The sequence below is a fragment of the Acinetobacter sp. CWB-G5 genome (assembly GCF_019209785.1).
GTDB classification, from domain to species: Bacteria; Pseudomonadota; Gammaproteobacteria; order Pseudomonadales; family Moraxellaceae; genus Acinetobacter; species Acinetobacter johnsonii.
In genome coordinates, this window is the sequence record NZ_JAHUTF010000002.1 from 1 (window position 1) to 57,671 (window position 57,671).

At 40.7% G+C, this 57,671-nt stretch carries 54 protein-coding genes and 3 pseudogenes (1 of these 57 running past the window's edge); 36 read left to right on the top strand and 21 right to left on the bottom strand.

Going from position 1 to position 57,671, the window contains the following annotated elements; genetic code table 11:
• A pseudogene (locus tag KVY11_RS04085) lies at positions 1-145 on the top strand (pyridine nucleotide-disulfide oxidoreductase); the annotation flags it as partial.
• Between the two features lie 285 nt (positions 146-430).
• On the opposite strand, the gene KVY11_RS04090 reads toward KVY11_RS04085, so the two are convergent.
• From KVY11_RS04090 to KVY11_RS04100, 3 genes are all read right to left on the bottom strand, one after another.
• On the bottom strand, positions 431-685 hold the full coding sequence (locus tag KVY11_RS04090; RefSeq protein WP_218288214.1) for a YfhL family 4Fe-4S dicluster ferredoxin: 255 nt from the start codon (positions 683-685) through the stop codon (positions 431-433).
• Between the two features lie 12 nt (positions 686-697).
• Entirely contained in the window at positions 698-2,098 is a 1,401-nt protein-coding gene (yegQ, locus tag KVY11_RS04095; protein WP_218288215.1) for a tRNA 5-hydroxyuridine modification protein YegQ, read from the bottom strand.
• 462 nt (positions 2,099-2,560) lie between these two features.
• Entirely contained in the window at positions 2,561-2,992 is a 432-nt protein-coding gene (locus tag KVY11_RS04100) for a Cd(II)/Pb(II)-responsive transcriptional regulator (protein ID WP_218288216.1), read from the bottom strand.
• 79 nt (positions 2,993-3,071) lie between these two features.
• On the opposite strand from KVY11_RS04100, the gene KVY11_RS04105 reads away from it, so the two are divergent.
• The 7 genes from KVY11_RS04105 (at position 3,072) to KVY11_RS04135 (ending at position 12,562) form a co-directional block, all read left to right on the top strand.
• Complete coding sequence (locus KVY11_RS04105) at positions 3,072-3,695, top strand: cation transporter (protein ID WP_218288217.1); 624 nt, start codon at positions 3,072-3,074, stop codon at positions 3,693-3,695.
• A 199-nt stretch (positions 3,696-3,894) separates the two neighbouring features.
• Positions 3,895-6,516 carry a type VI secretion system Vgr family protein gene (locus KVY11_RS04110; protein ID WP_218288218.1) on the top strand — a complete coding sequence of 874 codons (2,622 nt, stop codon included), beginning with the start codon at positions 3,895-3,897 and terminating at the stop codon, positions 6,514-6,516.
• Between the two features lies 1 nt (position 6,517).
• Entirely contained in the window at positions 6,518-7,426 is a 909-nt protein-coding gene (locus KVY11_RS04115; RefSeq protein ID WP_218288219.1) for a hypothetical protein, read from the top strand.
• Between the two features lies 1 nt (position 7,427).
• Positions 7,428-10,181 (top strand): T6SS effector BTH_I2691 family protein, encoded by a 2,754-nt coding sequence (locus KVY11_RS04120; protein ID WP_218288220.1) that lies wholly within the window; start codon positions 7,428-7,430, stop codon positions 10,179-10,181.
• A gap of 10 nt (positions 10,182-10,191) precedes the next feature.
• Positions 10,192-10,938, top strand: coding sequence for a putative type VI secretion system effector (locus tag KVY11_RS04125; RefSeq protein WP_218288221.1), 747 nt, complete (start codon positions 10,192-10,194; stop codon positions 10,936-10,938).
• A gap of 41 nt (positions 10,939-10,979) precedes the next feature.
• Positions 10,980-11,762 (top strand): putative type VI secretion system effector, encoded by a 783-nt coding sequence (locus KVY11_RS04130; RefSeq protein WP_218288222.1) that lies wholly within the window; start codon positions 10,980-10,982, stop codon positions 11,760-11,762.
• Complete coding sequence (locus KVY11_RS04135; protein WP_218288499.1) at positions 11,762-12,562, top strand: putative type VI secretion system effector; 801 nt, start codon at positions 11,762-11,764, stop codon at positions 12,560-12,562. The genes KVY11_RS04130 and KVY11_RS04135 overlap by 1 nt, the downstream gene beginning before the upstream one ends.
• A 126-nt stretch (positions 12,563-12,688) precedes the next feature.
• Here KVY11_RS04135 and KVY11_RS04140 read toward each other — a convergent pair whose 3' ends face one another.
• The gene (locus KVY11_RS04140) at positions 12,689-13,531 is read right to left on the bottom strand and encodes a hypothetical protein (RefSeq protein WP_218288223.1); all 843 of its coding nucleotides are present in this window, start codon (positions 13,529-13,531) and stop codon (positions 12,689-12,691) included.
• 251 nt (positions 13,532-13,782) lie between these two features.
• On the opposite strand from KVY11_RS04140, the gene KVY11_RS04145 reads away from it, so the two are divergent.
• Entirely contained in the window at positions 13,783-14,349 is a 567-nt protein-coding gene (locus KVY11_RS04145; protein WP_168158968.1) for a TetR/AcrR family transcriptional regulator, read from the top strand.
• 450 nt (positions 14,350-14,799) lie between these two features.
• Here the strand turns inward: KVY11_RS04145 and KVY11_RS04150 are convergent, their stop codons facing one another.
• Together KVY11_RS04150 and KVY11_RS04155 are read right to left on the bottom strand one after the other, a co-directional pair.
• The gene (locus KVY11_RS04150) at positions 14,800-15,600 is read right to left on the bottom strand and encodes a DUF2071 domain-containing protein (RefSeq protein WP_218288224.1); all 801 of its coding nucleotides are present in this window, start codon (positions 15,598-15,600) and stop codon (positions 14,800-14,802) included.
• A 110-nt stretch (positions 15,601-15,710) separates the two neighbouring features.
• Complete coding sequence (locus tag KVY11_RS04155; protein WP_004696086.1) at positions 15,711-16,490, bottom strand: ferredoxin--NADP reductase; 780 nt, start codon at positions 16,488-16,490, stop codon at positions 15,711-15,713.
• 102 nt (positions 16,491-16,592) lie between these two features.
• On the opposite strand from KVY11_RS04155, the gene tsaA reads away from it, so the two are divergent.
• Entirely contained in the window at positions 16,593-17,312 is a 720-nt protein-coding gene (gene tsaA, locus KVY11_RS04160) for a tRNA (N6-threonylcarbamoyladenosine(37)-N6)-methyltransferase TrmO (RefSeq protein WP_218288500.1), read from the top strand.
• Here tsaA and KVY11_RS04165 read toward each other — a convergent pair.
• A complete protein-coding gene (locus KVY11_RS04165) occupies positions 17,309-18,565 on the bottom strand; it encodes an MgtC/SapB family protein (protein ID WP_218288225.1) in 1,257 nt (418 codons plus the stop codon). The genes tsaA and KVY11_RS04165 overlap by 4 nt on opposite strands.
• A gap of 208 nt (positions 18,566-18,773) precedes the next feature.
• On the opposite strand from KVY11_RS04165, the gene KVY11_RS04170 reads away from it, so the two are divergent.
• From KVY11_RS04170 to KVY11_RS04185, 4 genes are all read left to right on the top strand, one after another.
• Positions 18,774-20,531, top strand: coding sequence for a GspE/PulE family protein (locus tag KVY11_RS04170; protein WP_218288226.1), 1,758 nt, complete (start codon positions 18,774-18,776; stop codon positions 20,529-20,531).
• A 101-nt stretch (positions 20,532-20,632) separates the two neighbouring features.
• Entirely contained in the window at positions 20,633-20,995 is a 363-nt protein-coding gene (locus KVY11_RS04175) for a NirD/YgiW/YdeI family stress tolerance protein (RefSeq protein ID WP_125274723.1), read from the top strand.
• Positions 20,996-21,141: 146 nt separating this feature from the next.
• Complete coding sequence (locus KVY11_RS04180) at positions 21,142-21,804, top strand: response regulator transcription factor (protein WP_218288227.1); 663 nt, start codon at positions 21,142-21,144, stop codon at positions 21,802-21,804.
• Positions 21,804-23,141, top strand: a complete 1,338-nt coding sequence (locus KVY11_RS04185; protein WP_218288228.1) for a HAMP domain-containing sensor histidine kinase — start codon at positions 21,804-21,806, stop codon at positions 23,139-23,141. The genes KVY11_RS04180 and KVY11_RS04185 overlap by 1 nt, the downstream gene beginning before the upstream one ends.
• Positions 23,142-23,263: 122 nt before the next feature.
• Here the strand turns inward: KVY11_RS04185 and hemP are convergent, their stop codons facing one another.
• Positions 23,264-23,431, bottom strand: a complete 168-nt coding sequence (gene hemP, locus KVY11_RS04190; RefSeq protein ID WP_004696105.1) for a hemin uptake protein HemP — start codon at positions 23,429-23,431, stop codon at positions 23,264-23,266.
• A gap of 150 nt (positions 23,432-23,581) precedes the next feature.
• On the opposite strand from hemP, the gene KVY11_RS04195 reads away from it, so the two are divergent.
• Positions 23,582-24,481, top strand: a complete 900-nt coding sequence (locus KVY11_RS04195; RefSeq protein ID WP_218288229.1) for an NUDIX domain-containing protein — start codon at positions 23,582-23,584, stop codon at positions 24,479-24,481.
• A 12-nt stretch (positions 24,482-24,493) separates the two neighbouring features.
• On the opposite strand, the gene KVY11_RS04200 is transcribed toward KVY11_RS04195, so the two are convergent.
• Positions 24,494-25,042 (bottom strand): tetratricopeptide repeat protein, encoded by a 549-nt coding sequence (locus KVY11_RS04200; RefSeq protein WP_218288230.1) that lies wholly within the window; start codon positions 25,040-25,042, stop codon positions 24,494-24,496.
• A gap of 21 nt (positions 25,043-25,063) precedes the next feature.
• On the bottom strand, positions 25,064-27,460 hold the full coding sequence (mrcB, locus tag KVY11_RS04205) for a penicillin-binding protein 1B (protein WP_218288231.1): 2,397 nt from the start codon (positions 27,458-27,460) through the stop codon (positions 25,064-25,066).
• A 151-nt stretch (positions 27,461-27,611) separates the two neighbouring features.
• Between mrcB and KVY11_RS04210 the strand changes: the two genes are divergently transcribed.
• The 3 genes and pseudogenes from KVY11_RS04210 (at position 27,612) to KVY11_RS04220 (ending at position 29,356) form a co-directional block, all read left to right on the top strand.
• Entirely contained in the window at positions 27,612-28,550 is a 939-nt protein-coding gene (locus KVY11_RS04210; RefSeq protein WP_004696112.1) for an NAD(+) kinase, read from the top strand.
• 3 nt (positions 28,551-28,553) lie between these two features.
• Complete coding sequence (locus KVY11_RS04215) at positions 28,554-28,820, top strand: YeaC family protein (protein ID WP_058869973.1); 267 nt, start codon at positions 28,554-28,556, stop codon at positions 28,818-28,820.
• A gap of 95 nt (positions 28,821-28,915) precedes the next feature.
• A pseudogene (locus KVY11_RS04220) lies at positions 28,916-29,356 on the top strand (hypothetical protein).
• 28 nt (positions 29,357-29,384) lie between these two features.
• Here KVY11_RS04220 and KVY11_RS04225 read toward each other — a convergent pair.
• A complete protein-coding gene (locus KVY11_RS04225; protein ID WP_218288232.1) occupies positions 29,385-30,380 on the bottom strand; it encodes a glycosyl transferase family protein in 996 nt (331 codons plus the stop codon).
• A 411-nt stretch (positions 30,381-30,791) separates the two neighbouring features.
• Between KVY11_RS04225 and KVY11_RS04230 the strand changes: the two genes are divergently transcribed.
• Both KVY11_RS04230 and KVY11_RS04235 read left to right on the top strand, forming a co-directional pair.
• Positions 30,792-32,135, top strand: coding sequence for a dicarboxylate/amino acid:cation symporter (locus KVY11_RS04230; protein WP_087012100.1), 1,344 nt, complete (start codon positions 30,792-30,794; stop codon positions 32,133-32,135).
• Between the two features lie 143 nt (positions 32,136-32,278).
• The gene (locus tag KVY11_RS04235) at positions 32,279-33,421 is read left to right on the top strand and encodes an acyl-CoA dehydrogenase family protein (protein ID WP_218288233.1); all 1,143 of its coding nucleotides are present in this window, start codon (positions 32,279-32,281) and stop codon (positions 33,419-33,421) included.
• A gap of 52 nt (positions 33,422-33,473) precedes the next feature.
• Here the strand turns inward: KVY11_RS04235 and KVY11_RS04240 are convergent, their stop codons facing one another.
• On the bottom strand, positions 33,474-33,992 hold the full coding sequence (locus KVY11_RS04240) for a DJ-1/PfpI family protein (RefSeq protein WP_168158955.1): 519 nt from the start codon (positions 33,990-33,992) through the stop codon (positions 33,474-33,476).
• A gap of 456 nt (positions 33,993-34,448) precedes the next feature.
• Between KVY11_RS04240 and pheA the strand changes: the two genes are divergently transcribed.
• From pheA to KVY11_RS04260, 4 genes are all read left to right on the top strand, one after another.
• Positions 34,449-35,558 carry a prephenate dehydratase gene (pheA, locus tag KVY11_RS04245; protein ID WP_004696123.1) on the top strand — a complete coding sequence of 370 codons (1,110 nt, stop codon included), beginning with the start codon at positions 34,449-34,451 and terminating at the stop codon, positions 35,556-35,558.
• Positions 35,559-35,625: 67 nt separating this feature from the next.
• The gene (gene hisC / locus KVY11_RS04250) at positions 35,626-36,717 is read left to right on the top strand and encodes a histidinol-phosphate transaminase (RefSeq protein ID WP_218288234.1); all 1,092 of its coding nucleotides are present in this window, start codon (positions 35,626-35,628) and stop codon (positions 36,715-36,717) included.
• A gap of 3 nt (positions 36,718-36,720) precedes the next feature.
• On the top strand, positions 36,721-38,970 hold the full coding sequence (locus KVY11_RS04255) for a bifunctional prephenate dehydrogenase/3-phosphoshikimate 1-carboxyvinyltransferase (RefSeq protein ID WP_062033886.1): 2,250 nt from the start codon (positions 36,721-36,723) through the stop codon (positions 38,968-38,970).
• Between the two features lie 108 nt (positions 38,971-39,078).
• Entirely contained in the window at positions 39,079-39,444 is a 366-nt protein-coding gene (locus tag KVY11_RS04260) for a hypothetical protein (RefSeq protein WP_218288235.1), read from the top strand.
• Between the two features lie 113 nt (positions 39,445-39,557).
• On the opposite strand, the gene KVY11_RS04265 is transcribed toward KVY11_RS04260, so the two are convergent.
• Complete coding sequence (locus KVY11_RS04265) at positions 39,558-39,998, bottom strand: DUF2147 domain-containing protein (protein WP_218288236.1); 441 nt, start codon at positions 39,996-39,998, stop codon at positions 39,558-39,560.
• A gap of 393 nt (positions 39,999-40,391) precedes the next feature.
• Positions 40,392-41,021 (bottom strand): alpha/beta hydrolase, encoded by a 630-nt coding sequence (locus KVY11_RS04270; protein WP_010327145.1) that lies wholly within the window; start codon positions 41,019-41,021, stop codon positions 40,392-40,394.
• Positions 41,022-41,147: 126 nt separating this feature from the next.
• Here KVY11_RS04270 and yaaA point away from each other — a divergent pair, with 126 nt between their 5' ends.
• Both yaaA and KVY11_RS04280 read left to right on the top strand, forming a co-directional pair.
• The gene (gene yaaA, locus KVY11_RS04275; RefSeq protein WP_218288237.1) at positions 41,148-41,927 is read left to right on the top strand and encodes a peroxide stress protein YaaA; all 780 of its coding nucleotides are present in this window, start codon (positions 41,148-41,150) and stop codon (positions 41,925-41,927) included.
• Between the two features lie 15 nt (positions 41,928-41,942).
• Positions 41,943-42,568: pseudogene (locus KVY11_RS04280) on the top strand (metal-dependent hydrolase).
• Here the strand turns inward: KVY11_RS04280 and KVY11_RS04285 are convergent.
• Positions 42,565-43,992: a deoxyribodipyrimidine photo-lyase gene (locus KVY11_RS04285; RefSeq protein WP_218288239.1), complete on the bottom strand. Its 1,428-nt coding sequence runs from the start codon at positions 43,990-43,992 to the stop codon at positions 42,565-42,567. The pseudogene KVY11_RS04280 and the gene KVY11_RS04285 overlap by 4 nt on opposite strands.
• Before the next feature lie 228 nt (positions 43,993-44,220).
• Between KVY11_RS04285 and KVY11_RS04290 the strand changes: the two genes are divergently transcribed.
• The 4 genes from KVY11_RS04290 to KVY11_RS04305 all read left to right on the top strand — a co-directional run bounded on the left by KVY11_RS04290 (position 44,221) and on the right by KVY11_RS04305 (position 47,638).
• Positions 44,221-44,460: a hypothetical protein gene (locus tag KVY11_RS04290; protein WP_228256428.1), complete on the top strand. Its 240-nt coding sequence runs from the start codon at positions 44,221-44,223 to the stop codon at positions 44,458-44,460.
• 369 nt (positions 44,461-44,829) lie between these two features.
• Positions 44,830-46,152, top strand: a complete 1,323-nt coding sequence (locus tag KVY11_RS04295) for an NCS2 family permease (protein WP_004696144.1) — start codon at positions 44,830-44,832, stop codon at positions 46,150-46,152.
• A 67-nt stretch (positions 46,153-46,219) separates the two neighbouring features.
• Positions 46,220-47,221 carry an adenosine deaminase gene (locus tag KVY11_RS04300; protein ID WP_168158945.1) on the top strand — a complete coding sequence of 334 codons (1,002 nt, stop codon included), beginning with the start codon at positions 46,220-46,222 and terminating at the stop codon, positions 47,219-47,221.
• Between the two features lie 54 nt (positions 47,222-47,275).
• Positions 47,276-47,638 (top strand): hypothetical protein, encoded by a 363-nt coding sequence (locus tag KVY11_RS04305; protein WP_218288240.1) that lies wholly within the window; start codon positions 47,276-47,278, stop codon positions 47,636-47,638.
• A 26-nt stretch (positions 47,639-47,664) separates the two neighbouring features.
• Here KVY11_RS04305 and KVY11_RS04310 read toward each other — a convergent pair whose 3' ends face one another.
• Positions 47,665-48,219, bottom strand: coding sequence for a cytochrome b (locus KVY11_RS04310; RefSeq protein ID WP_371315941.1), 555 nt, complete (start codon positions 48,217-48,219; stop codon positions 47,665-47,667).
• A gap of 236 nt (positions 48,220-48,455) precedes the next feature.
• On the opposite strand from KVY11_RS04310, the gene KVY11_RS04315 reads away from it, so the two are divergent.
• The 3 genes from KVY11_RS04315 (at position 48,456) to rnhB (ending at position 49,986) form a co-directional block, all read left to right on the top strand.
• The gene (locus KVY11_RS04315) at positions 48,456-48,833 is read left to right on the top strand and encodes a hypothetical protein (protein WP_218288242.1); all 378 of its coding nucleotides are present in this window, start codon (positions 48,456-48,458) and stop codon (positions 48,831-48,833) included.
• Positions 48,834-48,971: 138 nt separating this feature from the next.
• On the top strand, positions 48,972-49,334 hold the full coding sequence (locus tag KVY11_RS04320; RefSeq protein WP_168158943.1) for a hypothetical protein: 363 nt from the start codon (positions 48,972-48,974) through the stop codon (positions 49,332-49,334).
• Between the two features lie 64 nt (positions 49,335-49,398).
• The gene (gene rnhB / locus KVY11_RS04325; protein WP_087526558.1) at positions 49,399-49,986 is read left to right on the top strand and encodes a ribonuclease HII; all 588 of its coding nucleotides are present in this window, start codon (positions 49,399-49,401) and stop codon (positions 49,984-49,986) included.
• 48 nt (positions 49,987-50,034) lie between these two features.
• On the opposite strand, the gene csrA is transcribed toward rnhB, so the two are convergent.
• The 3 genes from csrA to alaS form a co-directional block, all read right to left on the bottom strand.
• Positions 50,035-50,289 (bottom strand): carbon storage regulator CsrA, encoded by a 255-nt coding sequence (csrA, locus tag KVY11_RS04330; RefSeq protein WP_004982340.1) that lies wholly within the window; start codon positions 50,287-50,289, stop codon positions 50,035-50,037.
• 273 nt (positions 50,290-50,562) lie between these two features.
• The gene (locus KVY11_RS04335) at positions 50,563-51,843 is read right to left on the bottom strand and encodes an aspartate kinase (RefSeq protein ID WP_005400573.1); all 1,281 of its coding nucleotides are present in this window, start codon (positions 51,841-51,843) and stop codon (positions 50,563-50,565) included.
• 66 nt (positions 51,844-51,909) lie between these two features.
• Positions 51,910-54,603: an alanine--tRNA ligase gene (gene alaS / locus KVY11_RS04340; RefSeq protein WP_218288243.1), complete on the bottom strand. Its 2,694-nt coding sequence runs from the start codon at positions 54,601-54,603 to the stop codon at positions 51,910-51,912.
• A gap of 392 nt (positions 54,604-54,995) precedes the next feature.
• Between alaS and gap the strand changes: the two genes are divergently transcribed.
• Positions 54,996-56,030 carry a type I glyceraldehyde-3-phosphate dehydrogenase gene (gene gap, locus KVY11_RS04345; RefSeq protein WP_168158941.1) on the top strand — a complete coding sequence of 345 codons (1,035 nt, stop codon included), beginning with the start codon at positions 54,996-54,998 and terminating at the stop codon, positions 56,028-56,030.
• A gap of 114 nt (positions 56,031-56,144) precedes the next feature.
• Positions 56,145-56,450, top strand: a complete 306-nt coding sequence (locus KVY11_RS04350) for a hypothetical protein (RefSeq protein ID WP_004696167.1) — start codon at positions 56,145-56,147, stop codon at positions 56,448-56,450.
• Positions 56,451-56,459: 9 nt separating this feature from the next.
• On the opposite strand, the gene KVY11_RS04355 is transcribed toward KVY11_RS04350, so the two are convergent.
• On the bottom strand, positions 56,460-56,759 hold the full coding sequence (locus tag KVY11_RS04355) for an AzlD family protein (RefSeq protein WP_005400577.1): 300 nt from the start codon (positions 56,757-56,759) through the stop codon (positions 56,460-56,462).
• Positions 56,756-57,502: an AzlC family ABC transporter permease gene (locus tag KVY11_RS04360; protein WP_218288244.1), complete on the bottom strand. Its 747-nt coding sequence runs from the start codon at positions 57,500-57,502 to the stop codon at positions 56,756-56,758. The genes KVY11_RS04355 and KVY11_RS04360 overlap by 4 nt, the downstream gene beginning before the upstream one ends.
• Before the next feature lie 163 nt (positions 57,503-57,665).
• Here KVY11_RS04360 and KVY11_RS04365 point away from each other — a divergent pair, with 163 nt between their 5' ends.
• On the top strand, positions 57,666-57,671 hold the 5' end (the start) of the coding sequence (locus KVY11_RS04365; protein WP_062033751.1) for an Lrp/AsnC family transcriptional regulator. The gene runs 450 nt beyond the window's last position; the window shows 6 of its 456 coding nt (coding positions 1-6); the start codon lies at positions 57,666-57,668; its stop codon lies beyond the right edge, outside the window.

Consider the following 57,671-nt stretch of genomic DNA (forward strand, 5'->3'; position numbering starts at 1 on the left):
CGATCGCAATGAAACCAATGTCAAAGGTGTATTTGCCGCAGGTGACTGTACGACTGTGCCATACAAGCAAATCATCATTGCCACAGGTGAAGGCGCGAAAGCATCTCTGTCTGCTTTTGATTACATTATTCGTTCTGGGCTGTAGGTGTGAAATGAAAAAGCCAACGCTCTCCCAAAATATACGTTGGCTTTTTCCCTTTATGTTGTATCGCTGATCTTTGCATTTACCCTTGATAGGAACTGAGTCGCTAACAGCTCAGTTCCTTTTTTTCGTTTAAAGCAAATATCTTGTACAAAGAAAAAGCCAAAGTGCTCCCCAGTCACTTTGGCTTTTTCATTTAGTTGTTGTTTATTGTTATTCTTTGCCCAGTTTTTGTTTTGAAACTCTGAGTGTGGTCAGTACTCGGTTTCTTTTCTACTTTCCCCAAGGTTAGACGCTAAATAAGTTCAATCCTTTAAATTTTTCTAACAGTTGTTGTTGTGTTTCAACGTGTTCTGGATGTGGCTCGATACAAGCAATTGGGCAAACATCGACACAGGTTTGGGTGTCATAAAAACCAACACACTCGGTGCAACGGCTGACATCTATTTCATAAATTTTATCACCTTCAAAAATAGCGGTATTGGGACATTCGGGAAGACACATATCACAGTTAATACATGCATCCGTTATTCGTAGTGCCAAGGCATCATCCCCTCAACTTGCAACATAGGCCAATGCAGGCGCTGAAATGTCGGCACTTGAATGCGGTAAGTTACGAATGAGCAGGGCATAGCGCATGTCGACATCAGCAGGAACGGGGATTTCAACCACATGTCCTGAGCCTTTCGCCTCAAGTGTTGGATTACCTTTTTTATCGAGGATTTCTGTTAGTTTAAAAGTGATGTTGCCTGAAGTGGTCATGAGTTCGAGCACATCGCCCACTACAAAACGGTTTTTGACATCGACTTTCAAATAATCGCCATTGCGTTCCAAAATTTCACCGCAGTATTGTTGATGGTCAAAACTGGATGAACCATTTTCATAGTTTTGATATTCGCTATGTACGTGGCGACGTAAGAAACCTTCGGTATACCCACGGTTGGCCAGACCTTCGAGTTGTGTCATGAGTGATGGGTCAAAAGGTTTACCGGCGATAGCATCATCTATAGCTTTGCGATAAATTTGTGCTGTACGGGCACAGTAAAAATAAGACTTGGTGCGTCCTTCAATTTTTAAAGAATGGATCCCCATTTGGGTTAAGCGCTCAACATGTTGCACCGCGCGTAAGTCTTTTGAGTTCATAAAGTAAGTACCATGTTCGTCTTCTTCAGCAGCAAACATGTCTTCTTCATTACGTTGTAGTAATACGGGTTCATCGAACTGATGCTGTGCTTGCATATGCAGTTCATCAGCATCAGAGCTTGAACAGCAGTTGGAGCCTGTATTCAGATTTTGGACTGGGATCACATCGCCATTTTCATCTTGCTGAGTCTCGTGTACTTTGTATTCCCAACGGCAAGCATTGGTACATGCCCCTTGATTGGCATCACGTTTATTCATATAGCCTGAAAGCATGCAACGTCCAGAGTATGCCATGCATAGCGCACCATGCACAAAAACCTCAATTTCCATGTCAGGCACTTGCTGCTTAATTTCTTCAATTTCATCAATGGATAATTCACGGGACAAAATGACCCGAGTCAGTCCCATGTTTTTCCAAAACTTCACAGTAGCCCAGTTAATGGCATTGGCTTGAACCGAAAGATGCACATCCATGTCTGGAAAATGCTCGCGTACCATCATAATTAACCCAGGATCCGACATGATCAGTGCATCGGGTTGCATAGCAACCACAGGTGTGAGGTCACGAATAAAGTTTTTGAGTTTCGAGTTATGCGGTTGAATGTTGACGACCACATAAAACTTTTTGCCTAAGTCATGTGCTTCTTGAATGCCGATAGCCAGATTGTCATGATCAAATTCATTATTGCGCACACGTAAACTGTAACGAGGTTGTCCGGCATAGACTGCATCTGCACCATAGGCAAATGCATAACGCATATTTTTAAGCGAACCTGCAGGAGAAAGAAGTTCAGTAACGTGATAAATGCTCATGATTAAACTAAGGCATAAAAAAAATATGGTTTTATTGTAGGGCTTTAAAAAATAGATTCAACCTAGTAAACAACTCGGAATTTAAGCGGAGATAGACGCGAAAACCACACGTTCAAACGCTGGATTTGAGTGCTCAATTATAAATGTTTGAATATATGATTTTATGTAGCTAAGGATAGAAGTAAATTTAAATATCCTTGTTTTATAAAGTAAAAGATTGGTTATATAAAACTTATCTGAGGTTCTAATCATCAAAAAACTAGAGTTCTTTGCGGCCTTTTATCCAAAATAATTAGGGATCATTTTATTAGATTTGATGTGAAGCTAGATTCTTTTATTTGTGAATTTATTAAAAAATTAAAGAAAATAAGGATAAAAATCCTGCATTGCCCACGAATGGTTCGAGTAAATAGGTAGCAAAACCGAATAATACCCATATTCTAAATTTTGTATTGATGTGTTTTATGCATCTGTAAGTCCTGCTTCAAGATGTCTTAGAATCTGGCAATCATCAATGGTTGATTGAGTTGCGCAGGACTGCCGAAGTTGTTGTAGTTGTATCTGAAATTTTTGTAATTCAATGATTTTTTGTTCGACTTGTTTTAAATGCTCATCGATCAGTTGATTGACCGCACTACAGTCTTGTTGAGGCTTTTGTTCCAGTTCAATCAAGTATTCAATTTCTTTAAGTGAGATATCCAGCGCACGGCAACGTTTAATAAATATGAGCCGTTTAAGCGCATCATCTTGATAATAGCGATAGTTATTGTCCCCGCGAAAAGAGGGTTCTAATAAATTCTTTTTTTCATAAAAACGAATGGTATCGGCACTTAATCCTGTTTTATGGACTAAGTCTTTCATCAAATAAATAGCAGATGAGTTTTGTTGATTCATTTTGCTTGACCTTAGAGCGACTCCATAGTTTTTAATCATAATAATAGAAAATGATTAGGTCTGGATAGAGGTTGTATATATGGCATGTTCTTCTTGCAGTTGTGCACCTGCACCGCAAAAGCCAAATAGTAAGTTTAGAACGGCATTATGGATTGCCTTATTGATCAATTTAGCCATGTTTGTGGTTGAGCTCATTGGTGGGGCTTATGCACATTCATCATCCTTATGGGCCGATTCTCTAGATTTTTTTGGTGATGCAGTCAATTATGGTATTTCACTGGCGGTGCTTGGTGCAAGTTTATATTGGCGGGCGACAGTGGCACTGCTTAAAGGTATTACCATGGCGCTATTTGGTTTAGTGGTGATTGGTAAAGTGATTTATGCCTATGCTTTGGGAATTCCGCCTGAAGCCATGACCATGGGGGTGATTGGTGTGATTGCTTTGCTTGCGAATGTGGTTTGTGCCGTCATTTTATATGCCTTTAGGGAAGGTGACTCTAATATGCAATCGGTCTGGCTTTGTAGTCGAAATGATGCGATTGGGAATGTGGCAGTTATTTTTGCTGCAATAGGTGTGTTTGGTACAGGCAGTTTGTGGCCAGACATAATCGTGGCAGGCATTATGGCGACTTTAGGTATGACTGCGGGTTATCAAGTGGTGAGCAAAGCATTATCTGAACGTAGATTACAGCTCGAGAATTAAGAAAACGCTAAATTTCTTAATCAAAGTGAAATTATTTTCCATAAAAATGCTCCGCAGCTGCTCGGAGCATTTTGTTGTTTACATAATAAGAATAAAACTCTGCTCATTTGTCGGATTGATCTGGCTATAATGGCGCCTAATTTATGATCGTTGTTTGCGATCAATGTTGACTGAAACTTACTTTTTAAAAATATAGACGATGATAAATACAATCACTCAAGTGCTTGAGCAATTGGGGTTAAGCGCACAAAAACGTGCCATTCATGCACAATTTTCACATGCGGCATTAAATCATGACATCTTTTTGCAGCATATTGAGGGCACACATGCATTAAACCAAGGTTTAAACGTTGAATTGATCTGCCTCTCAACCAATGCTCTGATTCCACTGAAACAATTTATCGGGGTACAAGTCGCGGTCGATCAGGTCACAGACCAAGGCACATTATTTCGCAGTACAGGGATCATCACCCACGCCGAACAAGGACAAAGTGATGGTGCGCTGACCCTGTACAAACTTCGCTTAGAAGACGCAACGGCACTTTGGCATAAACGTCGCAACAGCCGAGTGTTTATGAATAAAAGTGTGCGAGATGTCAGTGAAATACTCTTTAGGGAATGGCAGAGCAAAAGTTCGCTATTTGCTGCTAGCCTCAGTCTTGATCTTTCTGGTTTAAATACAGAGACCGATGTTCGTCCCTTCATCATGCAGTCAAATGAAACCGATTATGACTTTCTAACACGGCTCTGGCGCAGTGAAGGCATCAACTGGCTAATTGATGAAGCTGAACTCTATGTACCTCATACTCGTCATCCGATTCAAGCTCAAAAACTTAGACTCTTGGATGACAACAGTCAGTTCCAAGCCTTAAAGCGTCGACAGATTCGTTTTCATCGTTCTAGTGCTACCGAACAACAGGACAGCATCATCAGTCTGAGTGCACAGCGCAGCCTACAACCTACTGCAGTCCATATCCAACGTTGGCAAGCCGATCACTTGAGTCAAGAAGAAGGCGCAGGTTCAGTCCAAAGCCAGCATCAACATAGCACACAACAAGACAATGCCAGTCTCAGCCTAGAACAAGCGTGGCATATTAGCCCTGCATGGATGCAAGATTTAAATGGAGAAGATCAGGCGACAGCAGCATCAAACAGCCAAATTGAAAAACTCAATCAAACCCTGAGTAATGTCTACAACCAACAGGCGAAACAATTCACTGCACAGAGCACCGTACGTGATGCCCAAGTGGGGTATTGGTTTGAGTTACATGAACATCCTGAACTTGATCAACACAGTGACGCAGACAAAGAATTTCTGATCACGACCAAGACTTTCTATAATCAAAACAACTTGCCCAAAGATTTGAGTGAGCAAATTCAGCATTTACTGAAACAAAGCCAATGGTCACTCAAAACCAGCACAGTGCCAAGTGAACGCCAAGCCAACCACCTAAGTTTACAGCGTCGTCACATCACGACCGTTCCCGCTTATAACCCGATAGCGCACCGACCAGCCACACACCCACAACGTGCCAAAGTCGTGGGACCAAGTGGCGAAGAAATTTATGTGGATGAATGGGGACGGATCAAAGTTCGCTTCCTCTTTACCCGCAACGATGACCACAGCCATGACGGCGGTGCAGGCGCCAATGATAATGATACAGACTCGGCATGGGTTGATGTCTTGACTCCATGGGCGGGTGAGGGCTATGGCGCACGCTTTTTACCACGCATTGGTGAAATCGTAGTGATTGATTTCTTTGATGGCAATCTTGACCGTCCCTTTGTGGTTGGGCGGATTCATGAAGCGCAGCGCAGCCCAACGAAATTTGATCAGAAAGGTCAATTGCCAGAGACCAAGAAACTGGCAGGGATTTGCTCTAAAGAAGTAGGGGGTGAAGGCTATAACCAACTCCGCTTCGATGACACAACTGACCAGATCAGTACTCAACTGCAAAGCAGCCATGGGGCAACTCAGTTGAACCTCGGTAATCTCAGTCATCCGAAAGAAACGGAGACAAGTGAGGGACGAGGAGAAGGCTTTGAGCTTCGAACAGATCAATGGGGCGCGATTCGAGCAGGTGATGGTTTACTGCTCAGTAGCTATAAACAAGATCGCGCTGCTGGTACACATCTGGATGCTCAACCTGCCAAACAACAACTTGAAGGGACTTTAAACAATAGCCAAGCGTTAAGTGAAGCGGCGAAGAATCAACAGACGGATCCGCTTGAAGTTTTAGAAAACTTAAAAGGTTTTTTAGAACAGATTGAACAACAAGATCAAAACAAGGCAGATGCATTTAAACAAGCCATCATGATTCTCTCTGCTCCAAATTCCATAGTTGTTAGCAGTAATGAAGATATTTATCTCTCAGCCGATGGTCAGATCAGCCAAAGTGCAGGGGAGAGTATTAACCTTTCTACGCAGAAATCGTTGATTGCACATGCTAGTGACAAGATCAGCCTTTTTGCAGCACAAGACGGGCTAAGAGCCTATGCAGGCAAGGGCAAGATTGAAATCCAAGCGCAAGGAGATGCACTCGATGTTATTGCGCGTAAAGGCATTCAGATTATTTCTACGGAAGAACAAATTGAAATTAAGGCCAATAAAAAAATTGTGCTAACTGCGGGTGGTAGCCAAATTGAGATTAGTGGTGCAGGGGTATTACCGACCACTGCTGGAAAGTTTGAGAGTAAGGCGGGGCAGCATTTGTTTATGGGGAGTGCTTCTGTGAATGTGCCAGCAATTGATTTGCCAGACTGTTCTGCGAAGCAGGCAGATGCAGCAAAAAATGGATCAGCAAAAGTGATACTAGACTAAAATGAAGTTTTTACTGCCGAAAGAAGAAATAGTTTCTGAAAATTTAAGAGGGTTAATTACTGATGTATTTGAACAAAATAGTCATATCACGTTTTTGTGTGATGAAACTTTATTAAATGGTTTTTTTAATGAGTTTATTGACGAGTTAACAGATTATGAATTAGAGCCAATAGAAATTGCTGCATCTAAACGAAATACTCGTTCAGTTCTTTTCTTTATAAAAATCAAAGCTAAAAAAGACTTGGATCATTCGCTTGATTTCATAATTCAATCATTATGTATGAATTTGGATCAAAATGAAGATGGTTATTTCATTCATGGATTTGGCAAAATTGATGATCTAAAAATTGCTGTTCAAACTTTTAAAGAACTTGTTATCGCAAAGGATACAAAGAATAAATTTATTTTTCGTTGGTATGACCCACGCGTATTGGTTTATTTGCCTGCAATTATTGATAAAAAAATTGAACGAATTGAAGCATTTTTAGAGGATTGGCATTTTGTTTTTTTCAATGGTTTGTATGTGGTGAAAACTCAGGAAAAAAGAGCACTTTTCCCTCTTACATTTACAAATGATGAGTCGGCAAAACTAGATTTAATTGAATTGTCGAATACAGTGATCAAGCAATCTCTTATATATGATGAGCAATTATCGATTCGTCAGGATGAGATATTAGAATCACTTCATCAAGCGATAAGGCAATATGGAATTTTACATGTAACTGATCTGATCGCTTATGGGATGTATTCCATTATTTTGCATAAAGATTTTATGAGAAGTTCGCGAGTATCTTCAATAATTAGTCATTATTGGATTGAGAGATTGGAAGCAAACTCTTTTACAACGGCGATGGACTATTTAGAAGAAAATCAATATTCACAAGTTACACAAGAATGTGAAGAGGGCTAGCATGGCTAATGATAAACCAACTTTCGCAAATAATATAAAAAAGTTTGGGACAGTTGATCAGCAACAGAAAAAACTAACCAAGACTTTAGGTGTCAGCCCAAATCCGAGCAAAATTAGCCAACAAGCTGCTGCATCCACAACTCAGAATAAAAAAATACCAGTTACTCAGGTATCCGATAAGCCGTGTCCTAACTTTTGCCGACCTACAGGTATAAATATATTACCTCTAAAATACTCGGTAGCCCGCGTAGGGGGGAAACCATTACCAGCACAATTAGGTATCAATGTAACCAATGTTCCACTTAAGGAGTATAAATATACGGTTCGAATGATTGACTCTGGGTATATTTATTTATTAATCAAGAGAAAGTCTGGAAAGAAAGAGTGGGTTGCCTACATTACCAATAAAAAAGGATTTCATCAGGAATTTCCTTTAGGTAGTAAAGCACCTATTGTGGCTTCAGATTTTAACTGTAATAAAGCAGGACATAGTGCCAATGCATCCTTAATTACTATACCTTCAGTGAATAATGATGAAGCTCAGATGGTCTATTTACTGCATGCTCATGCACCTCTCACTCAAAAAATGAGAACGCAGTTTGAAAAAAATGCTGATCAGTACGCAACTTCAGGCTATTGGCAAAAAATAGATGTAGCAAAAGGAGCTACACAGCAACACTGCTTATCTAATACTCAATTAAGTACAGTAGCAACGCCATTGGAAACTTATGGATCCAATCGCTGGGGAGCAATAAATAAGAAGTTTAGTGAGAAACCGAAAGAGCATATTGGTATTGCACTCTATGATCCGATTGGAATCACATCTAAATTAAATGAAGATCGTAATATTTTAAGTTTCAAAGGAGTTGATGACTTTCTGAAAGAAAAGAAAAATGGCTTTAGCAATGAACATAAGCTTCAGACCCTGACCTTAATCGATAATATGAAGCAAAACTTAGTTGCAAATTCCATTCAAGCAAAGTTCAAAATTATTGATTCAAATGAAGAGCAAAGGAAGAAAATTACAGATCCTTATCTGCAAGCGGCGATTCAAAGAGCTGAACGTATGGGCGATAAAAAAGGACTCGATAATCTAAAGAATTTCGAAAAAAATGCGCCTGCAAAAGCTGCAGCTGAACTTGAGAAACAGAGAGCAGAGGCTGTTAAAAAAGCAACTGTAGATGGTAATAATGCATGGAAAAAATACCAAGCACAGTTAGATATGAATGGCTTGGAGAAGTTTCGCAAGGACGTCGATAAAAAATCTGAAGAGAGTTATGTTGCTGCAGCTCGGTATGTAGATGATCATTATAACTGGCTGATTTCTTCTAATCTTTTAAAAGGTCTATTCTATTTTGACCAAAGTGAAGAATTAAAACAGGGGAAAACACCGAAAGAAAGTAATGGTTTTATTTTCCATGCAGTCATTATGGATTTAATGTATGGCATGAATTTATTACAGAAGGGTAAAGACTTACTTAATAAATGGATATATGAAAAAAAGGTTTTAGATAAAAACTTATTCCTGAGAGCATATTGTTTTAACAATAAACGATTAATAGATGAATATGCCAAGATTTTTGAAAGTCAAAGTTCAGCAAAAAACTTACTAGATTATAGTAAACAGGGTTTTGGTATGTTTACAACGGCTGATGCAGCCTTTGATAGTTGGTTGGGTAGTATTGAGGGGAAAAAATTTATCTCAGCAAATGACTTTAAGTGGCCAGAGAAACTGTTCTACTGGATATCTTTGATGCTGAATACAGCTCTAAAAGAGTTTGGAGATATGCGATTAAAAACCTTACATATTAGTCAAATTACGGTTATGGCGACTCAAGGTGCACAACGTCATACGGCTCAATTGCTTTATTTAAGATCAGGGAATTTAGCTCAACAGCTTCCATTGATGCGGTTGATGTATAACCTAGAATTTAGAGCCGCTGCAATTGCTTCTTTAGCGCAAACTGGTACGACGTATACCTACCGTAATACCAGAGCAGTGGAAATTAAAAACTCGGTATCATTAGCTGTTAAAGGACAACCTGATATTACCAAAAATCGAATACTTGCCATTGTTGGTATTTTTGAGTTACTGAATTTTTACTTCCAATATGATGCGTGGAAATCTGATATTAAAGACAAGCCAGAGCTATCCGTACAATTAGTGGGTTCGATGTTCTCGGTATCTGCTGTGGCATTTGATATGTTAGGTGAGAGTTGGAGCCGTAAAGCTGTAACAGGTGCAGCTGCTTCAGCGGCAGCATTTAGATTGACTGCTGGAAGTCTTGGAACTTTAGGTGGAATAACTGGTTTATATGTAGATTCAAAAACCTTAAAAGAGACAAACTCGGTTGTTATCCAAACAATGTTATTTACTAGAATTTTGATCAACTTAGGTTTGTCAGTTGGACAAACAGGTGTATTAGCTAGCGCTATTTTACAATATAGCAAAAATGCAGTAATTAAAAGAGTTTTAACTAAATTCACAGCGAATGCTCTAGTCGCATTTTTAATGAGTGCTCGAGTAATTGCTGGGTTGAATCTTATAACATTAGGTTTAATTAGCGCAGAAATTTTACTTAAAAAATATGTTTTGGATGATGTAATGGAAGATTGGTGCCAAAAAACAGCCTTTAAACTAGCATCTGATCCTAAAAAAGAATCTATATTGAAATCTGCATCAAGGAATGAAGAGAAATTTAAAACTGCAGATGAGGAGTATGAAGAGTTTATGAAAGCGATAGTGAGCGTTTAAAATGTATGAGATGTTGAAATTTGAAGGTCGCATTCAAAGAGTAGAGATTTACGATGATTATTTAAGTGCATTTGGAAAGTCAGGTGATACTCAAATTACGGCTTCAGCAATTCTAAGCGGTGTAGCAGAAAGCGTTTCATTGTCTGCACAAACTGTATTTCTCGCTTCGCATAGTCGTTTACATGTCAAATCAGTTGTTATGGAAATAGGTGGTAAAGTTTGTGTAGGTCAATTTCATCGTGCGTTATTTGAACAGGGTGAATATGTCATTTGTGTCGTAAGACGTCTTGAAAAAAATTTCTATGAGCTTTATTCAGTATTGAGCCCTAAAACAGGCTTGCTTCATATGCAGGTTGGGATGGGAGCTTCTGTTAAAGCTCAGCAGACTTCTATAGCTAAAGGTAGAAATGTTTGGTACTCAATAACAATTTTTTTAGGATCTTTGATTTATTTTTGGGCAAGAGGTTTTAATCAGGTTGATATATTAATTTTTTTAGGAGTGGCTATTTTATTTTACTTTATTTTATTTTTTATTATTAAAAATGCTTCAAATTCATTAAAACATTTTTCAGAAAAGTCAGAACAGATTTTTGCTTTATATGGGTTTAAAGATCCTCAAGAGGTTTTTTTATTGCCAAGTCGTTATTTGAGTGAAAAAGATCATTTGTTGCTTGAAGCGGTATTTGAGTACCGTAAGGTCATTAAAGAAGATCCATACCCAGAAAGTTATATAGAGCAAAAAGAACGGAATGTATGAAAAAAATAAAAATTATATGAATGTAATCAAAGGTAAAATATTTGAAATTAAGTCTAAAACTGGTAGAAGGCCGGATCCATTCTTTAGAAAAAGCCAAATCCAAGATACCCGTAAATCAAAATGTGGGAGGAATCGTAACTGGCACCGCTTTTGCTGGTGTGCTGGCTGAAAGTAGTTCGTTGCTTACCAGTGCTCCTATACTAGTGATGGCAGGTAAAGCTAAAGATGGCATCACGTTTACAGGGGAAATAGAAGGACATTCTTTACTGGGGCAATTTACGACGGCTCGTTTTAAAGAAAATGATGAACTGATCGCTGTAATTAATGACAAGCCTGTAGATGGACGTTATCAAGTCTATGCCATTATTGATCCTAAATCTGGTTTGCTTTATATGATTTATGAAATGGGACGTTCAGTAAAAATGGGCTATAAGGCTATTATGATGCAAACTTATTACTTCACCTTAATTACATGGGGAGTAATAGCAATTTTAATGCTACTGTTTTATATACTTAAGTTTTCTTATTCTTGGGATTCTTTTTTACGTCTAATTATATGGACATTTTGGGGGATTTTTGGAGTGGGTGCCTTAATGGGATTTGTAAACTATTTTGGCTATAAGAAGTCATATGAAAATTTTGGAACATTATCAGAGCAGATATTTGAAAAGCTAGGTTTTGAACACCCCAAAGAGCAGGATTTTTATAATGAATTTTTAACGGATGACGGTGTTCAGATTAGTGTAATGAAATATCGTAATAAGTTAAAAGGTCAAGATCCTTATCCAGAAGATTATTTTGATAAGAAAAAAGTTAGTGAATGATGACTGGCCTACAATTAAACTTAAAACTGGTAGAAGGCCCAATCCATTCTTTAGAAAAAGCCAAATCCAAAATACCCGTAAATCAAAATGTGGGAGGAATCGCAACTGGTACTGCTTTTGCTGGTGTACTGGCTGAAAGTAGTTCGTTACTTACCAGTGCTCCTATCCTAGTGATGGCAGGTAAAGCTAAAGATGGCATCACGTTTACGGGGAAAATAGAAGGACATTCTTTACTAGGGCAATTTACGACGGCTCGTTTTAAAGAAAATGATGAGTTGATTGCAGTCATTGGTGAAAAACCTGTAGATGGGCGTCATCAAGTTTATGCAATTCTTGATCCTAAATCAGGCTTATTGTATATGATCTATGAAATGGGCCGTTCAATAAAAATGGGCTATAACGCCATTGTTAAGCAAATTTTTTACTTTACTTTACTTGCATGGCTAGGTGTTTCTTTTTTAGTTGTATTATTCTATATATTTGATTTCTCATATTCATGGGATTCTTTCGTAGATTTAATTTATTCTATTCTTATAATTCTTGTTTCATCAGCATTATTATCTAGCTTTGTAAACTATTTTGGTTATAGGAAGTCATATGAAAATTTCGGAGCATTATCGGAGCAAATATTTGAAAAACTAGGTTTTGAATACCCTAAAGAGCAGGATTTTTATAATGAATTTTTAACTGATGATGGTGTTCAGATTAGTGTAATGAAATATCGTAATAAGTTAAAAGGTCAAGATCCTTATCCAGAAGATTATTTTGATAAAAAAAGAGCAATTGAAACTTTAAATTAAGCGTTGAGAAGACCTTTCACACAATGTTATTGACTAGAATACTTATTCCAGTATGGCTTTTCATGTATGAATTGAATGATTTTCCAAGCTTTAATATGCCATTTTGGACTAAATTTAGATTTAAGTTTAGCTTAATACCAAATTCATCTTGCTCCAAAAGTTATTCCATAGACTTAAATATTCAGTTTGAAGTTGCTGGAAATACAGAGCCTGTTCTGGTTTATAGCATTGTGTGAATAGCACCCAAATGTCGTCTTCATGATTGTCATCGTTAGCAAGGGTTGTATCACATGTTTCTGCAAGGCCATGACATGCATAGTAGCCTTGGGTAAATAAAGGATCATAGGCTGCGAGATTAGTTCTGAGTGCTTCACTAAACTTAATCACTTGTAATTCAGTACAAGCCAAAATGAGCAGCAAGTCTGCATAAGAATGAATATGTTCTTGAATAAATTGTGCGATTGCAAATGCTTCAGGCCCGGTCTGTTTTTGATCGGCGACATTGAGTTCAAGTTGCTGCATCAGTTGAAGGAAATAGACCAAATGCGATTTAGAGGGTGAGCTTTTCTCAAGTTGGTGGGTATTAAAACCCAATTCATCTAGAAGATTTAGTGACAACAAATAACGTGCATATATCTTGGCTGCAATGCGGTCTTGCTCCACGATATTGCTGTCGTGCTCAAGTTGCAGTGCTTGATACATAGCCATACTCAAAGCATCAGTGAAAATTTTAACAATGGCGGTAAAATAATTCAGATGAATAAATTTCAGCTGTTCAAGGCTCAGTTGGGATTGATGCAGCCGTGTCAGTATTGGATGTTGAAATAAAATATGTTCAGCTGTCGTTTGCTTCAAGCGGATGATCGCTTGAATATTGGCTGCCCATGACATTGAGCTTAAGGATCGTTCAATAAAACGCAAAACTTCTGCGCGGGTATGTTCAGACTGGGTGAAGGAGAGTGCATTCATATACGAGGTAAATTTTAATTGTCATCATTTTTATCATAGTGAAAAAGATCCGACTCTTCTAGTGTTTTATTTATTTTAAAAACTATATATTTCAAATGCTTGAATTAATGCTGGTATTGTTTTTTATAAAAAAACGGTGTTGCTCTAAATTTGATATATAATATCGTCTTCAATCGATGTATTTCGTTTTCATGTGCTGTTCTTTTGGGTTAATGGCTTAATTTTAAAGTTTTGTGCATCAGGTAAAATAAATGTCAAAAAAAGAAGACATCATTAACACAGCGCTTAATCTCTTTAACTCACATAGTTATAATTCTATCGGTGTGGATCGGATTATTAGCGAGTCTGGCGTTGCTAAAATGACGTTTTACAAATACTTCCCATCTAAAGCTAAATTAATTGAAGAATGCTTAGTGACCAGAAACCAAAATTTACAGCAGTCGCTTGAAGCGACGATTGCTGCATGTGACCCAAGTGATTATCTCTCCCATATTCGTGCAATTTTTGAATGGTACCATGCTTGGTTTCATACTGCGGATTTTAATGGTTGTATGTTCCAAAAGGCAGTTGAAGAAATTTCAAAACTTTATCCTTCTTCGTTACAGCCTGCAATTGATTATAAAGAATGGTTGAAAGGCAAGCTATGTCAGGCTTTGAATCGTCTAGGTGTAAAGCAGGATGAACAGTTGGCTGCATTTCTATCGAGTATTTTGGATGGCATGACCATACAAGCTCAAATTGATCCGAACCAAGTGCATTTGGAAGATTATTGGAAGCGTGTGAATACTTTAATCCAAATGGAACTTTCAGCTATCTAATGTATAAAATTTAATCTTAAAGTTAACCCAATACACATTATATTGCTGGCTTAAATGCGTTTAAAATAAATCACGTACAAATAAATAAGCGCGATAACGGTTAGGTTATCGCGCTTTGCTGATAATGATTATGTTCCATATCGCACATTATTTGACAATAATGCATGATATGGATATGAGCAACTTAAAGTGCCTTCTTATATTTTTTGTACCCTCTGAATGTTTTCGGTCATTCAGTATTTCAGCAAAAATAGACAGACTTGTCTGTTTTGTTGAATTATAGAGACTTTGTGGAGAAAAACAACCAATCTCTGATTATTTTGGCTGAAATTTATTCATCATGCTTAATATTCCTTAAAAACTGTAGGGTATTCATTATTCATTATTCATTATTCATTATTCATTATTCATTATTCATTATTCATTATTCATTATTCATTATTCATTGTGTTATTCAGCCGAATGATTAAGGCACTTTGGGGGTAAATAAATGGTAAATTCATTGATTGGTTCAATCAGAACACTATAAGGTTTGAGCTGATCTTCATAGCATACAAGGTTGAGCCTTGCCAAAAGTTCAAAGCGAGCGTAATGCAGCGTTGCAGGTTTCGGATTTAAGCGACCATGCCACACACGATAGCTGCCGAGTTTTCCATCGCGGCGATGGTAAAATCCTGCCAAAGGATGAGTCAAGAAGACCTGATAACTTTCTAAATTGGGAAAGCCTTCAAAAAACCATTGGTCATGTTCGGATTGAGACAAATGCACATCTGAAGTGGCCCATGCCGATTGAGTCCGCATTTTATATTGTGTATATCGACCCTCTGCATCTTGCTGACAATCAAACTCAATCTGTGCAGGATGCCACGGTAGTTGCCAGACATAACGAGGAACGACTAGCGTCCAAGAGTCCAAAGTCGTTCCTAAAAACCAAACACAACGTTCCTGTGTTTCCTGATCAATCACGTAGACCCGATAATTGGTTTGCCCCATCGTGAATTTTGGAAAAGGGTAAACCGCAGAGCTGAAATCGACATCGATGAAGGGCACTACCGACATCAGTGCATGTTGTTTGCCTTGGTACTGGACCGTGTCTAACTTAAATCGCGCTGGAATGATCTCTTTAAAACGAGCTGGGTCAACGGCATAAGTAATGAGGGCAAAATGCTGGAGTTTGCACTGTACATCGAGACCGCTGGGCTTGGGTTTTGAATGTAAATAGTCTTTAAATTTGAGTTCTGGAAAGGTCATGGGTTTAAATTCTAGATTTGTTATTTTTTTTTAATATTAGATAAAACTATGCGTAGAGTAAATAAAAAACCGAAGCCTAAGCTTCGGTTTTTTATTATCTTTATACGATCTTATTTTTCAACGAATGCACGTTCAATTACGTAGTCACCAAGTACACCCATACGTGGCGACTCTTTTAAACCATGTTGGTCTAGAAGTGCAGCAACGTCATCGAGGAATGCAGGGCTACCGCAAAGCATTGCACGGTCCGTTTCTGGGTTAAAACGTGGTAAACCGATCTTCTCAAAAATCTCGCCAGTTTCAATTACTGTTGTTACACGACCTTGGTTTGGATACTCTTCACGAGTAACTGTTGGGTAGTAAACCAATTTATCTTTAATGCCTAGCTCTTCAAAGAACTCATTGTTCGGAAGTTCGTCTAAAATAAGGTCTTGGTAAGCCAATTCAGAAATGAAGCGTGTACCATGAACCACAATCACTTTCTCAAAACGTTCATAGGTTTCAGGGTCACGAATGGTCGCCAAGAACGGTGCAAGACCTGTACCAGAAGAAAGCAGGTATAGGTTTTTACCTGGGTTTAAGTCATCAAGTACTAAAGTTCCAGTTGGTTTTTTAGATACCAAAATTTCGTCGCCCACTTTAACTTTTTGTAAAATAGAGGTTAACGGGCCATCTGGAACTTTAATTGAGAAAAACTCAAGTTCTTCTTCGTAGTTTGCACTAGCAATAGAATAAGCACGCATTAACGGTTTGCCATTTACTTCAAGGCCGATCATCACAAATTGACCGTTTTTAAAACGTAGAGCAGTGTCGCGCGTCGTTTTAAAAGAGAATAAAGTATCATTCCAATGGTGGACGTGAGTAATCTTTTCGACGTTGAAAGCAGCCATTAAAGGTCTCAATAAATTATCAAATTAGAACAGGTTGCTATTCTAATCTAAAATCATTCTCGATAAACTGAATATATTTAATTGAGCTTATTAGAAAAAGTGATGATGACTGAGTTAACCTTGCCGATTATTGGCTATATGCACTCTTCTTATAAGGAAAAGTTTGGTATTCCTCGTCAGCCTAATTTGGTTCAAGTGGAATCGTATATTGAAATGCTAGCACCCTATAATGATGTTCTAGCCTTTGAAGGAATTGAGGCATTTAGTCATTTATGGTTGGTGTGGCAGTTTCATGACAATAAAAATCCAGAGAAAACCCAGTTCCGGCCACAAGTTCGTCCGCCACGCTTAGGAGGGAATAAAAAAATAGGGGTGTTTGCTACTCGCAGCATGTATCGTCCTTCACCGATTGGTCTATCGGTGGTAAAGCTCAAGTGTGTTAAAAAAGAAGGGAGGTCTGTTCGAGTGTATGTCACAGGAAGTGATTTGCTAGATGGCACCCCGATTGTCGATATTAAACCTTATATATACTACTCAGATGCCGTTATAGAAGCGGAAAGTGGCTATGCGCAAGATGAACCTAAACGTAAATCGGTGATATGGTCGGATCGGGCGATCGAACAGAAGCAGCAGCTTTTGACGAGTGGGAAATTGTCTGTACAGACTGTGCAAGAGCTTGAAGCCGTTTTATCTTTTGATCCCAGACCAGCATATCAGGATGATGAAGCGCGGGTATATAAAATGAAATTTGCTACTGTTGATATAGCTTTTACAGTGGGTGAAACTACAGTGAATATCACGGCCGTAGAATCAGAGATTTAAAGAGAGAAGCCGCAATACAATAGCCCAATCAAAACCACCATATGCAAAATCTGAATCGGGGCAAAAGCAATAAAGTATTGCTTACCACCTGTTAAGGCGGCATTAATGGACTTGGCAACAGCGTGTGCAGTCAAACCTAATATAAATGCAGACATTGCTGCCGTGTCTGTCGGTGTTCCTTGCATCACGACTGTTGCCATCGCTGCATGAATCTCAAATAAAGAAGCAAGCAAAGTCCCAGCGATTAAACCTGCATCTCCCAGCCAAAGGTTAAGTCCATACACCCCCGCTTGGATAAACGTCAAAGTCAGGGCAATAATGCCAGCCTCTTTTAAGCTAAACATGCGTGAATCAGTGGGTTGATGTTGTTCTTGTGCAGGGGCAGATCGTACCAACGCATAAGCACAGATCCCTAAAAGGACACTTGCTACAAGGGTCGGAAGCAGTATGGTTTTGAGCCAAAGTACACTCACACCTGCGACTATAATCAGCAGTTGCAATAAAGTCGCAATACAGGACATGAGCGCTGCACCTGCATTGGGTTTGGCGAGTGCTCGACCTGCACGTACTTCCATGCCTAAGCTAGCAACAGTCGCTGTACTGGATACAAAACCTGAAGCGATCGCCGATAAAATCATGGCATTTTTAGTGTTCAGCAGTCGTTTGGCGATATGTGCAAGCGCTTGAACAGCAAGAATGAGCGTGACTAATTTTAAAATAATATAGGGATTCAGCACAGCACCCCATAAAGGCGTATTCGGCGTTAAGGGCAGGGCAATTAAAATCAGCGCTAGGAGAAAGATACCGTCTTTAAACTCAGCCTCAGTAATCCATTTCCCCGCAAAGCTGTGCATCGGATGTTTGGTCATTAAAATAATGGTCAGGAGTACCGCTAAACCCGCAGCAAGTGATGTATTCCACAAGCACATCGCCCCGATAAAATAGGTCATGACAAAGGCAAGTTCAGTGGTTGAACCCAAATCTTCTGTTTGGTTTTTCATTGAAAATATAACTATGCCGCCGATGATCAGCGCACCGACAATGCCAATACTGACACCAAATAAAAAACAAATGGCACCGAGAAGGGCACAAATGGCAAAGGAGCGTAGTCCTGCAAAGCTTTGTTGGTTTTGACGTTGTTTGCTTCGTTCGCGCTCTAGACCAATCAACAGGCCACAGCCTAATGCTGAAGCCAAGGTAATGAGGACATCAGATAAAGCCAAGTTGTTGATGGAAACTATGCTGAAGTCCAAGCCTATCTCACAAAATTTAATGACCTGTCTAAAATATAGGCGAATGCTGAAGGTGGATTCAAGTTAAAAGAGCAAGATTTGTGAGTAAATTCGTGATTCTATTGATGAGCTTGGCTACTCCTCGATATTTGTGGGATTTGCTTATGCTTTGTGTGAATGAATACAGAAAATCTTGCTATAGTGGGGTTATGTTTGGGGACGTATAACAATGAATTTTAATTTTGAAATTGATACCACTTGGTGCTTAGATCAACTGTTTAAAGATGGGCGAATTACTGAAAAAGAAAAAAATCTAGTACAAACCTCGCACCGTCAACGCGATCAATTGAAGTGGCATCCATTACAGTGGATTGCTCATTTTAATCTGGTAGATCAGTCGCATCCACAGTCGAGACTGACATTAAATCGGCTTTGTCAGTGGTTAGCTGAAAAGACCCAATTACCGTTTTATGTGATTGATCCACTCAAAGCCGATGTGCAAGCTTTGACTTCGGTGATGTCTCAAGAATTTGCCTTCCGCAATAAAATCTTGGCTGTTGAAGTTCAGGCAAATCAAGTGTTAATTGCAACAGATCAGCCGTATATGAAAGATTGGATCGCAAATTTGGAGCACAATGTTGCGCCGAAAAAAATCCAGCGTGTATTACTCAGTCCTGAACAATTACAGCGCTATATGGTCGAGTATTATCAGGTGAGTCGCGCTGTCAGTAATTCACAGAAGTCTGGGAGTTATGACCGTGATAATAAAGGCGTTGAAGCACTTTTACAGTTGGGCGATAGTCAAAATCCTGATGCGAATGACCAACACATTGTTAAATTAGTCGACTGGGTTTTACAGTTTGCTTTTGAGCAAGGTGCCAGTGATATTCACTTAGAACCACGTAAAGACAACGGCAAAGTGCGTTTCCGTATTGATGGAGTGCTGCATACCATTTATAACATGCCTGCCAATACTTTAACCGCAGTGATTTCGCGGATTAAAATTTTAGGTCGAATGAATGTGGCAGAGAAACGTAAACCACAAGATGGACGTTTAAAAACACGGACACCGAAAGGGCAAGAAACAGAACTGCGTCTTTCGACTTTACCGACTGCTTTTGGTGAAAAGTTGGTGATGCGTATTTTTGACCCTGAAGTTTTAGTGCGTAGCTTTCAGCAGTTGGGTTTTGAAGGGCATTTGCTCAGTGATTGGCAAGCACTGACTTCGCATAGTCACGGCATTATTTTAGTGACAGGGCCAACGGGTTCAGGTAAAACCACCACGCTTTATTCTTCTTTGAAACAATTGGCTACCGAACAAGTGAACGTCTGTACCATTGAAGACCCGATTGAAATGTTAGAGCCGAGTTTTAACCAAATGCAGGTGAATACAGGCATTGATCTTGGTTTTGCTGATGGTGTTCGTGCGCTGATGCGTCAAGACCCTGACATTATTATGGTCGGTGAGATTCGTGATCATGATACGGCCAATATGGCGATTCAAGCAGCACTTACAGGACATTTAGTGCTGTCAACTCTGCACACCAATGATGCACCTTCCAGTCTGACGCGTTTGCATGATTTAGGCGTACAGCCGTTCTTAACCGCGGCAACCATTTTAGGGGTATTGGCACAGCGTCTCGTACGCCGCTTATGTCCACATTGTAAAGTTGAAAAGCAAATCAACAGCCAAGAATGGGAGCATCTGACTTTTGATTACATTATGGAGATGCCTGAAAAAGTCTTTACCGCAGTAGGATGTGAAGAGTGTCGGCAAACGGGCTATAAAGGACGAGTCGGTATTTATGAGTTTATGCCTGTGAGTTTAGAGGCCAAGCAACTGATTGGTGCCAATGGTGACTTGACTGCACTGCGTCAACAAGCCAAAAAAGAAGGCATTGAGCCTTTAAGAATTGCGGGTGCACGTAAAGTTTTAGAAGGCGTCACGACGCTAGAAGAAGTGTTACGTGTTGTCCCACTCAACTAAGCGTTTAATGCGTTACTTGAAGCTTTCTTAAGATTCAACTCATCTAGTTTTGGTTTAATCACTTCATCAAATAGATGAACAATTAAATAGAGGTACTGGATATGAATATGATGATGAAAGCGTTATTAGTTACTGGTGTTATTGGTTCAACCACTGTCGCTGTAGCAAACACCGCAGTGAACCAAGCGGCAGTTGCTGCTTCAACACCAACTACGGTTAAGCATGCGCTAACATTAAAAGATGACAGTCACGTCCAGTTAAAAGGTTATGTGGTCAAAGCCATTGGGGATGAGAAGTATGAATTCCGTGACCAAACTGGTTCAATTACTGTCGACATTGATGATGAGTTATGGGGTGGCAAAGCAATTTCGGCTAAAACACCTGTAACCATTATCGGTGAAGTAGATATTGACTACAAACCAGCAAAACGCGTTGAAATTGACGTAGATCAAGTGAAATTCTAAACACACTTGCCCAAGTTCAATTCAATTTTGATTGGGCATTCTTAAAAAAACCACAGGGCTTTGAATGGATATTAGCCCTGTGGTTTTTTGTATTTTGAGCCATTTCACGGCATGATCTAAACAATAGTGATTAGGCAGGTTAAGCAGTGCGGATATTATTAGCAGAAGATGATGCCTCTCAAGCTGAGAGTATTAAAACTTGGCTTGAAATGGATGGCTACAGTGTCGACTGGGTGGAACGGGGCGACCATGCCATTTTAGCCATTGAACAGCATCAGTATGACTGTGTGCTTTTAGATCGTGGTTTGCCACATGCCACAGGTGATGACATTTTGCTGAAAGTCCGTGGCAAGAACCTATCGACTCCTGTGATTTTTTTAACAGCACGTGACAGTATTCGAGATCGAGTCGAAGGGCTAGACTTGGGCGCCAATGATTATTTGATCAAACCTTTTAGTCTAGAGGAATTATCCGCTCGAATTCGTTTACAACTTCGACAGCAACAGCATAGTAGCTCGCAGGTATTGAGCTATGCCAATATCCAACTCGACCCACAGGCCAAAAGTGTGACTCAAAATGGTCAAGCTGTTAATTTAACCGCCAAAGAGTTTCAAATTTTGCATAAATTGATGCTCAAGCCCGAATATGTCGTTACGCGGGAACAACTTGAGGAAAGTCTTTATGCATGGGGCGATGAAATCGAAAGCAATGCGATCGAGGTTTTTATTTATCAATTGAGAAAAAAACTCGGTAGCCACTGTATTAAAACCATTCGTGGTTTGGGCTACAGAATGAATCAGGACATATAATGGCTCAGCCAATTTCACTCCAGCGTCAGCTTGTTAAAAGTTCGCTCCTCAGTTCGATACTGGCGGGGCTTTTGGCATTGCTGATGTTTATTGGGGTGTCGGTTTATCAGACCATGTCTATGCAAGATGAAATTATGGATGAAATGGCCGATATGTTGCTGGCAGATGATTTAACGGTCAGCAATGGTCAAGCTTTGGCAGAGCTTAGTGATGAGTTTGATATTCGCTATCGACTCGATAATGCACAGCAACTTTTGACTGCATCCGAAGATGTACCTGAAAAAATTACTGTTGATCATTTGAGTTTGGTTTCAGATGCACCTTATGGTTTTTATTGGTCAGAGCAGAAACTGTGGCGTATTTATACTGCGCAGGATAATCACGGTTTACAGGTTCAAGTGACCCAGTCGATGTCCGAACGTTTCCAAGCCTTTTGGCAAAGCATCCTAGTTTTCAGCGGTGTGTTGTTTTTAGTCTGGTGTATTCAGTGGTTGTTGATGCATTTCGCTATTCGACGTAAATTTCGGGTGATACACCAAGTTTCAGAGCAGATTTCAAATAAATCAGTTAATGATTTAGCACCTATTTCTATGCCAGAACCTGAGCTGATTGAGTTGCAACCGATGTTATCGCAGCTGAATGCTTTATTGGCACGTTTAGACCAAGCTTTAGTGGCAGAGCAGCGCTTTACCGCGGATGCTTCACATGAGCTACGTTCTCCACTGTCTGCGATACAAATGCGACTTCAGGTGCTCAAGCGCAAGTTTCCTGAACTTGAAAGTGAGTTAAAACCGATCCAACAAGATGTCAGTCGTGGGGTACAGGTGTTGGATAATCTGTTGTTGCTGGCACGTCTTGACCCTGAGCAAAAGGAAAGCTTGGCGAAGACTAAGTTTGACTTCAGTCTGCTAATGCAGGACGTGATTAAAGCTTTACAGCCGTTTGCAGACTCAAAACAGATTAAAATTAACGTGGTGCTTGCAGAGCAGGTTTATATATTGGCCAATGAGCAGCTCTTATTTAGCGCACTTCGCAATTTGCTCGACAATGCCATTCGCTATAGCCCCGAGCAGGCACAAGTTTTTGTCAATCTCACGATCGAAAAACAGCAGCTCAGACTGAGGATCGAAAATAGCGGAAATGGGGTCGATGCAACAGTTATCCAGCGTTTGGGTGAACGCTTTTATCGGGCTTTAGGTACAAAAACACAAGGTTCAGGCTTGGGCTTATCGATTTGTCAAAAAATTGTCGATTTACACGCAGGGCAGTTGTTATTTAGTTCATCCGACTTAGGCGGTTTAAAAGTGGAACTGCTGTTAAATAGGGTTGAGGCTTAGATATGCAGATTGTGATCTGTGATAAAAACAGCATAAATGATCAAACTTAAAGACATTAAAAAGCAGTACGCGCTGACATACTGCTTGTTTCCACGATTATTGTTATTGGGTTTTTATAGTTCTTATTTGGTAAGAATGAGTCGATTATTGCGAGTGAGTCGTAGACGATACTCTTCTCCAGCATGCATAATGCGAATTTCACGGCCTAGGGCAAATAAGTTGTTTGAGTGTAGCATTGGTAGTGAATGGGCTGTTTCGTTACGAGTAAATAAGCTAAATGGTGCGTTCATTCTGGCGACTCCGTGGTATATGTTGAACGATTTAAATGATAATCATTATCGAATGAGGCTGTCAACATTTTCTCGCTGAAAATATAAAAAACTTCAATATCGTTACATGCAATCACTCAATACACCACACATCTGAAATGGAATCTGATTATGTCAAAACCTTTGGTTCAAGTTGCTATAGCCATCCTTTTACATCAAGGCAAAGTTTTGGTGGGCTGGCGTCAGGCGGAACAGCATCAGGGCAATAAACACGAATTTCCTGGAGGGAAGGTGGAAGCAGGTGAAACGCCTGAGCAAGCCTGTCGCCGTGAAGTGTTAGAAGAAGTCGGCATTGATATACAAGATTGGCATGCTTTTGACTGTATTCAGTTTGAATATGACGATGTGATTGTCAATTTGCATTTATTCCATGCTGTAGTATCAAATCATCTATTGGCAGACATTCACTCACCATGGGCGTGGTTCAATCGTGCTGAATTACAAGATCTTAACTTTCCAAAAGCCAATCAAGCCATTTTGAAGCGACTTTATGCTGCACCCGTGATTAAAATTTCAGATCAAATCGATGTGTTGAAAAATTTGCCTGAACAACAAGAGCTGTATTGGCGAGTACCTGCCAGTCCTGAACATATTTTAAAAATTGCAGAACTGAGTGTTGAACAATTGGCACGGGTGATTGTTAATATAGAACTATGGAAAGGTTTAAATCCACTCCAACAGCAGGCAGTTGCGGCCATACATCTGAAACAATCTCAACTCATGCAATTGAGTAAAGGGGAGTTGAACGTTGGGCAGCGTTATATAGCGGCCTGTCATGACCGTATAAGTGCTGAACATGCACAAGAAATTGGCTGTGATGCTCTTTTACTCAGCCCTGTACTTGAAACACTCAGCCACCCAAATAGTGAAACTTTGGGTTGGGAGCAGTTGAGCCTGATTGCAGAAGAGATTCATATCCTAATTTTTGCTCTCGGCGGCTTACAGTTAGCCGATTTAGCCAAAGCGCAAAGTTATGGCGCTTATGGTATAGCAGGGCAGCGTTCCATCTAACTGAGCGTGCTTTTAAGACAGACTTTTGATTGCTGTTTGAGCTTGTTGAATGGTTTTCTGATTCTTCTGTATTTGACCTGCTTTTAAGATAACGCTCCAAAGTTGCTTTTTCATGGCATTGCTTTGGGCATAACTCAAGCCGCGATGTGCAAGCGATTCCGCATTTGCAGGTTGTTTTTGTTGATTAGCAATTAAAGCCAAATACAAAAAGGTCTCACTCGACTGTGGTGCTAAACGCTGTGCTTGCATGGCGTAGCTTTGTGCTTGACTCCACTGGCCTTGGCGATAGGCCGTTTGTGTTTTTTGCATCAGACTTTTAAAAGCAGGCAGCTGTCGCCCATCATCAAACTGTTGTTTGCTTTTCTGTTCAGGAATCACAATCTTCTGACGTTGAATTTCTTCGCGGTCATAAGGGTGAATTGTGACCCCAGAGGGTGTTTTCTGCTCTTTATCCGACTGTGTCGCCTTTTCAGGTATCTTTTTTTCAGCTGGCTGTGGGAGGCTTTGACAGCCTGCCACAGCCACGATGGTTGCTAAGATACTTAAACGTTTAAACCACATCAAAATTTAAATCCGTCCTATTTATTCAGGTTGATAGCTACCACTCGAAATGACTTGCGTCTCATCTTCTAAGTTTCGCTGCATGTTCGATTCACTTTCATGAATATAGTTGTCTATGCTGTCGCCTTGTTCAGGTGTAGCTTGGTAACCATCTGTTTCAGGATTGTAAGTGGGTTCAACTTGATAATGCGGTAAGCCACATGTGGTTGCTTTGCGTGGTACGGTGTTTCGCAACAGGGGAATATACATTGCACCCTCACAACCTTGAGCGGCAAGATAACCCGTGCCACGATCAATCCAATGCCATTGCACATCATCCGGTTGGCGTAAGTTGACTGGTTTTTGACGCAGCTGGCTCATTACACTTGTCCACACTGGCAACGCACCTGAAGAACCTGTTAAGCCAGTTTGTTTATTGTCATCTAAACCTAGCCAAACCACAGAAACATAATTGCCCGAGTAACCTGCAAACCATGAGTCACGGGTGTCATTGGTGGTTCCAGATTTGCCTGCAAGCTGAAGTGAGTTTGGTAGAGTGTTATAAGCTGAACGACCTGTACCTGAGGTCATCACTTGTTGTAGACCATAGTTCAGGACATAGGCAGAAGCAGGGTCAATGGTTTGTTGGACATTTAAACCATAACGGGTCAGCAAGCGACCATTTTGATCGACAACAGTACGAATGGATTTAGTCGGATACTTAAAACCGCCTGTGGCAAAGTTGCCATAAATGCTGAGCATTTCCATCGGAGACATGTCCACCGCACCCAAGAAAATGGATGGATAGGTTGGAATATTACTGGTCACACCAAAACGTTTTAGGTGGTTACTAAACGTCGATAAACCAAACTCTTGACCAAGGCGAACTGCTGACAAGTTATATGAATTAGACAGTGCCTGTACCATCGGCACAACGCCATGTTCGCCACCGCTATAGTTCTTGGGTGTCCATGCTTTACCATTGGATTGAATACTAATACTGCTATCTTCAATTGGGCTGGCCCAGTTGTAACGTCCCGATTGAATCGCACTGAGGTAAATCACAGGTTTAAGTAGTGAACCGACTTGACGTTTGGCATCGAGTGCACGGTTAAAACCAGTAAAGTCTTGGGTTGAACCAACAGCTGCAACCAATTCACCATTTTCAGGATGAGCAACCAAAACCGCACCTTGTAGCTCTTTTAGACGGCTTGAGCCACGGCTTAAGCGACCAACAGTTGATTTAAACGCATCTTGAATTTTGGTTTGGGCAATCGGATCGAGCGTTGTAAAGATGCGTAGACCTTGGTTGGTCAAATCACCTTCTTGGTATTCGGTACGTAACTGACGGCGTACAATGTCTAAGAAATCTGGGAAACGTGAAGGGCCGAGAGTCGGTTTGGCAATCACATTTAAAGGGCGGGCCGTTTCAGTTTCATATTGTTCTTGGGTTAGATAGCCCATGACCAACATGTTGTTTAAAACAATATTACGGCGCTTTTTCGCAGCTTCTGGGTTACGCCAAGGGTTATATAAGGTTGGACCTTGTACCAAACCTACCAAATAAGCTTGTTGCGCAATATTTAGCTCACGTAAAGGCATGCCGAAGTAAAACTGCGAAGCCAAACCATAACCATTAATAGAATAGTTACCATTTTGACCGAGGTTCACTTCATTGAGATAGGCTTCTAAAATTTCATCTTTGTCATAGTGAAACTCGACCAATAAAGCCATAAATGCTTCATTGACTTTACGCTTAATGGTTTTTTCAGGGGTGAGGTAGAAGTTTTTCACCAACTGTTGGGTCAGTGTTGAACCACCTTGACGTTTTCCACCCGTGACATTACTCACAATCGCACGTGCCGTACCACGAATCGAAACGCCGTGGTGACTATAGAAATTACGATCTTCTGTTGCAATTAAAGCCTCAATTAAAGGCTTAGGGACTTTGTCGAGTTTAATCAGGACACGGTCTTCGTTATGCTGCGGATAAATCCCGCCAATCAGCATCGGCTCTAAACGTGCAATCCCTGTAGATGAGGGTTTAGTTGCACTGACTTCAGCCACTTGCTCATTGGCAAAGGTGACTTTAAGCACTTGTTCAGGCTCGACACTATCACCGAAGTCAAAACCACGGGTGTGTACATATAGCTCATTGCCAGAACTGACAAAGTTCCCTGATTTGGTATAGTTTTCCGAGGACTTATAACCCAAAAGTTTTAACTCTTGAGTGAAGTCAGCCTGACTGACTGGGGCATTGGTATACACTTCGAGTGGGCGTGCGAATACCTTCGCAGGAATGTCCCAGCGCTTGCCTTCAAACTTGTCACGTACAACGGAGTCGAGTCTTATTAAATAAACACTAAACACCAAGAATGCTGCAATGACTAAGATGCAGAAGATCAGTGCAATTAAACCTATGCCACGTTCTGACTTCATAAATACGAATAAGATCCTGAGAAATTGTGCTAATCATGCGAAGCTTTTCGCTAATTTGCAATAATTAAACTGTGAACAAACTGAAATATAGACAATTCCGCGTGTAGCAGCAGTCACTTTAGTTTTTGAATCAATTTAAATAAATAATGTTATGATAGGCGGGAATCGTAGCGGAGCGATGTTGCAGGTGCAAATTTCACATAAAACATTTCGAAACATAGGCTTAATTGGACGTCCAGATAAGTCTTCAGTTGTCGAAACCTTATGTCTTATTCATGATCATCTACTCAGCTTAGGGTTACATCCCGTTTTTGATGCGCAAACCGCTGAACTGGTTCCTTATAAAAACACACAAACGGTGAGTCGTGCACTTCTGGGTGAAGTGGTCGATTTGGTGATTGTGGTGGGTGGGGATGGCTCACTTCTGCATGCTGCACGTGCCTTGGTCAAATTCAATACCCCTGTAATGGGTGTAAACCGAGGGCGTTTGGGCTTTTTAACCGACATCAAGCCGACTGAAGTGATTTTTAAGCTCGATCAAGTCTTAAAAGGTGAGTTTCAGTTAGATCGTCGTTTCTTATTGGAAATGGAAATTCGCTCAAAGGGCGAGACGATTTATGATGCGATTGCGCTAAACGATGTGGTATTACACTCGGGTAAGTCGGTGCATATGATTGACTTCGAACTGAATATCGATGGTCAATATGTCTACCGTCAACACAGTGATGGTTTGATTGTATCGACGCCCACGGGTTCAACAGCCTATTCGTTGTCAGGTGGTGGCCCAATCGTGCATCCGGGGATGGATGCGATTGCTTTGGTACCGATGCATCCGCATACCTTGTCTTCACGCCCGATTGTGGTGGGTGGACACAGTGAAATTAAGCTTCTGATTCGTGAAAACCGTGTTTTGCCGATGGTTAGTGCCGATGGTCAACACAGTGTTTCGCTCAATGTGGGTGACAGCTTACATATTCGTAAGCACCCATTTAAACTGAATTTATTACATCCACCGGGTTATGATTTTTATATGTCATGCCGAACTAAACTTGGGTGGAACCAAGATTTTGACTCTTTTCAACAGGATTAAATTATGAATATTGAACAGATGCTTTCTATTTTAGATGCCGATATTGTTGAGCGTTTAAAAACAGCTGTAGAAATTGGTAAATGGCCAAATGGCGTGGCGTTGACTGCTGAACAACGTCAAACTTGTATGCAAGCCGTTATTGCTTGGGAGCATCAGAATACTCCTGAAAAAGAACGTACGGGTTATATCGATAAAGGACATAAAGAAGAAGGTGAGGAGTGTGATTCTCATGTGCCTGAACCAGAATTCAAACCTATTCGTTTTATTTAATTGATTAAAAATACGTTGAATCGCTCAGCAACAGATGCTTGGTGATTCAACAACTCAATTTAAAAAGAATAATCTGCAAAACTGTTTCAATCACTATGCTTATAAAAATAATAAAGCTCACTCGACTCAGTTTATTCTTCATTACTGCAATTCCGACCAATGTATTTGCTGAGCCAGCAACTGATGCAAGAAAAATTGAATGTTTATTAGATGTTTTTGTTTTACCGAGTCAAAATTTTCAAAATCCCATCACACAATACACATTAATGAAAAATGATGGTTATCCGATGTTGTTGATTGGAATAAAGATCCATAACACCCATGCAGGTGAAGCATCGAAAAAGATAAAAAGCCATCAGCTCTATTGTTCAAACCTCATTGGATAACAAAAAGATGTTTATTTATCTGGCCCTTATGAATCTCAAAAAATTGGGATTCATATTGGTGATCAGTTGCTTCTCAGAAATATTCATTCTTCAGGAAAGCGTTATCCTTACTGGGCTGACTTTTACTGGAACGAAAAGCGTGACGAATAACATTCACGCTTTTGTTTGTCCCCTCTGCTTAGAAACGAGTGTGCCAAAGCTGCTTGGCCTGTTGCATGGCATCGCTATACGTATCGCAGATGCCCATGGTATATAACGCAATACCAATGGTTTCAGTCACTGCCATTTCACCATATTCATGCTGTTTTTCACCCCGCCACACTGCTTTAAACTCAGCTAAATCCAGCTCTTCTTCAATTGGGCTTCGGTTGTCGGTAAGTTTAGGGAGTTCATGTTCGTAGAGTTCACCATTTTTAATACCGCAGATCAGTGTTTTGGCATCTGGGTTACGTTCAAATTCACCGCCTTCACCTTTAATGACCGCACTATTTTGATAGTCCAGTTTAAATGCCGCTTGCTGATGCGAACCACGATAGGCAGGGTGGAAAATAGCTTGCAGGGTTGCTTTGGCATTAAAAGGATTGATCAGGCGCGCAAGGGTATGAATGGGTGAGCGAAGGCCCATAACATTTCGTAGGGAAATTAAGTCACTTAAAATCGTGGAGATGGCGTGCAGCGGTAGATAAGCAAAATTACGCGACGCTAATTCCTGTTCCACATCTGCTTGAGTTTGGCAAATATTAAAATCGAGATATTCCAATACCTGTTCAGTATAAATACGGTTAATGGTATGACCTGATGCACCGTGCATCACGACCTTATAACCTGCTTTAGCTAGAGTCAGTGCCGCTAAGAGAAACCATGGATAGTGTTTACGCTTACCTGCATAAGAAGACCAGTCTAAATCGACCTCTAAAGGTGTGAACGGCAGTTGATCTCGTGTGGCTTGAACAAAGCCTGCCAGTTCATCTACAGACTCTTCCTTAACCCGAAGTAGCATCAGAAATGCACCGAGCTGTACATCCAACACTTGATTTTTCAGGATCATATCAAAGGCTTGGTAAGCTTCTTCATAACTGAGTGAGCGTGCCCCGTTTTTCCCTTTACCAATAATGCGAACAAACTGGGCAAAAGGGTGCTCAGCATCTTTATAAATATTTCTTTTGTTGTTCATGAAAAAACCAAAGTAAGTGAAGGCTGTCTTGTGTTATTTTAGTGGAACAATCAAAAAAAACAGCACTTTTAATTTTAAATAAATTTTCCACCATTAGACTAAAGTATGAGCCATATTGTTTAGATTTTATACATTATGATTGAAATCAGTTTACTTTGATTAAAGAATGTTAGGTAAAATTTACCCAATAATTGTGACTCGCTAGTTTTTAGTCTCTCCCATTGCAGTAAATGTGAATGAACTGTGATTTTTGTCACAGTGCTGTTATTTGTACACCATGATTTTTTTTACCCGGTGTTTGGATGCGGTCCAAACTGTGGGCTTTTTTGTGTTTATCAGAAAGCCAACTACCTATTAGGAAGTATAGGTATACCGATTTTTTCAGTCTTTTGATTTACAGAAGTATTCGTTATGACTAAGAAACCAATCTATAAGTCACTATATTTTCAAGTTATTGTCGCGATTATTGCGGGTATCTTAGTAGGACATTTTTTCCCTAGTGGTACGCAAGTTATCAATGGCGTTGAAAAATATGTACCCGGCTGGGGCGAGCTTTTTTATCCTCTAGGTCAAGGCTTTATTAAGCTGATCAAGATGATTATTGCACCAGTAATTTTCTGTACCGTCGTGAGTGGTATCGCGGGTATGGAAAGTATGAAGTCTGTGGGTAAAACAGGCGGTGTTGCGCTACTTTACTTTGAAATTGTATCGACGATTGCACTATTGATCGGTTTACTGGTCATTAACATCTGGAAGCCAGGTGTGGGCATGAACGTTGACCCTTCAACATTAGATACTTCTGGTATCTCAAAGTTTGTTGAGTCGGGTCAGCAGCAATCGACTGTCGACTTCTTTATGCATATCATTCCAAACACGGTTGTTGGTGCATTTGCTGAAGGTGAAATCCTGCAAGTGCTACTCTTTGCCTTGATGTTTGGTTTTGCATTACATAAATTGGGTGATGCAGGTAAACCTGTACTGAAGTTCATCGATCAAATTTCTCATGTGTTCTTTAACATTGTAAATATGATCATGAAACTTGCTCCAATTGGTGCTTTTGGTGCAATGGCATATACCATCGGTAAATATGGTATTGGTAGCTTGGCGCAACTGGCTCAGCTGATCATCTGTTTCTACATTACCTGTTTACTTTTCATTTTCTTGGTTTTAGGCACAATTTCACGTCTTTGTGGCTTCAGTATTTTGAAAATGATTCGTATGATTCGCGAAGAGTTGTTGATCGTACTGGGTACCTCATCTTCAGAATCGGTTTTACCGCGTATGTTGAAAAAGCTTGAGATTGCGGGTTGTGAAAAGTCAGTGGTTGGTTTGGTTATTCCAACAGGCTATTCATTTAACTTAGACGGTACCTCAATCTACTTAACGATGGCTGCGATCTTCATTGCACAAGCGACCAATACTCAGCTTGATCTTATGCACCAAGTGACTTTATTGGGTGTGTTATTGATTTCATCGAAAGGTGCTGCGGGTGTAACAGGTTCGGGCTTTATTGTGATGGCAGCGACTTTGTCAGCCGTTGGTCATATTCCAGTGGCGGGTCTTGCGCTTATCTTAGGTATTGACCGTTTTATGTCTGAAGCACGTGCCTTAACCAACTTGGTGGGTAACTCATTGGCAACGATTGTTGTTGCGAAATGGGTGGGTCAGTTAGACCAAGAGAAATTACATTTTGCACTAGCAAATCCAGATGAAGTAGACCGCCAAATGGCTGTTGAAGAAAATGCTCACGCATAATTTCAGTTCATCTTAAACAGGAAGCCTAAGGGCTTCCTTTTTTATTGGCATAAAAAAATGGCCTGATGCGGTCATGACAGTTGCGTTAAAAATGGCTAGCATGTGGACTGAATAATAAAACAACGTCACTACAAGGAAGAAACATGTTGAATTACGATGCAGACCTAGAACTATTTCGCGATAACTTTCGCCGTTTTATGAATGAACACATTGCGCCACACTATGAACAGTGGGAACGAGAAGGCTTAATGCCGCGCTCAGTCTGGAATGCCTTGGGTGAAAATGGTTTCTTATGTGTCGATGTTCCAGAGGAATACGGCGGTTATGGTGTTCCAACGCATTATTCACTCATGTTGGTGGAAGAGTCGGCACGTGCGGGTTTTAGTGCTTTATCGACAGGAATTTCTTGTCACTCCGAAATTGCTGCGCCTTATATTTTGCACATTGGAAGTGAAGCGCAGAAACAGTACTGGTTACCGAAAATGGTGTCAGGTGAAGTGGTCGGTGCGATTGGAATGACGGAACCGGGTGCAGGTTCAGATTTGCAAGCCATGCGCAGTAACGCCATTTTGCAAGGGGAGCATTATATTTTAAATGGCTCTAAAACCTTTATTTCAAATGGGCAGCATGCCGACCTTGTGGTGTTGGCAGTAAAAACTGATCCGCAAGCCCGCGCAAAGGGTGTTTCACTGATTTTAGTCGATACCCACTTAGAAGGGTTTAAAAAAGGCACCAACCTCGACAAAATTGGGCTACATTCACAAGACACTTCTGAGTTGTTTTATGACAATGTAAAAGTCCCGAAAGATCAATTGTTGGGACAAGCTGGTCAAGGTTTTGCTTATCTGATGCAAGAGCTACCACGTGAGCGTACAGCAATTGCAGCCACGGCTATAGGTGCAATTCGCGGTTCGATTGATGTCACTATTCAATACGTCAAAGAGCGCCAAGCTTTTGGTCAACATATTTCGCAGTTCCAAAATACCCGCTTTGTTTTGGCTCAAGCTAAGATTGATGAACAAGCCACAGCTGCTTTTTATAATCAAAACGTTGAGCTTTATATGCAAGGTAAGCTGGATGTCGAAACAGCAGCAGCGCTGAAAAGTTTTTCAACAGATATGCAAATGAAGGTGGCAGATAATTTATTGCAGCTCTTTGGTGGCTATGGCTATATGAGTGAATATCCAATTTCACGCTTCTTTGTCGATGCTCGTATTCAACGCATCTACGGCGGGACCAATGAAATTATGAAAGAAATTGTCGCACGTAGCTTGCTTGGGCGCTAAGCCTTAGGTGTTGATATAAACATGCGTAAAAGAGCCTCAAGTAGGCTCTTTTTTATCGGTTCAGTACCAATAAACTTTCTTGTATAAAGGCGGGTAGGTCATATTGGGTTTGTGATGAAATGTATAAATTATTGTCATTCACAACACCTGTGTCATACAGCACGGCACCTGCATCTTTTAAGTCTTGATGAAGGTGATGGATACACGTCATGCGTCTACCTTTCACAACTCCAGCATGCATTAAAATTTTGGGTGCATCAGCACTGCATAAAATAGGTTTTTGCGTGTTTGCAAAGTGCCTGACAAATAAGATATAGCGTTCATCTTGGCACAGGTTGTCTGGCGAAAAACCGCCTGGAATGAGTAAGGCATCGAAGTCATGCACGGAGGCATCATCGATACTTTGGTCGATGGTGACAAAGGCTCTACGCTTTTTGCCATAAATGATTTTGCCAGCCTGACTTTCAAGGTTAATAATACTATGCCGAGCTGCTCGAAATGCTTCTACGGGTTCAGCATATTCGGCATCCTCAAAGTCATAGGTGACCAAGACTGCAATTTTTTTGTGCATGACAGTACCTACAGTTCATTATTGTTTTGTTTTATTGAGACTATAGAGCAATCGCTGCTGCTGCATACTCTCTTTGTTATGAATACGTCAACTTAAGTAAAGCATATTTTAAAAGATATTCTAACGCACTGAAATACGGATGAATGGTGATTTTTGTGAAGGTGTAGCAAAATTTTTCAAAAGCTAGACAGGGCTTTAAAAGGGAAGAGCTCAGACTTGCAAAACATCTTCGTGGTATTTGGATTGGGCGATATTCTATGCATAAAAGTAAGAAGAAAATAGGCAGGACTCAGTGGTTTTATTGATGTCTATTATTGGGGCAGTTTATTGATAAACTTGATGATTAAATCAACTGTATGTTTTTAGCACTGAAACATGCAAAGTCTTATTGCGCAAGATTTCAAAGCTAACTATTGTTATACTGTTTGCACAATGTATATGAAGGGCGACATAACAATGATCCAAGACGATCAAAACACAACGACTTCTCTTGACCTCAACCAAATCCGTCAGGATATCGACTCTGTTGATCAACAGATTCAACAACTTATTAACCGTCGTGCGAAACTGGCGGAAGCTGTTGCAAAAGCAAAATTTGCTTCTGAAGAGAATCCAATGTTTTACCGTCCAGAACGTGAAGCGCAAGTTTTACGGAATGTTATGGAGCGTAATGAAGGCCCTTTATCTGATGTGACTATGGCACGTTTGTTCCGTGAAATCATGTCTGCATGTTTGGCTCTAGAAGCACCGCAAAGTATTGCATTTCTAGGCCCTGTCGGTACGTATACACACTCTGCGGTGTTGAAGCACTTTGGACATGATGCTGTGGTTCGTCCTTTACCGACTATTGATGAAGTGTTCCGTGAAGTGGAAGCAGGCAGTGCACACTATGGTTTGGTGCCAGTAGAAAACTCATCAGAAGGTGTGGTCAACCATACTTTGGATTGTTTTAAAGCCTCACACTTAAATGTAATTGGTGAAGTTGAATTGCGTATTCATCACCAGTTTCTTGTGTCTGAAAACACGCGTAAAGACAGCATTAAACAAATTTATGCACATCAGCAAACTTTGGCGCAGTGCCGTGCATGGTTGGACGCACACTATCCAGGTGTGGAACGTGTTGCTTTAAGCTCGAATGCTGAAGCAGCACGTCGTATTCGTACTGAATGGCATTCGGCTGCTATTGCATCTGATGTTGCAGCAAGTATTTATGACTTAGAAATTTTACACAGCAATATTGAAGATAATCCTGAGAACACTACGCGTTTCTTGGTGATTGGTCGTGAAAGAATACCGCAAAGTGGTAATGATAAAACGTCATTGCTGATTTCTGCACATGATCGTGCAGGTGCATTATTGGAAATCCTTGCACCATTTGCAAAGCACAACATTAGTTTGACCAGCATCGAAACGCGTCCTGCATTGCCTGAAAAATGGGCTTATGTTTTCTTCATTGACCTAGAAGGGCATGTGGAACAAGACAATGTTAAAGCGGCGATTGAAGAGATTCGTCCACTCGTAAAAGAAGTTCGAGTATTGGGTTCATACCCGATTGCAGTACTGTAATCTCTAAGGTGGTTGGGTTTACTCTAAACTCAACCATGTACACCACTTGTAAGAATGGAAAGGTCACATGTCGTTTGCTCCAGCCAATGAAGGTATTGCGAAGTTAAAACCATATCAACCGGGTAAGCCAATCAGCGAATTAGAGCGTGAATTGGGACTGACCGATATTGTTAAACTTGCCTCAAATGAAAACCCTTTGGGTTGTTCGGACAAAGTCAAAGAAGCGGTTGCTGCTGAATTGGCGGAAATTGGACGATATCCAGACGGTGGTGGTTTTATCTTGAAGGATCAAGTTCATGCGCAGTTTGGTGTAGCACATGATTGTATTACTTTAGGCAATGGTTCAAACGATCTGCTAGAAATTTTTGCTCGTGCATTTGTTTCAGAAAAAGATTCGGTGGTGTATAGCCAACACGCATTTGCAGTCTATGCTTTGGTCACACAAGCCATCAATGCCGAAGCGATTGAAGTACCTGCTCAAGGTTTTTCGCATGACCTTGACGCGATGGCAGCAGCAATTAAAGACAATACCAAATTGGTGTTTATTGCGAATCCCAATAATCCGACAGGAACTTGGTTTGAAGAGGCTGAATTTGAGCGCTTCATGCAACAAGTACCGAGTCATGTGATTGTGGTTTTAGATGAAGCTTATGTGGAATATTTCCCAGAGAACTTTAACAGCTTAAAGTTTTTAGCACAGTATTCGAACCTGATTGTTAGTCGTACCATGTCGAAGTGCTTTGGTTTAGCGGCATTACGTGTTGGCTTTGCTTTGGCATCGGCAGAAGTGACAGACTTCTTAAACCGTATTCGTCAGCCGTTTAACGTCAACCATTTAGCCATGGTGGCAGCGGTTGCTGCACTAAAAGATGAAGATTTCATTGAGAAATCACGTGTGGTCAATAAAGCTGGCATGGTGCAACTTGAAACAGGGTTTAAAGCGCTAGGCCTAAACTATGAGCCTTCTCGTGCTAACTTTATTTTGGTCGATATACAAGCCGATCCTGCACAAACTTTTAATGCTTTATTAAAAGAGGGGGTGATTGTTCGTCCCGCGGGCATCGCCAATCATTTACGAGTATCGATTGGAACTGAAGCTGAAAATACGAAATTTCTAACGGCTTTGGCCAACGTACTAGGTTTAGAGGCGAACGCTTAAATTATGTCTGCGCCACTGTTTGAAAAAGTTGCATTTATTGGTCTTGGGCTGATTGGTTCGAGTCTTGCACGGGTGATGATTGCTGAAGGTTTAACCCAAAACATTGTAGCCTCTACACGTTCGGAAAAAACCTTACAGGATGCCAAAGCTTTGGGCTTAATCCAACAGGGGTATAGCGATCCTGTACAGGCGGTTCAAGGTGCGGACTTGGTGGTTTTAGCCTTACCCGTTCGTGCAACGCAAAAAGTCTTGGAAACCATCAAACCCTATTTGCAAGAACATACGATTATTACCGATGTGGGCAGTACCAAAGGCAATGTGGTTGATGCGGCCAAAGCAGTGTACGGCGAAGCATTACCTGCTGGCTTTGTACCGGGGCATCCAATTGCGGGTGCAGAACATACAGGTGTGCATGCAGGTAAGGTCGATTTATTTGCAAATCATAAAGTGATTTTGACACCGTTACCGACCAGTGCTGATTGGGCCGTAGAGAAACTGATCCAACTATGGCAAGCTGCGAAAGCAGAAGTGATTTGTATGGATGTGGCCAAGCATGATGAAGTCTTGGCGCATACCAGTCATCTTCCGCATTTGATGGCTTTTAACTTAGTTGAACAACTGGCAAACCGTGAAGATAATTTAGATATTTTTCGCTATGCTGCGGGGGGCTTCCGCGATTTTTCTCGAATTGCGGCAAGTGACCCACAAATGTGGCACGACATCTTTTTTGCCAATAAAAAAGCCATTTTAAATGCCGTAGATGGTTTTGAAAACCAACTGGCTACGATTCGTAAACTCATTGAAGATGAAGATTCACATGCTTTAATGGGCTTGCTTGGACATGCGCAAGCAGCACGCCAGCATTTTAACCATATGCTCGCTCAAAAACCTTTCATGGAGAACAATAAAGTGACGACACAGCAATTCACCATATTACCGGGTAAAAAGAGTTTCCAAGGTAAGTTTAGCGTGCCAGGTGATAAATCTGTGTCACACCGTTCAATCATGTTTGGTGCAATTGCGGAAGGAACGACGCATGTGACAGGTTTCTTGGAAGGTGAAGATGCGTTAGCAACCTTACAAGCCTTCCGTGATATGGGCGTGAGCATTGAAGGTCCTAAAAATGGTGAAGTGACGATTCATGGTGTGGGCGTAAATGGCCTAAAAGCGCCAGCAAGTGCGCTTTACATGGGTAACTCAGGGACTTCGATGCGTTTGCTTTCAGGCATGCTTTCTGCACAAAAATTTGACTCTGTAATGACGGGTGATGCATCACTGTCAAAACGTCCAATGGAGCGTATTGCTAAACCGTTACGCGAAATGGGCGCACAGATTCAAACCACAGGTGAGCGTGGTACACCTCCTGTTTCGATCACTGGAAACCAAGCTTTGCAAGGCATTCACTATGATTTGCCAATGGCATCTGCGCAGGTGAAATCTGGGATTTTATTGGCAGGTTTGTGGGCAGCAGGTGAAACATCGGTCACAGAACCTGAACCTACACGTGACCATACTGAACGTATGCTACGTGCATTTGGTTATGACGTGAAAACAGAAGGCAACCGTATTTCACTGCAAGGTGGCGGTAAGTTAGTTGGTACAGAGATTCAAGTGCCATCAGATATTTCATCGGCTGCTTTCTTTATGGTGGGTGCTGCCATTACCGAGGGTTCAGACGTTACTCTAGAAGCTGTCGGCATTAATCCAACCCGTACAGGTGTGATCGAGATTTTGAAGCAAATGGGTGCGGACATTACGGTTGAGAATGAACGTATTGCAGGCGGTGAGCCGATTGCAGACATTCGTATTCAAGGCACACGTACACTCAAAGGTATTCATATGCCTGAAGATCAAGTGCCATTAGCGATTGATGAATTCCCTGCATTGTTCATTGCAGCGGCATGTGCTGAAGGGCAAACCGTATTAACGGGTGCTGCTGAGCTGCGTGTGAAAGAATCAGATCGTATTCAAGTGATGGCGGATGGTTTAAAAACCATGGGTATCGATTGTACGCCGACTGACGATGGTATCATCATCGAGGGTAAAGGTCATTCAGGTGAGTGGGGCGCGATTTTCACTGGTGGCGAAATTGAATCACATCATGATCACCGTATTGCGATGAGTTTCTCAATGGCCGGCTTACGCACCTCTGGTGAAATTAAAATCATTGGTACTGAAACGGTTGCTACGAGTTTCCCGACCTTTACGCAATTAAGTAATCAAGCTGGTTTAGCGATCCAAGTCACTGAATAAGACTAAAGCTTAGATATTTTGTGTGAGAACAGCCAAGCTTTTGCTTGGCTGTTTTGTGTTAAGCCATTATGCTAAACCCATATAACAAAAAAGCCTTTGGAATGATCAATGAGAAAATTACAATTTACAGCACAGCATGGACAGCAGCAGGAAGTAAGTGAAAGTGGTGTAGTACAGAAGCAAGTACAAGACCTACTGGTTCAAAAGTTAGGTCAATTTGGTTTTGAAACTTTGCCACAAAGTGGTGATCAGGTGGCTGTGAGTGTCGATGATCATACTTTGCCCCTGTCTATTACGTGTCAAGGTCATGACAGTGAAGGAAATCTGGTGTGCGAAATTGCGTCTTATCCAGATGAGGGGCAAGACTGGTTAGACCGAATTGCTGAACGAAGCTTATTAAATCAATTGGCACACGCGGTTGAAACCACACTAAAAACAGATAAAAGTTTTACTGAGTTTGAGTGGAAAGGCTAATTGAATAGATAAAAAATGCTGAATTGGTTTTTTCTAATTCAGCATTTTTTAGAACAGAACACGTTTAATATTTTGATGGGTCAACGCGCTTATAACTGGATGTGCTATAAGACTTATTCCACACGTAACCAAGTTTGGCTACGTCCCACAGCAGAAACACCTAAATAACCTCTTAAGAATAGCTTTTTACCATTTGGGCTAATTTTGCCTTTTAGGCTATACAGCTTGCCTGAAACGGGATCAATGATTTTACCATGCGTATAATTAATATTATTCTCAGTTTTTAAACCTGTGATCACTTGCATACCAATAATAGGCTTATCGGTGTAGGGTGCAGGGCAGTTAGTGCAGAACTCTTTTGCTGTATAACCTGGACGAGGAGTTGCTTTTAGTGCAGTTCCAGCATAAGTCCCATTGGCGTGCTTTTCAATTTTCACCAGACCTTTAGGCTCTCCAGTTTTATCATCGATATAACGCCAAGTTCCTATAATGTCCTGAGCACAGGCTGATGTGGTGGCTATAGTGACTAAAATTGCCCCGAGAATTGTTTTCATAAAATCCCTGAATATTTTAAAAATTATTTAAATGAATAGCTCTCACGAGCTAAGATGTTGATTGTATAACTTATTATTTGAATAATGATGTGCAGAATATATCAAGTTCAAGCGTAGATTGTTGCATAAAGTATCATTAGCAGGGTTCAACCCTCACTTATTTTTAAAACAGGTATTTGATGGAGGTAGTGCTGATTGAGTTTAGCGCTCAAAAGGGAGCTTAAAATTATTTTGGGAACAGAAGAGATATAAGGGAAGACTAATGAAGCTGCTGGAAATGGCTTATTAAGCGTTGGAATAGAAAAAGAGATACATCTAGATTAAAAATAAAAAGTTCAAGAAAGAAAGGGGCTAATGTTAGACAGCCATTTCTTTCCTGAACTGAGTGATGCGTTAAATCCACAAGAAACGTGTAATCGCAATACGTAACTGTTTTAAGTAACCTGTAAAGAAATGGTTTGCACCAGGTAGTACAGTCACTAAATGGCGCTGCGGTTTAGCCCATGTAATCATGTCAGACAATAAGGTAACTTCATCGGCTTCGCCATGGATGAATAAGATGTCACCTTTAAGTTGTGGTGTTACATAGTGGCGCACACCTGCGACCGTTGCCGTTGGTAGACCACATAAAATGGTTTGTTTTGGTCGAATTTCTTCTTGTAAAGCATCATAGCATTTTGCCATGACATGCGCGCCGAAACTAAAGCCACCTGCATAGAAGGGTAAAGTTGTATGTGCTGCACGAGCATGCTTAATCACTTCAAGAACATCATCAGTTTCGCCATGACCTTCGTCGTGTAGACCAACACTTTGACCTGAGCCACGGAAACTTGGACGGTACACAATGCAACCACGTTCTAAAAACATTTGCGCAAGCAATGCAGGAACCTTATGTTGAGGCGTACCACCTTGGAGTGGATGGGGGTGAGTAACTACCGCGAATCCTTTCACTTCACCCTGTGGATAATCTACAAAAACTTCAATTTGCCCAACTGGACCTTGAATGAACATCTGCTCAGACATAGAGAATCGATACATATAACAGGAGAATGGGCTAGTTTAACCGTTTATGCTTATTAAAAACACAGATTGGCAATAAAATAAGTCTACTGATATAGTCTGTTTAATTGTTTTTTAATCAGGTTATCTATGCTTGCCCTTGTTTCTCCTGCCAAAACTTTAGATTACCAAACTGCTTTACCTACCGATGCGTATACACAACCTAGATTGCTGCAACATTCCCAAGAATTGATCGAAGTTAGTCGCAAACTGTCGGCAAGTGAAATTGCAAGCTTAATGAGCGTCAGTGAAAAAATTGCCACCTTAAACGTCGATCGTTTTCGCGATTGGCAGCCAGAATTCAACTTTGCCAATGCGCGACAAGCCATGTTTGCTTTTAAGGGCGATGTCTATACTGGTTTAGATGCTTATCATTTTTCAGAGTCAAACATTGAATATGCACAGCAACATTTAAGAATGCTCTCTGGTTTATATGGTTTGCTACGTCCATTGGACTTGATGATGCCGTATCGTTTAGAGATGGGAACCAAGCTGGCTAACCCACGCGGACATAATCTGTATGAGTTTTGGGGCAATCACATTACCGATTTAATTAACCAAGATTTAGAGCAGGCAGGTTCTAAAATTTTGCTGAATATTGCTTCGGATGAATACTATAAATCTGTAAAAGAAAGCAAAATTCAAGCTGAAATTATTAAACCTGTGTTTTTAGATCAGAAAAATGGCAAATATAAAGTCATTAGTTTCTATGCCAAAAAAGCACGTGGTTTGATGGCGCGTTATATGATTGAAAACCAAATTGATCAAATTGAAGGGTTAAAATCATTCCAAACAGATGGTTATTACTTTGATGCCGACAGCTCATTAAAAGGTGAGTTGGTCTTTAAACGAGATGAACAGGCGGCATAATGAGAGGGCATTCCAATGGTGCAATATACAAACAGTTTCAGGACTATTGGGCGCTCACCGCAAAGCAATTGAGTTTGGATGGCGATACCACTCAAAAGTTCCATGCCTCGCTGTATGACGCCTACAGTGAAGTACAGCGGCATTATCATAGCATTCAACATATTGTTGAATGTTTAGAGCATTTTTATCAGATCAAACCCCACTTAGACGATACTTTGTCTGTTGAGTTGGTCATTTGGTTTCATGATGTCATTTATAACCCGCAAGCACATGACAATGAGCAGCAAAGCGCCGACTATATGCAACGGATGCTTAAAAATGTGCTTGGAACTGAGCAAATTTCAAAGATCTATGCATGGATTTTGGCAACCCAAGCACATGCACCGACAGCTGACACTGATTTGGCTTATCTATTGGATATTGATCTGGCTATTTTAGCTAGTGATCCTATGCGTTTTGCTGAATATGAACGCCAAATTCAGCAAGAATATGCTTGGGTTGAGCCCGCACTTTATGTGCAGAAGCGCCAGCAAGTGTTAAAGCACTTTTTAGAAACGCAACCACTGTACCAGACGCCATTTTTCCAAAAGTGCTATGAGCGTTTGGCTAAGCGGAACTTAGCTCAAACTTTGACTGTTTAAAGCCCTTTAAATGCTTCAATGGCACGAATACGACTCGATTTTAAATCGACGATTGGTTTGGGGTAGTCCAAATCCATATTCGGCTGCTTCGCATAAGGCTCATGAATGTTTTTGGCATCTAAATGTGCAAGCTCTGGCAGCCACTGTCGAATATAGTCACCATTGCTATCAAATTTCTGAGATTGGCTCACAGGGTTAAAGACTCGGAAGTAAGGTACAGCATCGGTGCCCGTGGAGGCACACCACTGCCATCCGCCATTATTGGCAGCTAAGTCACCATCAGCCAAATGTTGCATAAACCATTGCTCGCCCAAACGCCAATCAATCAACAAGTTTTTAGTTAAGAACATTGCAACAATCATACGGACACGATTGTGCATCCAACCAGTCGCAAGGAGTTGCCGCATACCTGCATCTACAATTGGAATACCAGTACGGCCTTGTTGCCACGCGTTTAAATCTTCAGGCGAATCTCGCCATACAATACGCTGCGTGCTGGCTTTAAAGGGCAGGTGTTTAGAGACATGTGGAAAATCAAATAAAATATGCTGATAAAACTCTCGCCAAAGTAATTCATCTAACCAAGTCTGCTGGCCTGTGTTATCAATCATAAATTGACCGTGTTGAGCACGAAACAGGGCATTGAGACACTGGCGAATCGACACGATCCCGAGATTTAAATAAGTTGAAAGTTGACTGGTGCTATTTAAAAATGGAAAGTCCCTCTCTTTTTGATAGCCACTAACTTTGTGATCAATAAAATCATCGAGTACAGAAAGCGCATATATTTCCGTTTCAGGCCAATAGGCTTTAATTTGATTTAGCTCATTGGTATTTACATCAATCAGTGATTCAATGAGTGGAATGGCTGTATTTAAATCGGCAGGAAGCTGTATAGGTTGCTGTGCAGAAAGGAGAGGGTAACACTGCGGTAAGCCAATATTTAAGCGCTCATAACAGGTTTTTTTAAAAGCGCCAAAGACTTGATAGGGCTTACCAGATTGGTTACGAATACTGTTTAAGGGAAAGAGGGTTCGATCTTGGAAGAGTGTAAATTCAATGTGTTGCTGATTTAAGCATTGTTGAACTTCGGCATCGCGCTTAAGCTCATTCACGCCCATTTCGATATTTGCAAAGATTTGTTGTACTTGCAGTGTATGACATAAAGATGAAAGCTGACGTGGAATATCTTGCCACAGCGGAATATTTAGAATGAGCAAAGGAATATTCAGCTGAGCAAGGCTCTGTTTTAAATCGTGCAATTGTCTGACATATAAATCAATTTTTACAGCTGCATCATGATGTAATAGCCACTGTTGTGGGGATAGGATCACTAAAGCCAGCATAGGTCCATGTTGGCTTGCATGCCAAAGTGCGGCATGGTCGTGTATGCGAAGATCTTGTCTAAACCAAATTATGTTCATAAAAGGTTAATCAACTGTAATTTTTTGAAATATAAAATATTACAAAATTGAGCACTTTGATCATATTTTTTTCTCACTCATTTAATTTAATCTTATGTTATTGAAATAATTAAATCAGAAAAAACTATAAAGTGTGAAGATACTTTTTATCTGATAAATGTGTGGCCCTTTGTATTATTTGTTATGATTTGTAATCATGCTAAAGCAGTTGTGGATATTGTGAATGTCATGAAAAAAATTCTAATCCCTATTTTTGTGGCTGCTGTTTGTTTGCTTGGGTTTGTTGTTTTTCAGGATACAGAAACGAAAAAACAGCAACAGTTGAATCAACTCATGAACAGTACTGAGCCTAAAGTGCAAAAGTTGAGTCCTCTCTCAAAGGCAAACGTCGTGCCTGAAAAAGTCAATAGCTCGTTTCAAAGTGATGCTGAAGCAATAATCGATCAGGTCTCCATTAAAGTAATTTGAAGCTTAAGATAGAATAAAATCATGTATAAATAACTTATCGTGTTGAATTTTAATTAAAAATAAATTTAAAACAATTAAAAATCAGTGTGTTATAATTCGCGCCAAGATATATTGAATTTTAGACTTTGAGTCTAAAATGACGTTTTTGTTGAAAGCTGCATACGGTTTATGCGGCTTTTTTGTTTAGGTATATATGGTTCGACCATACGTTTGAATCATTCATGGCTAAATAAACTTTTCCTAAATTGAGGAAATTTGGCATATTCATTGCTTTAACTTCCAGAAATTTAATCAGATTTTCATCGTACTGAGTGTCGAAATTTTTTGGCAGTTATACAGTTTTAAAAGTTTATTTACAGGGGCTAGGTCATGACGACTCCTAATCCATCTTCAGAAAATATGCTCGAGCGTATGTTCAAACTGAGTGAAAATAAAACCAGTTTTCGTACAGAGCTTCTTGCAGGTGTAACCACATTCTTAACCATGTGTTACATCATTATTGTGAATCCAATGATTTTATCCGAAACGGGGATGGATCATGGTGCTGTCTTTGTAGCGACTTGTCTTGCAGCCGCAATTGGCTGCTTGGTTATGGGTATTGTTGCAAATTATCCAATTGCATTAGCACCGGGTATGGGCTTAAACGCTTACTTTACCTATTCGGTGTGTATGGGTATGGGTGTGCCTTGGCAGACTGCTTTAGCTGCAGTGTTTGTATCAGGTTTGGTGTTCATTGCGATCAGTATGTTTAAGATCCGTGAAGCCATTGTGAATGCAATCCCAATGTCGCTTAAGCTTGCGATTGGCGGCGGAATTGGTTTATTCCTTGCGCTGATTGCTTTAAAAAATGCAGGCGTTATTGTGGACAATCCAGCGACTTTGGTTGGATTGGGCGACTTAAAGCAACCGACGGTTCTTTTGGCTTTATTTGGCTTCTTGATGGTGGTTGTACTACATCACTTTAAAGTACGTGGTGCCATTATTATTAGCATCTTGGCTTTAACTGCCATTTCAACAGCAATGGGTTTAAGCGAGTTCAAAGGTGTTGTTGGTGAGATTCCATCAATTGCTCCAACATTCATGCAAATGGACTTTGAAGGTCTATTTACGGCAAGCTTGGTGGGCGTCATCTTTGTATTTTTCTTGGTCGATTTATTTGACTCAACAGGTACGTTGGTTGGCGTGTCACACCGTGCAGGCTTACTGAAAGATGGCAAACTTCCACGTTTGAAAAAAGCATTATTTGCAGACTCAACCGCAATTGTTGCAGGTGCAGCATTAGGTACATCTTCGACGACACCATATATTGAGTCGTCTGCGGGTGTTGCTGCTGGTGGCCGTACAGGTTTAACCGCAGTTGTGGTCGGTGTGTTATTTATCTTATGTTTGTTTTTAGCACCTTTAGCTCAATCTGTACCCGGTTTTGCAACAGCTCCAGCATTGTTGTTTGTTGGCGTGTTAATGATTCAGGGGATTACCCATATTGATTGGGATGATATTACTGAAGCCGTTCCTGCGTTCTTAACCATTGTATTTATGCCATTTACCTATTCAATTGCAGATGGTATTGCGATGGGCTTTATTAGCTATGCATTGGTTAAATTGTTCACCGGTAAAGCGGCGACTGTACCGTACATGGTGTGGATTGTGGCTGTGCTTTGGGCGTTAAAATTCGCATTGTTTGGCGGCTAATTCATCAAATAGTGATAAGGGTGTAAACTCAGTTTACGCCCTTTTTTATTTTTAAAGAGGAAAAGATATGAGTCAATTGGAGCTCATTCGTGCTTTACCAAAAGCTGAATTACATGTGCATATTGAAGGGACATTTGAGCCAGAACTCATGTTTGCAATCGCACAGCGTAATCAAATAGACATTCCTTATAAGTCGGTTGAAGAAGTAAAACAGGCTTATAATTTTCACAATTTGCAATCGTTTTTAGACATCTATTATGCAGGCGCAAATGTACTGATTCATGAGCAAGACTTTTATGACTTGGCTTGGGCGTATTTTGAAAAATGTGCCGAAGACCGTGTAGTACATACAGAAATGTTCTTTGACCCACAAACGCATACTGACCGCGGTATTGCTTTTGAAACAGTGATTAATGGTCTGCAACGCGCATGTGATGATGCCAAGGCAAAATTTGGCATTAGTTCGCATTTGATTATGTGTTTCTTGCGTCATTTAAGTGAAGAAGCAGCCTTTGAAACTTTAGCACAGGCATTGCCTTATAAAGATCAAATCATTGGTGTGGGCTTGGACTCAAGCGAAGTTGGGCATCCTCCTTCAAAGTTTGAACGTGTCTTTGCTAAAGCGCGTGAAGCAGGCTTTTTAGTGGTTGCGCATGCAGGTGAAGAAGGCCCAGCAGAATATGTCTGGGAAGCTTTAGACTTGCTTAAAGTGAATCGTATTGACCACGGTGTGCGTTCTGAAGAAGATCCTGTATTAATGCAGCGTTTGATTGCAGAGAAAATGCCGCTGACAGTTTGTCCGCTCAGTAACTTAAAGTTATGTGTCGTTGACGATATGGCACAGCACAATATCCGCCGTTTGTTGCAACAAGGTGTGCAAGTGACGGTAAATTCAGATGATCCATCGTACTTTGGTGGTTATATGAATGATAACTTTATTGCTATTACAGATGCGTTAGACTTAACAGCAGCTGAGCTAAAACAATTGGCGTTGAACTCTTTTGAAGCGTCGTTTATTTCGGCAGAAGAGAAGCAAAAATGGGCGGCTGAAATTGCAGCCATTGCTTAATCTAATGTCCTTTTAAAGACAGAGTTCGCTCTGTCTTTTTTATGTGAGGTCGATATGAAAAAAATCATTGCATTGCTTGTGGTTATTTTTGTGCTCTTTGCAGTTTATTTGCTCAAAACCGATACTGGGTTAACGCAAAAACTACTAAAGCCTGTGGTGGTGTATCAGTGCGGTGTAGAGCTTGAAGCGACAAGGTTGTGGAAAGTCAGTACAGCATTGCTTGGTGAAGAGAAAAAGAATCAGCTCCAAACGCAAATCTGTGGTTGCGTGGGTGAAAATGCGTTAAACGATATTCCAGCAACAACTTTGTTGCGCGCAGTGGTTGATGAACAAGTCAAAAAACAGGTGGTACAACAGGGTGTGTTGAATACGCTGAAAGGATGTGTGGTGGATGAAGTCCTAAAAGCAACAGATTGATGCTTTTAGGCTAATTCAACTTGGTCTTACTTTGCTTGTTTGGTCATGCTATTTAACACATTATCTTTATCAATAAAGTGGTGTTTCAGTGCTGCTGCAATATGACCCACTAACAGCAATCCTGCAGCCCATGAAATCCAGATATGTAAAGGTTTTACGATCTCGAGTAACTCTGGGTTGTCTTGTACTAAGCGGGGAATTTCAAAAAGGTACAATACCGGTGCAGGGTGCCCAGCACTCCAGCTAAATAAACAGCCAGTGATTGGCAAAGCCAACAAAATGAAATATAAAGCCAAATGACCGAGGTGTGCCATTTTTTGCATTAACGGTGACATGCTGTCTGGAAGTTTGGGTGCAGGGTGGGTATAACGCCAAAAGATACGAATCACCACCAGAAAGATAATCGTGGTTGCAATGTTCTTATGTAAGGTAATGACATCCCCTTTAAAGCTACCGTCAGCATCATAGCTGAGGAAGTTTCCGCTATAAAAACCAATCAGCCAAGCAGCAATAAAGATAATTGCCATGAGCCAATGCAGAATTTGAGCAGTACGCGTGTAATGGGTATTTGCCGAGTTCATTAGATTCACATCCATTTTTATGTTGCGCTATTTTATAGAACTATAGATAGGTCAAAAATGTAGTAGATGCAACATAGCGTTGATATTCTGCAACGCTGCACAGACCAATGGTGCATGACTGATTTAAAACTGTGCAATAAGCGAAAGATATTAAAATGGCATGGAAATAGTGTTTCCGTAAACAGTAAAGTTTCGGCAAAATACGCGCACTTTAACTGTTATAAATGGATAACTCCGTGAAAAAAATGATTGCAGTGCTTGCTCCTTTGGCTTTGATCCTTTCGGCTTGTACAACGACTGATATGGCAACGACCAATACGACGACCACCACGCAACAACTAGGTACAGCAGCGCTTAAAATTGCCATTAATGCAAAATGTACGACTGAGTTGAATAATCTACCAGCATGGAAAACAGCAACCAAATTTATGACGGCTGACCAAAAAACCGAAATTCAAACCGAAATTTGTGGTTGTGTCAGTGAGAAAGCCCCACAAAATATTACGGCTGTCGACGTGGCAACAGCGGCTATTGACCCTGCGGCGCGTACAACTATTATTAGCAATGCAGTAACCAAAACCATCAATGCATGTGTAGCTGAAGCGGTGAATTAAGTTCTAATACATCAAAGCAGCGGGGGGCATGCCTCGCTTCTTTGCAGTTTTTTTGTACTTTTTGGCATTTATCTTTTATATTAATCTGAATAACAACAATTGAAACCTTATTTCTTTTACAACAAAGGGTGTGTCTGTATGAAAAATGATAAGTTAATACTTTCTTTGCTTGGATCGCTTATGCTTTCTGCCTGTGCGTCGAATCCTTTGTCTGGCTCAGATGATGATGGAATCTCGGCCATTAAAATGGCGTCACATGCAAAGTGTATGGATGAAATCGAAACTAATCCGACATGGATTGTGGGCAGTAAACTGTTATCTGAAGACCAAAGGCAGAAGAAAAAACGTGAAGTTTGCAATTGTGTAGGGGATAATTCGCCGAAGGTGTTATCTAAAGAGCAGTTGGCTTTGGCTGCTATTGATCCCAAAGCAAAGGCAACCTATAGCGCTTTAGCGGCAACAAAAACAACAGCCACATGCGCCTCTGAAATGCTAAACTAAGCCGAATAAATTGTTAAGTTTTTTAAAATGGCTGTTGATCAGCCATTTTTTATGAGAGTAGAAAATGCAAATTGCAGGTGCAGATGAGGCAGGGCGCGGCCCTTTGGTAGGTTCAGTAGTCGCTGCTGCGGTAATTTTAGACCCGAATAACCCGATACAAGGGTTGAATGATTCCAAAAAATTGACTGAAAAAAAACGTGAAAAACTTTTTGTCGAAATTCAGGAAAAAGCATTGGCTTGGGCGATTGCTGAGGCAAGTGCTGCTGAAATTGATGAGATCAATATTCTACAAGCATCTTTACTTGCGATGCGCCGCGCGGTTGAACAGCTTACAATACAGCCCGAACATGTCTTGGTTGATGGTAATAAAATTCCACAAGGCTTAAGCATGAGCTGTGAGGCAATTGTGGGTGGTGATGCCTTGCATGCTGAAATCTCAGCAGCGAGTATTTTGGCCAAAGTGACACGTGACCATCAAATGATTGAGATGGATCGAAAATATCCTCAGTTTGGTTTTGCCAAACACAAAGGTTATCCAACCAAAGCGCATTTTGAGGCGATTGCTGAACATGGGGTTATTGACGAGCATCGTCGCAGTTTTGGGCCTGTAAAGAAAGTGATCGAGGCGCTTGAGCAAAAAGAGACTGTATAAAAATTTAAAGCGGCCAATCGGGCCGCTTTATATCTGAATGTTTCAATCTTAACGATTGAAATTATTCTGCTGTGCACCTTCATCTTCAAATGCAGGCTGGTAGTCCTGATCAAGATGTTGAAGATGTTCATGCATTGCACGTTCATGCTGAATGCGTTGATAAATCTCTTCACGATGTACAGATACTTCTTTGGGAGCATTGACACCAATACGAACTTGGTTGCCTTTGACACCAAGTACAGTAACACTTACTTGATCCCCAATCATTAATGTTTCACCGACGCGTCGGGTCAAAATCAGCATGTTTATCTCCTTGCAAAACGCTAAACCTGCAGTTGTACTAAAGTAAAATACATAATTTTTTGTATTTAAAAAAATTTAAACAAATGTTTAATACAACCGCATGACACTTGAATTTTTAGATATCTAGTGACATTAGGTATAACATTCATCTAAATTTAAGAAAGCCTCGGGCTTAATATAACAGAGCCACTATAGAAAAAACTATAGTGGCTCCTGATTTTTGTAGTCTTTTGCAAAAACTGTCAGACAATGACAAGTTTTTCGCAAGATTGCTTAAGCACGTGCGCTTGATTCACCATGTTCACGGTCTAAACCGAAAGCAGTGTGTAGAGAACGTACAGCAAGTTCTAGGTAGTTTTCTTCAATAATCACAGAAATTTTGATTTCTGAAGTTGAGATCATCAAAATGTTGATGCCTTCATCAGCCAAGGCAGTAAACATTTTACTTGCAACACCTGCATGTGAGCGCATACCAACACCTACGATTGAGACTTTAACAATGTCATCACGTGTAGCAACTTCGCGCGCACCAATGGCTTGAGCGGTTTCTTGAAGAATTTTTGTTGCTTTTGCAAGTTCGCCACGGTTTACCGTGAAAGTGAAGTCAGTTGTACCATCTTCTTCAACATTTTGGATGATCATATCCACTTCAATGTTGGCATTACCAATTGGCGATAAAATTTTAGATGCAATGCCTGGTTCATCAGGAACACCTAGAATCGTAAGTTTAGCTTCGTCACGGTTAAATGCGATACCAGAGATAATTGGTTGTTCCATGTTGTCTTCCGCCTCAGTGGTGATTAGTGTTCCGACGTTCTTTTTAAATTCTTCGTCGAATGCGCCATCATCGTCATTATCAAAACTTGATAATACGCGTAAAGGCACTTGGTATTTTCCTGCAAATTCAACTGAACGAATTTGTAGAACTTTTGAACCAAGTGATGCCATTTCCAGCATTTCTTCAAATGAAATACGGTCTACTTTTTTCGCTTTTGGTGCAACACGTGGGTCAGTCGTATAAACGCCATCTACATCTGTATAGATTTGGCATTCATCTGCTTTTAATGCCGCAGCAAGTGCTACACCCGAAGTATCTGAACCGCCACGGCCGAGCGTGGTGGTGTTACCATCGGCATCAAAGCCTTGGAAACCAGCAACCACAATCACACGACCAGCATCTAAATGTGCAGTCATGGTGTCAGTATCAATCGACTCGATACGTGCTTTGGTAAACGCATTGTCCGTTTTGATCCCGACTTGGCGACCCGTAAGTGACTTAGCTTCAACGCCAATAGAATTGAGCGCCATTGCTAACATTGAAATCGTTACCTGTTCACCCGTAGAAACCATTTGGTCTAATTCTCGTGGGTCAGGGGTTTCGGTAATGGCTTTCGCTAAAGCAAGTAGACGATTGGTTTCGCCACTCATTGCTGATACAACCACTACAACCTTGTGGCCGTGGTCATGCCAACGCTTTACACGACGAGCAACATTTAAAATGCGCTCTGGAGTACCCATAGAGGTACCGCCATATTTTTGAACGATTAATGCCATAGTTGTTCCATATAAACCATGACCCTGAATGCATCATTCAGGGTCAGTTACACAAAAGGTGAAGTTTTATTTCGCTTCAAGCCAAGCAGTTAAATCTGCCATCACTGTTGCAAACTTCTCGTTTAGTGGCGCGCCACCTTGTGCTAAGTCAGGTTTGCCACCACCTTTACCACCAAGCTCAGTTGCTAGATGTTTGATGATGTCACCTGCTTTAATAGAAGCAGTAAAGTCTTTTGCTACAGAGGCGATCAGGCTAACTTTGTCACCTTCAACACCAGCAAGTACGATGACTGCATTTTCTAATTTTGATTTCACACCGTCATGTAGGTTGCGAAGTGATTTCGCATCCATGTTTTGAACAGTCGTGATTAGCGTTTGACGACCTGCAAGCATTTGAACTTGGCTAAGCAGTTCAGCGGCTTGGAAGCTGGCAAGTTTTTGATTAAGTTGCTCAATCTGTTTTTGCAAGCTTGATGCTGTGTCGACTAAGGCTTCTACTTTTTCTAAAGTTTGGTCTTTTTGAGCTTTCAATAAACCATTGATGGTATTGATATCACGGTCAGCTTTTTGAGTAACTTCAATGGCTTTGGTACCTGTTACCGCTTCAATACGGCGTACACCCGCAGCTACACCACCTTCAGAAGTGATTTTAAACAAGCCAATGTCGCCTGTGCGTTTAACGTGAATACCACCGCATAGCTCGATTGAGAAGTTTTTCTCTTCAATGATTGAACCCATTGAAAGTACACGAACTTCATCACCATATTTTTCACCGAACAACATCATCGCACCTTTTGCTTTCGCAGATTCGATGTCTAGAAGTTCAGTGCTTACTGCTGTATTTGCAATCACTTCAGCATTCACTAAGCGTTCAATTTCTTGAAGTTGTTCAAATGAAACGGGCTGATCGTTGGCAAAGTCAAAACGTAAGATATCTGACGCAACCAATGAGCCCTTTTGTTGCACGTGTTCGCCTAAAATTTGACGTAGTGCAGCATGCAAAAGGTGAGTTGCAGAGTGGTTACGTGCAGTTGCCGCACGGATATCTGCTTTGACTGTTGCTTCAATATTTTGAGCAAGCTTAATGCTACCTACAGTCACGATACCTTGGTGTACAAAAGCGCCGCCCGATTTCTTGGTGTCTTGGACTTCAAAAATACCTGTGTCATTTTTGAAAATACCTGTGTCACCAATTTGACCACCACTTTCTGCATAGAATGGGGTTTGGTTTAGTACGATGAGGGCTTCGTCACCTTCAACCACTTCATCAACTTGCTCGCCATCTTTATAAATTGCGATAATTTGACCTTCGCCAACCGTTGCGTCGTAACCGTCAAACTGAGTTTCACCTTCAACTTTTACAACGCTGTTGTAGTCAATCGCGAATTTACCTGCATCACGTGCACGTTGACGTTGTGCTGTCATTTCAACTTCAAAGCCAGCTTCATCAATGGTTAAATCGCGTTCACGTGCAATGTCAGCCGTTAAGTCAGTAGGGAAGCCGTAAGTATCATAAAGTTTGAAGACCACTTCACCAGGAATTACAGAACCTTTCAGTTGAGCTAATTCACCTTCAAGCAATTTCAAACCTTGCTCTAAGGTTTTTGCAAATTGCTCTTCTTCTTTAAGTAGCTGAGCTTCAATACGCGTTTTCTGCGCTTCAAGTTCTGGATATGCAGCACCCATTACTTCAATTAAAGGTTGCAACATTTTGTGGAAGAATGAACCTGTTGCACCCAATTTATTACCATGACGTACTGCACGACGGATAATACGACGCAGTACATAACCACGACCTTCGTTAGAAGGGTTTACACCATCAGCAATCAGGAATGAACATGAACGTGCGTGATCCGCAACCACTTTAAGTGATGCAGAATATTGAACTGGTGTACCTTTTTCGCGAGCTTCTGCTTCAAGTGCAGCGGTATCTAAACCAATAATTTCAGCGGCTGCTTTTAAAAGGTGCTGGAATAAATCGATTTCGTAGTTTGAGTTAACGTGTTGTAAAACAGCAGAAATACGCTCTAAGCCCATACCTGTATCAACAGAAGGCGCAGGAAGAGGGTGCAATACGCCATCCGCAGTACGGTTGAACTGCATGAAAACGTTGTTCCAGATTTCAATGAAACGGTCGCCATCTTCTTCAGGTGTACCCGGTAAGCCACCCCAAATATGGTCGCCATGGTCAAAGAAAATTTCAGAACATGGACCACAAGGACCTGTATCACCCATTGCCCAGAAGTTATCTGATGCGTATTGACCACCTTTGTTGTCGCCAATGCGAATAATACGAGATGCATCTAAACCAATTTCTTTGTTCCAGATGTCAAATGCTTCGTCGTCGGTGTGGTAAACCGTTGCATAGAGTTTGTCTTTAGGCAGTGCTAACCAAGCTTCACCTGTTAGAAAATCCCATGCAAATTTGATCGCATCACGTTTGAAATAGTCGCCAAATGAGAAGTTACCTAACATTTCAAAGAAGGTATGGTGACGTGCGGTATAACCGACATTGTCTAAGTCGTTGTGTTTACCACCTGCGCGGACACATTTTTGTGAAGACACTGCGCGGACATAATCACGTTTTTCTAGGCCTAAGAAACAATCTTTAAATTGGTTCATACCCGCATTGGTAAACAACAAAGTAGGGTCGTTGGCGGGAACTAGAGAACTCGACGCGACACGTGTATGCCCTTGCGATTCAAAGTAGCTTAAAAAAGCTTCGCGAATTTCAGCTGATGTCATAAAACGAGTACTCACAACCAAGTCACTCCATAATTTCGATTTGGCTAATAGTATCTGAAGAAAGTCTTATTCTAAATACGCTGACTTCAGATACTGGCTTAAAATTTTTAAAACGCCAAATTATAACGGAAAAAGGATGTTGCACCAATCACTTTAAGGCGAATTGATGACATTTCTATGTATTCGATAGTTCTAAGATTTTGCTTGTTATTGTTGGATATTTATATCATTTCGTGGAGATGAGGTGATTAGTGCGAGGTGGTCAGGCTGGTCAACTTATGACTTAAGGGTTCATATTCATCATCTTCACTGATGGGTCATAGAAAAAGAAAGCTTAACCAAATCTGTATAAATCCATTAATATAGGCCTGCTTTATCTTTCATCATTTTATACATAAGGGCAAGTCATGCAACGAGTGGCGATAAATGGATTTGGTCGAATCGGACGTAATGTACTACGCGCTTGGTTTGAAAATCCAAAGAACTTTCAGTTTGAAATCGTCGCGGTAAATGATGTAGCAGATGTAGAAACCTTATTGCATTTATTTAAATATGACACCACGCATGGGCGCTTTCCGGGGAAAGTCGATTTAAGTTATGAAAATGAACGTATTTTTCTGCATTTATCAAATAATCAAGCACAACTCAAAGTTGAAGTCTTGCGTCAGGAAAGCCCGCAAGATTTACCTTGGGCAAGTCTCCATGTAGACGTGGTTCTAGAGTGCACAGGTTTATTTCGCTCGCGCGAAGCGGCAACAGGGCATATCAGCGCAGGTGCAAAGCGGGTGATTATTGGCGCGGCACCTTTTGATTCGGTTGATGCCGCCATTGTGTATGGGGTGAATCATCATGAGGTCAAAGCCAGTGACCAAATCATTTCCAGTGTGTCATGTACAACACAGGCCTTAGTTCCTTTGGTTAAAATTATTGATGATGCTTTTGGAATTGATACTGCACTCATGACCGAAATTCATGCAGTGACTGCCGATCAGTCTGTATTAGATCATGCGCATCGTGATTTAAGACGTGCCCGTGCTTCAGGTCAAAATATTATTCCCACCACATCGTCAGCCCTTGGTGCTTTAAAACAAGTCATGCCAAAAATGGCCGATCGTATCGATGGTTATTCGATTCGTGTGCCAACCATTAATGTGGCTGCAATTGATTTGACCTTTATTTCGCAAACACCAATTACCGACCATAAAATTAATGAAGTGCTGATTCAGGCGGCGAAGTCAGACTACCGTGAAATTATGGATGTGACAGATGAACCTTTGGTATCTTCGGATTTTAACCATTCACCCTATTCACTTATTGTTGATTTAACGCAAACCATGGTGGTGGGGCATCAAGCCAAAGTCTTTGCGTGGTATGACAATGAATGGGGCTATGCAAACCGCTTATTAGATTTGTGTGAATCTTTTAGTACGTCAACCACCTAAAGGTCTTTATTCTTAAGCATCTTTTACTCTGAAAACAAGATGATAGGCATAGACCGAATACAGACTTGTGGTTATCATGAATCTATAAATGAAAAATAATGTAGAGTGGTGCTTATGTTGATCTTAATTTGGGGATTTATTTTGCTGTTAGCGGTCGCTGTCGTATTTTTAATTTGGTTTCAATTTAAAAATCAGGCAGATAAAACTGATCCAAGCGTAGAGCAGAATCAACTGCAAGAAAAAGTACATCATCTTGAAGAAAACTTAAAAAAGACCTTGGAAATTATGCAAGATCTTGCAAAAAAGATGCATGTGCAACAGGAAGTGATCGAACAGACCACGTCTAAGTTGCAAAAAGTTGAGTTACAAAACGCTGAATTGGTGAATATTCTCGCTAAAGCCGTACAGCCTGAACGCTAAAAATTAAGTTTAGATGAGCACGGTACGTAATAATGCCGCGCTCAGCATACTAATCACAACGGTTGGTAAAAGTGAAAAGCGTGAAGCTGCAATCAATGTGATGGCAATGGCGAGTAGATCTGCGACATTGTCTTTGACAAAATAAGGTGCAATTACTGAAATAAGTACGCAGCCGGGAACAACTTCCAAAATCTTTCGTTGTTTGTTGCTTAAAGTTTTATTTTTCAGCAAAACATAGCCCAATATACGCGTCAGATAAGTGGTTGCTGCGACCAATAAAATCGCGATAAGTGTTGTACTGTGGATCATAGCTCATCCTCCTGAATAAATAAGAAGGCAGAGGCGATGCCACAGATTGCCCCAATAGGCACATACCAACCCGTCGGTAAATATAAATAAGCAATGGCCGCACTGATTAGACTGATAAGCCAAGGGCGTGCGGCGCTGAAGCCTTTCCACATACCACGTAGTAAAACCAAAAATACTGCAGCAAAGGCCATATCAAATCCATAATGGTGAACATCGCCTAGCAAAGGACCAAGAATGGCTCCTAAGCTGGTAAAACTGACCCACATCAAATACAGAGCAAAACAGATGCCTGCGTAGTAGGACATGCTAAAGGCCTGTTGTAGCCCAAATCTTTTCTTCTTTTCTGCATCGGCAAGCGCTGCGGCCCAACTTTCATCACACATGAAAAACAGGGCAGGGAAAACCTGTCGATTAGGCAAATGGCGTAAATAGGGCACGAGACTTGCACCCATGAGTAAGTGACGGCTATTGACTAGGAACGTAATGAAAATTAAAACGAGAAAATTTGGTGGATTGGTCCAAACTTCGAGCACAGCAAATTCGGAACCGCCCGCAAAGTTTAGACCAGTAAATAATGGAACTTCTAAATGGCTAAAGCCTTTTTGAGTGGCTTGTGTTCCTAAGACCAAAGCAAAAGGAATAATGCCCAGCAGCATGGGGATAGATGTTTTAATACCACGTTTAAACTCGACGTAATCTGTAGAGTCATTGAGTTCTTGAGTTGTATTTCTAAGGGAGAACATTTTAAATTGCCTATGCGTGCTAGGTTTTGGTGCAGTATGTGAATAAGTGTAGGGTTTTTCCAGAGATATTTTTTGCTTTATTTAGCTTAATATAGAGCTTGTTTGGAATAATATGCTGTGATTGGTTAAGTCTGAGCAAAATTATGCTTTAGGGGTGGAATTTATGGAT

Bases quoted from the DNA above. Each gene is read 5' to 3' on its own strand.
- yegQ (WP_218288215.1), bottom strand. From the start codon at position 2,098: ATGAGCATTTATCACGTTACTGAACTTCTTTCTCCTGCAGGTTCGCTT.
- KVY11_RS04100 (WP_218288216.1), bottom strand. From the start codon at position 2,992: ATGAATCAACAAAACTCATCTGCTATTTATTTGATGAAAGACTTAGTC.
- KVY11_RS04105 (WP_218288217.1), top strand. From the start codon at position 3,072: ATGGCATGTTCTTCTTGCAGTTGTGCACCTGCACCGCAAAAGCCAAAT.
- KVY11_RS04110 (WP_218288218.1), top strand. From the start codon at position 3,895: ATGATAAATACAATCACTCAAGTGCTTGAGCAATTGGGGTTAAGCGCA.
- KVY11_RS04115 (WP_218288219.1), top strand. From the start codon at position 6,518: ATGAAGTTTTTACTGCCGAAAGAAGAAATAGTTTCTGAAAATTTAAGA.
- KVY11_RS04120 (WP_218288220.1), top strand. From the start codon at position 7,428: ATGGCTAATGATAAACCAACTTTCGCAAATAATATAAAAAAGTTTGGG.
- KVY11_RS04125 (WP_218288221.1), top strand. From the start codon at position 10,192: ATGTTGAAATTTGAAGGTCGCATTCAAAGAGTAGAGATTTACGATGAT.
- KVY11_RS04135 (WP_218288499.1), top strand. From the start codon at position 11,762: ATGACTGGCCTACAATTAAACTTAAAACTGGTAGAAGGCCCAATCCAT.
- KVY11_RS04140 (WP_218288223.1), bottom strand. From the start codon at position 13,531: ATGAATGCACTCTCCTTCACCCAGTCTGAACATACCCGCGCAGAAGTT.
- KVY11_RS04145 (WP_168158968.1), top strand. From the start codon at position 13,783: ATGTCAAAAAAAGAAGACATCATTAACACAGCGCTTAATCTCTTTAAC.
- KVY11_RS04150 (WP_218288224.1), bottom strand. From the start codon at position 15,600: ATGACCTTTCCAGAACTCAAATTTAAAGACTATTTACATTCAAAACCC.
- KVY11_RS04155 (WP_004696086.1), bottom strand. From the start codon at position 16,490: ATGGCTGCTTTCAACGTCGAAAAGATTACTCACGTCCACCATTGGAAT.
- tsaA (WP_218288500.1), top strand. From the start codon at position 16,593: ATGATGACTGAGTTAACCTTGCCGATTATTGGCTATATGCACTCTTCT.
- KVY11_RS04170 (WP_218288226.1), top strand. From the start codon at position 18,774: ATGAATTTTAATTTTGAAATTGATACCACTTGGTGCTTAGATCAACTG.
- KVY11_RS04175 (WP_125274723.1), top strand. From the start codon at position 20,633: ATGAATATGATGATGAAAGCGTTATTAGTTACTGGTGTTATTGGTTCA.
- KVY11_RS04185 (WP_218288228.1), top strand. From the start codon at position 21,804: ATGGCTCAGCCAATTTCACTCCAGCGTCAGCTTGTTAAAAGTTCGCTC.
- hemP (WP_004696105.1), bottom strand. From the start codon at position 23,431: ATGAACGCACCATTTAGCTTATTTACTCGTAACGAAACAGCCCATTCA.
- KVY11_RS04195 (WP_218288229.1), top strand. From the start codon at position 23,582: ATGTCAAAACCTTTGGTTCAAGTTGCTATAGCCATCCTTTTACATCAA.
- KVY11_RS04200 (WP_218288230.1), bottom strand. From the start codon at position 25,042: ATGTGGTTTAAACGTTTAAGTATCTTAGCAACCATCGTGGCTGTGGCA.
- mrcB (WP_218288231.1), bottom strand. From the start codon at position 27,460: ATGAAGTCAGAACGTGGCATAGGTTTAATTGCACTGATCTTCTGCATC.
- KVY11_RS04210 (WP_004696112.1), top strand. From the start codon at position 27,612: ATGATAGGCGGGAATCGTAGCGGAGCGATGTTGCAGGTGCAAATTTCA.
- KVY11_RS04215 (WP_058869973.1), top strand. From the start codon at position 28,554: ATGAATATTGAACAGATGCTTTCTATTTTAGATGCCGATATTGTTGAG.
- KVY11_RS04225 (WP_218288232.1), bottom strand. From the start codon at position 30,380: ATGAACAACAAAAGAAATATTTATAAAGATGCTGAGCACCCTTTTGCC.
- KVY11_RS04230 (WP_087012100.1), top strand. From the start codon at position 30,792: ATGACTAAGAAACCAATCTATAAGTCACTATATTTTCAAGTTATTGTC.
- KVY11_RS04235 (WP_218288233.1), top strand. From the start codon at position 32,279: ATGTTGAATTACGATGCAGACCTAGAACTATTTCGCGATAACTTTCGC.
- KVY11_RS04240 (WP_168158955.1), bottom strand. From the start codon at position 33,992: ATGCACAAAAAAATTGCAGTCTTGGTCACCTATGACTTTGAGGATGCC.
- pheA (WP_004696123.1), top strand. From the start codon at position 34,449: ATGATCCAAGACGATCAAAACACAACGACTTCTCTTGACCTCAACCAA.
- hisC (WP_218288234.1), top strand. From the start codon at position 35,626: ATGTCGTTTGCTCCAGCCAATGAAGGTATTGCGAAGTTAAAACCATAT.
- KVY11_RS04255 (WP_062033886.1), top strand. From the start codon at position 36,721: ATGTCTGCGCCACTGTTTGAAAAAGTTGCATTTATTGGTCTTGGGCTG.
- KVY11_RS04260 (WP_218288235.1), top strand. From the start codon at position 39,079: ATGAGAAAATTACAATTTACAGCACAGCATGGACAGCAGCAGGAAGTA.
- KVY11_RS04265 (WP_218288236.1), bottom strand. From the start codon at position 39,998: ATGAAAACAATTCTCGGGGCAATTTTAGTCACTATAGCCACCACATCA.
- KVY11_RS04270 (WP_010327145.1), bottom strand. From the start codon at position 41,021: ATGTCTGAGCAGATGTTCATTCAAGGTCCAGTTGGGCAAATTGAAGTT.
- yaaA (WP_218288237.1), top strand. From the start codon at position 41,148: ATGCTTGCCCTTGTTTCTCCTGCCAAAACTTTAGATTACCAAACTGCT.
- KVY11_RS04285 (WP_218288239.1), bottom strand. From the start codon at position 43,992: ATGAACATAATTTGGTTTAGACAAGATCTTCGCATACACGACCATGCC.
- KVY11_RS04290 (WP_228256428.1), top strand. From the start codon at position 44,221: ATGAAAAAAATTCTAATCCCTATTTTTGTGGCTGCTGTTTGTTTGCTT.
- KVY11_RS04295 (WP_004696144.1), top strand. From the start codon at position 44,830: ATGACGACTCCTAATCCATCTTCAGAAAATATGCTCGAGCGTATGTTC.
- KVY11_RS04300 (WP_168158945.1), top strand. From the start codon at position 46,220: ATGAGTCAATTGGAGCTCATTCGTGCTTTACCAAAAGCTGAATTACAT.
- KVY11_RS04305 (WP_218288240.1), top strand. From the start codon at position 47,276: ATGAAAAAAATCATTGCATTGCTTGTGGTTATTTTTGTGCTCTTTGCA.
- KVY11_RS04310 (WP_371315941.1), bottom strand. From the start codon at position 48,219: ATGAACTCGGCAAATACCCATTACACGCGTACTGCTCAAATTCTGCAT.
- KVY11_RS04320 (WP_168158943.1), top strand. From the start codon at position 48,972: ATGAAAAATGATAAGTTAATACTTTCTTTGCTTGGATCGCTTATGCTT.
- rnhB (WP_087526558.1), top strand. From the start codon at position 49,399: ATGCAAATTGCAGGTGCAGATGAGGCAGGGCGCGGCCCTTTGGTAGGT.
- csrA (WP_004982340.1), bottom strand. From the start codon at position 50,289: ATGCTGATTTTGACCCGACGCGTCGGTGAAACATTAATGATTGGGGAT.
- KVY11_RS04335 (WP_005400573.1), bottom strand. From the start codon at position 51,843: ATGGCATTAATCGTTCAAAAATATGGCGGTACCTCTATGGGTACTCCA.
- gap (WP_168158941.1), top strand. From the start codon at position 54,996: ATGCAACGAGTGGCGATAAATGGATTTGGTCGAATCGGACGTAATGTA.
- KVY11_RS04350 (WP_004696167.1), top strand. From the start codon at position 56,145: ATGTTGATCTTAATTTGGGGATTTATTTTGCTGTTAGCGGTCGCTGTC.
- KVY11_RS04355 (WP_005400577.1), bottom strand. From the start codon at position 56,759: ATGATCCACAGTACAACACTTATCGCGATTTTATTGGTCGCAGCAACC.
- KVY11_RS04360 (WP_218288244.1), bottom strand. From the start codon at position 57,502: ATGTTCTCCCTTAGAAATACAACTCAAGAACTCAATGACTCTACAGAT.